Annotated in this window: 43 protein-coding genes, 1 tRNA gene and 1 rRNA gene (1 of these 45 running past the window's edge); 27 read left to right on the top strand and 18 right to left on the bottom strand. The window is 72.2% G+C overall.

Annotated features, from left to right (window positions below):
• Positions 1–92: ribosomal RNA gene (rrf, locus tag ACGF5U_RS24510) — 5S ribosomal RNA — on the top strand; the annotation flags it as partial.
• A 184-nt stretch (positions 93–276) separates the two neighbouring features.
• Positions 277–349, top strand: a tRNA-Thr gene (locus ACGF5U_RS24515).
• 56 nt (positions 350–405) lie between these two features.
• Here the strand turns inward: ACGF5U_RS24515 and ACGF5U_RS24520 are convergent.
• Complete coding sequence (locus ACGF5U_RS24520) at positions 406–3,051, bottom strand: SpoIIE family protein phosphatase (RefSeq protein WP_392713225.1); 2,646 nt, start codon at positions 3,049–3,051, stop codon at positions 406–408.
• A 418-nt stretch (positions 3,052–3,469) separates the two neighbouring features.
• Between ACGF5U_RS24520 and ACGF5U_RS24525 the strand changes: the two genes are divergently transcribed.
• The 10 genes from ACGF5U_RS24525 (at position 3,470) to ACGF5U_RS24570 (ending at position 18,962) form a co-directional block, all read left to right on the top strand.
• Positions 3,470–8,884 carry a HAMP domain-containing protein gene (locus ACGF5U_RS24525; protein WP_392713226.1) on the top strand — a complete coding sequence of 1,805 codons (5,415 nt, stop codon included), beginning with the start codon at positions 3,470–3,472 and terminating at the stop codon, positions 8,882–8,884.
• 245 nt (positions 8,885–9,129) lie between these two features.
• On the top strand, positions 9,130–9,816 hold the full coding sequence (locus ACGF5U_RS24530; RefSeq protein ID WP_392713228.1) for a two-component system response regulator: 687 nt from the start codon (positions 9,130–9,132) through the stop codon (positions 9,814–9,816).
• 198 nt (positions 9,817–10,014) lie between these two features.
• Entirely contained in the window at positions 10,015–12,858 is a 2,844-nt protein-coding gene (locus ACGF5U_RS24535; protein ID WP_392713229.1) for a DNA translocase FtsK, read from the top strand.
• A gap of 390 nt (positions 12,859–13,248) precedes the next feature.
• Positions 13,249–14,079, top strand: coding sequence for a helix-turn-helix domain-containing protein (locus ACGF5U_RS24540; protein WP_392713231.1), 831 nt, complete (start codon positions 13,249–13,251; stop codon positions 14,077–14,079).
• A gap of 128 nt (positions 14,080–14,207) precedes the next feature.
• A complete protein-coding gene (gene rimO / locus ACGF5U_RS24545) occupies positions 14,208–15,752 on the top strand; it encodes a 30S ribosomal protein S12 methylthiotransferase RimO (protein WP_392713233.1) in 1,545 nt (514 codons plus the stop codon).
• A complete protein-coding gene (gene pgsA / locus ACGF5U_RS24550) occupies positions 15,749–16,486 on the top strand; it encodes a CDP-diacylglycerol--glycerol-3-phosphate 3-phosphatidyltransferase (protein WP_392713234.1) in 738 nt (245 codons plus the stop codon). The genes rimO and pgsA overlap by 4 nt, the downstream gene beginning before the upstream one ends.
• Before the next feature lie 317 nt (positions 16,487–16,803).
• Positions 16,804–17,325 (top strand): CinA family protein, encoded by a 522-nt coding sequence (locus tag ACGF5U_RS24555; protein WP_392713705.1) that lies wholly within the window; start codon positions 16,804–16,806, stop codon positions 17,323–17,325.
• Between the two features lie 109 nt (positions 17,326–17,434).
• Positions 17,435–17,818 (top strand): helix-turn-helix domain-containing protein, encoded by a 384-nt coding sequence (locus ACGF5U_RS24560; protein WP_019889909.1) that lies wholly within the window; start codon positions 17,435–17,437, stop codon positions 17,816–17,818.
• Between the two features lie 197 nt (positions 17,819–18,015).
• Positions 18,016–18,486: a Dps family protein gene (locus ACGF5U_RS24565; RefSeq protein WP_392713236.1), complete on the top strand. Its 471-nt coding sequence runs from the start codon at positions 18,016–18,018 to the stop codon at positions 18,484–18,486.
• Between the two features lie 155 nt (positions 18,487–18,641).
• Positions 18,642–18,962 (top strand): hypothetical protein, encoded by a 321-nt coding sequence (locus ACGF5U_RS24570; protein ID WP_392713238.1) that lies wholly within the window; start codon positions 18,642–18,644, stop codon positions 18,960–18,962.
• Here ACGF5U_RS24570 and ACGF5U_RS24575 read toward each other — a convergent pair.
• The 3 genes from ACGF5U_RS24575 to ACGF5U_RS24585 form a co-directional block, all read right to left on the bottom strand.
• Positions 18,910–19,836, bottom strand: a complete 927-nt coding sequence (locus ACGF5U_RS24575; protein WP_392713240.1) for an SDR family NAD(P)-dependent oxidoreductase — start codon at positions 19,834–19,836, stop codon at positions 18,910–18,912. The genes ACGF5U_RS24570 and ACGF5U_RS24575 overlap by 53 nt on opposite strands.
• Before the next feature lie 31 nt (positions 19,837–19,867).
• On the bottom strand, positions 19,868–20,698 hold the full coding sequence (locus ACGF5U_RS24580) for a DNA-formamidopyrimidine glycosylase family protein (protein ID WP_392713241.1): 831 nt from the start codon (positions 20,696–20,698) through the stop codon (positions 19,868–19,870).
• 219 nt (positions 20,699–20,917) lie between these two features.
• Positions 20,918–25,546 (bottom strand): ATP-dependent helicase, encoded by a 4,629-nt coding sequence (locus ACGF5U_RS24585; RefSeq protein WP_392713242.1) that lies wholly within the window; start codon positions 25,544–25,546, stop codon positions 20,918–20,920.
• A 92-nt stretch (positions 25,547–25,638) separates the two neighbouring features.
• Here ACGF5U_RS24585 and ACGF5U_RS24590 point away from each other — a divergent pair, with 92 nt between their 5' ends.
• The 3 genes from ACGF5U_RS24590 to ACGF5U_RS24600 all read left to right on the top strand — a co-directional run bounded on the left by ACGF5U_RS24590 (position 25,639) and on the right by ACGF5U_RS24600 (position 27,899).
• Complete coding sequence (locus ACGF5U_RS24590) at positions 25,639–26,583, top strand: AraC family transcriptional regulator (RefSeq protein ID WP_392713243.1); 945 nt, start codon at positions 25,639–25,641, stop codon at positions 26,581–26,583.
• A gap of 201 nt (positions 26,584–26,784) precedes the next feature.
• On the top strand, positions 26,785–27,582 hold the full coding sequence (locus tag ACGF5U_RS24595; RefSeq protein WP_392713707.1) for an AzlC family ABC transporter permease: 798 nt from the start codon (positions 26,785–26,787) through the stop codon (positions 27,580–27,582).
• Positions 27,579–27,899, top strand: coding sequence for an AzlD domain-containing protein (locus ACGF5U_RS24600; protein ID WP_392713244.1), 321 nt, complete (start codon positions 27,579–27,581; stop codon positions 27,897–27,899). Before ACGF5U_RS24595 ends, ACGF5U_RS24600 begins: the two co-directional genes overlap by 4 nt.
• Positions 27,900–27,999: 100 nt before the next feature.
• On the opposite strand, the gene ACGF5U_RS24605 is transcribed toward ACGF5U_RS24600, so the two are convergent.
• The gene (locus tag ACGF5U_RS24605) at positions 28,000–28,905 is read right to left on the bottom strand and encodes a hypothetical protein (protein ID WP_392713245.1); all 906 of its coding nucleotides are present in this window, start codon (positions 28,903–28,905) and stop codon (positions 28,000–28,002) included.
• Positions 28,906–28,984: 79 nt separating this feature from the next.
• Here ACGF5U_RS24605 and ACGF5U_RS24610 point away from each other — a divergent pair, with 79 nt between their 5' ends.
• Positions 28,985–29,179, top strand: a complete 195-nt coding sequence (locus ACGF5U_RS24610; RefSeq protein WP_392713246.1) for a DUF3046 domain-containing protein — start codon at positions 28,985–28,987, stop codon at positions 29,177–29,179.
• Between the two features lie 295 nt (positions 29,180–29,474).
• Complete coding sequence (locus tag ACGF5U_RS24615) at positions 29,475–30,770, top strand: AI-2E family transporter (RefSeq protein ID WP_392713708.1); 1,296 nt, start codon at positions 29,475–29,477, stop codon at positions 30,768–30,770.
• An 11-nt stretch (positions 30,771–30,781) separates the two neighbouring features.
• Here ACGF5U_RS24615 and ACGF5U_RS24620 read toward each other — a convergent pair whose 3' ends face one another.
• From ACGF5U_RS24620 to ACGF5U_RS24640, 5 genes are all read right to left on the bottom strand, one after another.
• Entirely contained in the window at positions 30,782–33,136 is a 2,355-nt protein-coding gene (locus tag ACGF5U_RS24620; protein ID WP_392713247.1) for an MMPL family transporter, read from the bottom strand.
• Positions 33,137–33,192: 56 nt separating this feature from the next.
• Complete coding sequence (locus tag ACGF5U_RS24625) at positions 33,193–33,966, bottom strand: cytochrome d ubiquinol oxidase subunit II (protein ID WP_392713248.1); 774 nt, start codon at positions 33,964–33,966, stop codon at positions 33,193–33,195.
• 36 nt (positions 33,967–34,002) lie between these two features.
• Positions 34,003–35,316: a cytochrome ubiquinol oxidase subunit I gene (locus ACGF5U_RS24630; RefSeq protein WP_392713250.1), complete on the bottom strand. Its 1,314-nt coding sequence runs from the start codon at positions 35,314–35,316 to the stop codon at positions 34,003–34,005.
• 162 nt (positions 35,317–35,478) lie between these two features.
• Complete coding sequence (locus ACGF5U_RS24635) at positions 35,479–36,144, bottom strand: response regulator (RefSeq protein WP_392713251.1); 666 nt, start codon at positions 36,142–36,144, stop codon at positions 35,479–35,481.
• On the bottom strand, positions 36,141–37,352 hold the full coding sequence (locus tag ACGF5U_RS24640) for a sensor histidine kinase (protein WP_392713252.1): 1,212 nt from the start codon (positions 37,350–37,352) through the stop codon (positions 36,141–36,143). The genes ACGF5U_RS24635 and ACGF5U_RS24640 overlap by 4 nt, the downstream gene beginning before the upstream one ends.
• A gap of 436 nt (positions 37,353–37,788) precedes the next feature.
• On the opposite strand from ACGF5U_RS24640, the gene recA reads away from it, so the two are divergent.
• Positions 37,789–38,919: a recombinase RecA gene (gene recA, locus ACGF5U_RS24645; protein ID WP_392713255.1), complete on the top strand. Its 1,131-nt coding sequence runs from the start codon at positions 37,789–37,791 to the stop codon at positions 38,917–38,919.
• A 3-nt stretch (positions 38,920–38,922) separates the two neighbouring features.
• Positions 38,923–39,492 (top strand): recombination regulator RecX, encoded by a 570-nt coding sequence (gene recX / locus ACGF5U_RS24650; protein ID WP_392713257.1) that lies wholly within the window; start codon positions 38,923–38,925, stop codon positions 39,490–39,492.
• A 356-nt stretch (positions 39,493–39,848) separates the two neighbouring features.
• Here the strand turns inward: recX and ACGF5U_RS24655 are convergent, their stop codons facing one another.
• The 5 genes from ACGF5U_RS24655 to ACGF5U_RS24675 all read right to left on the bottom strand — a co-directional run bounded on the left by ACGF5U_RS24655 (position 39,849) and on the right by ACGF5U_RS24675 (position 45,851).
• Positions 39,849–41,810, bottom strand: a complete 1,962-nt coding sequence (locus ACGF5U_RS24655; RefSeq protein WP_392713258.1) for an FAD-dependent monooxygenase — start codon at positions 41,808–41,810, stop codon at positions 39,849–39,851.
• 213 nt (positions 41,811–42,023) lie between these two features.
• Positions 42,024–43,055 (bottom strand): amino acid ABC transporter permease, encoded by a 1,032-nt coding sequence (locus ACGF5U_RS24660; protein WP_392713259.1) that lies wholly within the window; start codon positions 43,053–43,055, stop codon positions 42,024–42,026.
• Positions 43,052–43,699, bottom strand: a complete 648-nt coding sequence (locus ACGF5U_RS24665; protein WP_392713260.1) for an amino acid ABC transporter permease — start codon at positions 43,697–43,699, stop codon at positions 43,052–43,054. Before ACGF5U_RS24665 ends, ACGF5U_RS24660 begins: the two co-directional genes overlap by 4 nt.
• Positions 43,700–43,968: 269 nt before the next feature.
• A complete protein-coding gene (locus ACGF5U_RS24670; RefSeq protein ID WP_392713261.1) occupies positions 43,969–44,889 on the bottom strand; it encodes a glutamate ABC transporter substrate-binding protein in 921 nt (306 codons plus the stop codon).
• Between the two features lie 176 nt (positions 44,890–45,065).
• On the bottom strand, positions 45,066–45,851 hold the full coding sequence (locus ACGF5U_RS24675; RefSeq protein ID WP_392713262.1) for an amino acid ABC transporter ATP-binding protein: 786 nt from the start codon (positions 45,849–45,851) through the stop codon (positions 45,066–45,068).
• 375 nt (positions 45,852–46,226) lie between these two features.
• Between ACGF5U_RS24675 and ACGF5U_RS24680 the strand changes: the two genes are divergently transcribed.
• Both ACGF5U_RS24680 and ACGF5U_RS24685 read left to right on the top strand, forming a co-directional pair.
• A complete protein-coding gene (locus ACGF5U_RS24680; RefSeq protein ID WP_392713264.1) occupies positions 46,227–46,943 on the top strand; it encodes a response regulator transcription factor in 717 nt (238 codons plus the stop codon).
• A 16-nt stretch (positions 46,944–46,959) separates the two neighbouring features.
• On the top strand, positions 46,960–48,384 hold the full coding sequence (locus tag ACGF5U_RS24685) for an ATP-binding protein (RefSeq protein WP_392713265.1): 1,425 nt from the start codon (positions 46,960–46,962) through the stop codon (positions 48,382–48,384).
• 228 nt (positions 48,385–48,612) lie between these two features.
• Here the strand turns inward: ACGF5U_RS24685 and ACGF5U_RS24690 are convergent, their stop codons facing one another.
• Positions 48,613–49,611 carry a TAXI family TRAP transporter solute-binding subunit gene (locus ACGF5U_RS24690; RefSeq protein WP_392713267.1) on the bottom strand — a complete coding sequence of 333 codons (999 nt, stop codon included), beginning with the start codon at positions 49,609–49,611 and terminating at the stop codon, positions 48,613–48,615.
• Between the two features lie 191 nt (positions 49,612–49,802).
• Here ACGF5U_RS24690 and miaB point away from each other — a divergent pair, with 191 nt between their 5' ends.
• Both miaB and ACGF5U_RS24700 read left to right on the top strand, forming a co-directional pair.
• Positions 49,803–51,299, top strand: coding sequence for a tRNA (N6-isopentenyl adenosine(37)-C2)-methylthiotransferase MiaB (gene miaB / locus ACGF5U_RS24695; protein ID WP_392713268.1), 1,497 nt, complete (start codon positions 49,803–49,805; stop codon positions 51,297–51,299).
• 213 nt (positions 51,300–51,512) lie between these two features.
• Positions 51,513–52,301 carry a class III extradiol dioxygenase subunit B-like domain-containing protein gene (locus ACGF5U_RS24700; protein ID WP_392713270.1) on the top strand — a complete coding sequence of 263 codons (789 nt, stop codon included), beginning with the start codon at positions 51,513–51,515 and terminating at the stop codon, positions 52,299–52,301.
• Between the two features lie 136 nt (positions 52,302–52,437).
• On the opposite strand, the gene ACGF5U_RS24705 is transcribed toward ACGF5U_RS24700, so the two are convergent.
• Both ACGF5U_RS24705 and ACGF5U_RS24710 read right to left on the bottom strand, forming a co-directional pair.
• Positions 52,438–52,686 carry an antitoxin gene (locus tag ACGF5U_RS24705; protein WP_392713271.1) on the bottom strand — a complete coding sequence of 83 codons (249 nt, stop codon included), beginning with the start codon at positions 52,684–52,686 and terminating at the stop codon, positions 52,438–52,440.
• A gap of 105 nt (positions 52,687–52,791) precedes the next feature.
• Complete coding sequence (locus tag ACGF5U_RS24710; protein ID WP_392713273.1) at positions 52,792–53,148, bottom strand: hypothetical protein; 357 nt, start codon at positions 53,146–53,148, stop codon at positions 52,792–52,794.
• Positions 53,149–53,331: 183 nt separating this feature from the next.
• Here ACGF5U_RS24710 and miaA point away from each other — a divergent pair, with 183 nt between their 5' ends.
• The 4 genes from miaA to ACGF5U_RS24730 form a co-directional block, all read left to right on the top strand.
• A complete protein-coding gene (miaA, locus tag ACGF5U_RS24715) occupies positions 53,332–54,270 on the top strand; it encodes a tRNA (adenosine(37)-N6)-dimethylallyltransferase MiaA (RefSeq protein WP_392713274.1) in 939 nt (312 codons plus the stop codon).
• A 106-nt stretch (positions 54,271–54,376) separates the two neighbouring features.
• Positions 54,377–54,880, top strand: a complete 504-nt coding sequence (locus ACGF5U_RS24720; protein ID WP_392713710.1) for a hypothetical protein — start codon at positions 54,377–54,379, stop codon at positions 54,878–54,880.
• Between the two features lie 207 nt (positions 54,881–55,087).
• Entirely contained in the window at positions 55,088–55,996 is a 909-nt protein-coding gene (dapF, locus tag ACGF5U_RS24725; protein ID WP_392713275.1) for a diaminopimelate epimerase, read from the top strand.
• 141 nt (positions 55,997–56,137) lie between these two features.
• Positions 56,138–57,671 carry the 5' portion of a RelA/SpoT family protein gene (locus tag ACGF5U_RS24730; RefSeq protein ID WP_392713277.1) on the top strand. It continues 662 nt past the right edge of the window, so only the first 1,534 of its 2,196 coding nucleotides appear in the window; it begins with the start codon at positions 56,138–56,140; its stop codon lies beyond the right edge, outside the window.

The raw sequence follows: 57,671 nt of genomic DNA on the forward strand, positions 1-57,671 counted from the left end.
CGCCCGGTTACATTCCGAACCCGGAAGCTAAGCCTTTCAGCGCCGATGGTACTGCAGGGGGGACCCTGTGGGAGAGTAGGACACCGCCGAACAATCATTGTGGGAAAGCCCCGTACCGTCAGGTACGGGGCTTTTCTGCGTTGTGCTCGCGATTCCCCGATGGCCCCGCCAGAGTCCTTGCCGTACTGCTCGGACTGCCCTGTCGGCGATTAGGCGTACTCGCTCGTTCGGGGTATGATCTATCTCGTTGCCGCGAGGGAAACCTCGAAGCGACAGGCCCCTATAGCTCAGTCGGCAGAGCGTCTCCATGGTAAGGAGAAGGTCAACGGTTCGATTCCGTTTGGGGGCTCCCAACGGAAGAAGGCCCCCGCCACACGGCGGGGGCCTTCTTCGTATACCCGGGCGTCAGTGCGGCTCCGGGATGCGCATCGCCAGGATGGCCATGTCATCGGACGCCGGCTCCGCCGCGAAGCGCTCCACGGCACGCAGCACGCGCGCGGCGACCGCGCCGGCCGTCAGGCCCGTACAGGAGCGGAGAACGGCCGCGAGGCCGTCGTCACCCAACATGCGGGAACCCTCGCGGCGTTCGGTGACACCGTCGGTCACGCACAACAGGACGTCGCCCGGGTCCAGGGTGACCGTCTGCTCGTACAGCTCCAGGTCCTCCATGACACCCAGCAGCGGCTGCGGCTCGGCCGCGGGCTCCACCGAGCCGTCCTGGCGCAGCCGCAGCGGCAGCGGGTGGCCCGCGCAGACCACCTTCAGGACCGCGCTGCCGTCCTCCTGCGGCCACAGCTCGCCGTACAGGAGCGTGAGGAAGCGGCTGCGGGCCCCCTCGTCGAGGATCGCCGCGTTCAGCCGCTCCAGGACGGCGGGGCCGCCGAAGCCCTCCCGGGCGAGCAGCCGCAGCGCGTGCCGGGCCAGGCCCGTGACCGCCGCGGCCTCCGGGCCCGTACCGCAGACGTCGCCGATGGCGAAGCCGTAGGCGTTGTCCCGGATCGGGAACAGGTCGTAGAAGTCGCCGCCGACCTCGTTGCCCTCGCCGGCCGCGCGGTAGATGACGTCGACCTCGACGCCGGGGACGGGCGGCAGGCCAGGTGGCAGGAGGCTGCGCTGGAGGGACTGGCTGATCGCCATGCGCTCCGAGTACAGGCGGGCGTTGTCGAGGGCCAGCGCGGCCCGGCGGCTCAGGTCCTCGGCGAGCTCCAGGATCTCCTGCCGGAAGTGGTCGTCGGTGGGCTTGCCCAGTGTCAGCATGCCGATCACCCGGTTCCGGGCGACCAGCGGCAGGACGACGGTCTCGCCGCCGACGGCGGACGCCGTCGCCAGCGTCGTACTGATGCCGGACGACAGGGGTGTGGAGCCGTAGCCGAGCTCGTGCATCGAGGTGCGCAGGGCGGCGTCGTGGGCGGCCTGGGCCGGTGCCGCCCAGACGCGGGCACCGGGCGTCGGCACCGGGTCGGGCGGGGCGATCTGCGACAGCAGGTCCTTCAGGCCGTCGATGCGCTCCTCGTCCTCGTGCAGGACGTACGAGAGGTACGGGTCGGAGGCCTGGTCGGCGATCGTGTAGACGGCGCACCAGGTGGCGAGCGTCGGCACGGTCATCTGTGCCATGAGGGCCAGCGTCTGGTCCCGGTCCAGGGTGCCGGCGAGCAGGTCGGAGGCCTCCACGAGGAAGCTGAGGGACCCGCGGCGGAGGCGTTCGAGCTCGCCGAGGCGGGCCGACTCGACGGCTAGGGCGATCCGGTCGGCTGCGAACTGCAGCCTGAGCGCCTCCTCGTTCGAATAGCGGCCCGAGCCCTCGGCGGCGACCCCCAGGGACCCGGTGAGGCGGCCCTCGACCTTCAGCGGGACGGTGACGACCGAACGCATTCCCGTGCCGTTCAGCAGCGGGACCGCGCCGGGGACGGCGGTGAGGTCCTCGTGGACGGCGGGCATGCGGGCCGACGCGTAACGGCCGGTGCCGGCTTCCACGGGGACGCGGGCGAAGCGCTGGCGGGCCGAGGGGAGGCCCGTGGTGGCCCGTACCTCTAGCTCGGTCTCGTCGTCGGTCGCGAGCAGCAGGAAGGCGGCGTCGCCGTCCAGCATGTCGCGGGCGCGTTCGACGGTGCGCTGCAGGAGCCCGTCGAGGTCGTCGGGGGCCGGGGAGCCGATGAAGACCTCGAACGGGTCGGTGGCGCGGCCCTCGCGACCCGTGTCCGTGACGGGCGTCCGCTGCGGGGACTGCAGGACGGCCCGCTCGTAGTCCCGTACGAGGAGGCAGACCGTGGACGGCTCGCCCTGGGTGTCGCGGACGCGCAGGTGCGAGGCGTACACGGGGATGACGCGGCCGTCGGCGCCGCGGATGCCGTAGCTGCCCTCCCAGCGGGACAGCTGGAGGGCCTCGGCGAGGCCGGTGGCGGTGCCGGGGGTGTGCGGCCAGGCGGCGAAGTCGCCGAGCTGCTTGCCGACGACCTGGTCCGCGGCGTAGCCGAAGAGGTGCCGGGCGTCGTCGTTCCAGGCCGTGATGGCGCCGGTGCCGTCGATCTGGGCGACCGCGACCCGGATCCGTTCGTCGGCGACGGGCAGCAGGTTCGTGGGGAGCGCGGGGACCGCGGAACGCGTGCCGACGGGCCGGTCGGGCAGGTCGAGCTGGAACCACACCTGCTTCTTGGCGGGGGAGTACTCGACGCCCCAGCGGGACGCCAGAGCGGCGCAGAGCAGCAGTCCCCGGCCGTTCTCGCGCTCCGGGTGCGCCAGGGCTGCGGCGGAGCCCTGGAGCGGCACCTCGCGCTCCGGATAGCGGTCGGCGACCTCGACGCGTACGCCGTTCTCGGTGCGCAGGCACAGCACGTCGGCGGACGTGCCGGCGTGGACGACCGCGTTGGTGACGAGTTCGCTGGTCAGGACGACGGCATCATCGACGACATCGTTGTACCCCCAGCCCTGGAGGGTGTCCCGGACGAAGGCACGAGCGGTCGCGACCGACCGTCCCACAGGGTCGAAGCTGGCAGCCGCCCGCGCGGTGATCACAGAACTCCTCGTACGCGTCTCGACGCCCGGCTCTGCCATGATCGGCTTGCCCCTCCCGGTGCCCGGTGCTGGTACCCCGTCCTGCCGCCCCCGCCGGGCGGACCGGGGCGGTTGGACAGCCGGATGCCAGGTTACTTACCTTCGCGGCCCGGGCGGATGGTGGTCACCGCTGTTTCCGTCCCCCGAGGGCGGGGACGTTATGCGAAGCTGCCGAACTGTTATGGCCTGGTTCCATCGTGGTGAAACACTGGGAAGGCTTCCAGCGGCGGAGACAGTGCGGCGGGAGCGGCAAGGCCCGAGCGGTAATTCGGTCAACCCCTGTGGGAGGGTCACGGTGGAGTCTGGCGTGGCGGCGCGAGGAGGCAGCACGCGCGCGAAGGGCGGACGGTCCCGGAGCAGTGGGACGGTCGAGGTGGATGCCGCGGCCCTGGACCGGCTGCTGGCTGCCCTCGTTTCGATGCGGGACGGCAATTTCCGCAAGCGCCTGACCGTGACGGGCGAGGGGACGATGGCGGAGATCGCCGCCGTCTTCAACGAGGTCGCCGACCGGAAGCTGCATCTGACCGGGGAGCTCGCGCGGGTGCGCCGGGTCGTGGGGCGCGAGGGCAAGCTGTCCGAGCGGCTGGAGGTCGGGGCGAGCGAAGGTGCCTGGGCGGCGGCCATCGAGGCCGCGAACGACCTGGTGGACGATCTGACGCGGCCGGTCTCCGAGGTCGGCCGGGTGCTGTCGGCGGTCGCCGAGGGCGACCTCCAGCAGCGCATGGAGCTGCGGTCCGAGGGGTCGGAGGGCGCGGGGCGTCCGCTGCGCGGGGAGTTCCTGCGGGTGGCCCGTACCGTGAACAACCTCGTCGACCAGCTGTCCTCGTTCACGGACGAGGTCACGCGGGTGGCGCTGGAGGTCGGTACGGAGGGCAAGCTGGGCGGGCAGGCGCAGGTGCGCGGGGTCTCGGGTTCGTGGAAGGACCTCACGGACTCGGTGAACACCATGGCGTACCGGCTGACGGCCCAGGTCCGGGACATCGCCCTGGTCACCACGGCGGTCGCCAAGGGTGATCTGTCACGCAAGGTGACCGTGCATGTCGCCGGTGAGATGCTGGAGCTGAAGAACACCGTCAACACGATGGTGGACCAGCTGTCGTCGTTCTCGTCCGAGGTGACCCGGGTCGCCCGTGAGGTGGGCACGGAGGGCGAGCTGGGCGGTCAGGCCGAGGTGCCGGGCGTCGCGGGCGTCTGGAAGGACCTGACGGATTCGGTCAACACGATGGCCGGAAACCTCACATCGCAGGTGCGCGGTATCGCCGAGGTGACGACGGCCGTCGCCAACGGCGATCTGTCGCAGAAGGTCAGGGTCAGCGCGCGCGGTGAGGTGGCGCAGCTCGCCGACACGATCAACCAGATGACGGAGACGCTGCGGACGTTCGCGGACGAGGTGACGCGGGTCGCCAGCGAGGTCGGTGCCGAGGGGCTGCTCGGCGGCCAGGCGCAGGTGCCGGGCGCGGCCGGTACGTGGAAGGACCTGACCGACTCCGTCAACACCGTGTTCCGCAACCTCACCACTCAGGTGCGGGACATCGCGCAGGTGACGACGGCGGTCGCGAACGGCGACCTGTCGCAGAAGGTCACCGTCGATGTCGCGGGCGAGATGCTGGAGTTGAAGAACACCGTCAACACGATGGTGGACCAGCTCTCGGCGTTCGGTTCCGAAGTGACCAGGGTGGCGCGGGAGGTCGGTGTCGAGGGCCGGCTCGGTGGCCAGGCCGAGGTGCCCGGTGCGGCCGGTACGTGGAAGGACCTCACCGATTCGGTGAACACGGCCTTCCGCAACCTCACCGGTCAGGTGCGGGATATCGCGCAGGTGACGACGGCGGTCGCGAACGGCGACCTGTCGCAGAAGGTCACCGTCGATGTGGCCGGTGAGATGCTGGAGTTGAAGAACACCGTCAACACGATGGTGGCGCAGCTGTCGTCGTTCGCCGACCAGGTGACGCGGATGGCGCGGGACGTGGGCACGGAGGGCCGGCTCGGCGGGCAGGCGCGCGTCGACGGTGTCTCCGGTACGTGGAAGGAGCTCACCGACTCCGTCAACTTCATGGCCGGGAACCTGACGTCGCAGGTGCGGCAGATCGCCCAGGTCACGACGGCGGTGGCGCGGGGTGATCTGTCGCAGAAGATCGACGTGGACGCGCGCGGTGAGATCCTGGAGCTGAAGAACACCATCAACACGATGGTCGACCAGCTGTCGGCGTTCGCCGAGCAGGTGACCCGGGTGGCCCGTGAGGTGGGTACGGACGGTCGGCTCGGCGGGCAGGCGCAGGTGCCGGGTGTCGCCGGTGTGTGGCGGGACCTGACGGACTCGGTGAACGGCATGGCCGGGAACCTCACGGCCCAGGTGCGCAACATCGCCCAGGTGGCCACGGCGGTGGCGCGGGGTGATCTGTCGCAGAAGATCGACGTGGACGCGCGCGGTGAGATCCTGGAGCTGAAGAACACCCTCAACACGATGGTCGACCAGCTGTCGAACTTCGCGGAGCAGGTGACCCGGGTCGCCCGCGAGGTGGGCACGGAGGGCATCCTGGGCGGTCAGGCGGAGGTGCAGGGCGTCTCGGGCACCTGGAAGGACCTGACCCAGTCCGTCAACTCGATGGCGAACAACCTGACGTCGCAGGTGCGCAACATCGCCGAGGTGACGACGGCGGTCGCGCGCGGCGATCTGTCGAAGAAGATCACCGTCGACGCGCGGGGCGAGATCCTCGATCTGGTCACCACCGTCAACACGATGGTGGACCAGCTGTCCAACTTCGCCGACGAGGTGACGCGAGTCGCCCGCGAGGTCGGTACCGAGGGCATTCTCGGCGGCCAGGCACGGGTGCGGGGCGTCACCGGCATCTGGAAGGACCTGAGCGACAACGTCAACGTGATGGCCAACAACCTGACGTCGCAGGTGCGGAACATCTCGCGGGTGTCGTCGGCCGTCGCGAACGGCGACCTGACGAAGAAGGTGACGGTCGAGGCGCGCGGCGAGGTCGCCGAACTCGCCGACACGGTCAACACCATGGTGACGACGCTGTCCTCGTTCGCGGACGAGGTGACGCGTGTGGCGCGCGAGGTGGGTACGGAGGGCGAACTGGGCGGCCAGGCCCGGGTGCCCGGGGTCTCCGGTACCTGGAAGGACCTGACCGAGTCGGTGAACTCGATGGCCTCCAACCTCACCGGCCAGGTGCGCCAGATCGCGGCCGTCACCACCGCCATCGCCAAGGGCGACCTCACCAAGAAGATCGACATCGACGCGCGCGGTGAGATCCAGGAGCTGAAGAACACCATCAACACGATGGTCGACCAGCTGTCCTCGTTCGCCGAGGAGGTCACGCGGGTGGCCCGTGAGGTGGGTACGGAGGGCATCCTCGGCGGCCAGGCCCGCGTGCGGGACGTGGACGGCACCTGGCGGGACCTGACCGAGTCCGTGAACGAGATGGCCGGCAACCTCACCCGCCAGGTCCGGGCGATCGCCGCGGTCGCCACGGCGGTGACCCGAGGCGATCTGAACCTCAAGATCGATGTGGACGCGGCGGGCGAGATCCAGGTCCTCCAGGACAACATCAACACGATGATCGCCAACCTGCGGGACACCACCCTCGCCAACGAGGAGCAGGACTGGCTCAAGGGCAACCTGGCCCGTATCTCCGGTCTGATGCAGGGGCGGCGCGATCTGGACGACGTCGCCTCGCTGATCATGGGCGAGCTCACGCCGGTGGTGTCGGCCCAGCACGGCGCGTTCTTCCTGGCGCTGCCCACGGGCGGCGGTACCGAGCCGGCCACGGACGCCGACACGTCGTACGAGCTGCGCATGCGGGCCAGCTACGGCTACTCGGCGGGTTCGATGCCCACGTCCTTCCGGCCGGGCGAGACGCTCATCGGGACGGCCGCCGAGGAGAAGCGGACCATCCAGGTCAATGTGCCGCCGGGCTATCTGAAGATCGCCTCCGGGCTCGGTGAGGCGGCGCCCGCGCATGTGATCGTGCTGCCGGTGCTGTTCGAGGGGAAGGTGCTCGGGGTGATCGAGCTGGCGTCGTTCCAGCCGTTCACCCAGATCCAGCGCGACTTCCTCAACCAGATCGCCGAGATGATCGCGACGAGCGTCAACACCATCAGCGTGAACTCGAAGACCGAGGTGCTCCTGAAGCAGTCGCAGGAGCTGACCGAGCAGCTGAGGGAACGGTCCGCCGAACTGGAGAGCCGGCAGAAGGCCCTTCAGGACTCCAACGCCGAACTGGAGGAGAAGGCCGAGCTGCTGGCGCAGCAGAACCGGGACATCGAGGTGAAGAACACCGAGATCGAGGAGGCCCGGCAGGTGCTGGAGGAGCGGGCCGAGCAGCTCGCGGTCTCCATGCGCTACAAGTCCGAGTTCCTCGCCAACATGTCGCACGAGCTGCGCACGCCGCTCAACTCGCTGCTGATCCTGGCGAAGCTGCTCGCCGACAACGCCGAGGGCAACCTCTCGCCGAAGCAGGTGGAGTTCGCGGAGACGATCCACGGCGCGGGCTCCGACCTGCTCCAGCTGATCAACGACATCCTCGACCTGTCGAAGGTCGAGGCGGGCAAGATGGACGTCTCCCCGACCCGTATCGCCCTGGTGCAGCTCGTGGACTACGTGGAGGCGACGTTCCGGCCGCTGACGGCGGAGAAGGGACTCGACTTCTCCGTACGGGTCTCTCCCGAGCTGCCCGCGACGCTGCACACCGACGAGCAGCGGCTGCTGCAGGTGCTGCGCAACCTGCTGTCGAACGCGGTGAAGTTCACCGACACCGGGGCCGTGGAGCTGGTCATCCGCCCGGCGAAGGCGGACGTTCCGCAGTCGATCAGGGAGCAGCTGCTGGAGGCGGGGTCGCTGCGCGATCCGGAGGGCGATCTCATCGCGTTCTCGGTGACCGACACGGGTATCGGGATCGCCGCCAGCAAGATGCGGGTGATCTTCGAGGCGTTCAAGCAGGCGGATGGCACGACCAGCCGCAAGTACGGCGGTACGGGCCTGGGCCTGTCGATCAGCCGGGAGATCGCCCGGCTCCTGGGCGGCGAGATCCACGCGGCGAGCGAGCCGGGGCGTGGCTCCACGTTCACGCTGTACCTGCCGCTGCAGCCGGTGGAGCTGTCGCCGCACGGGTACGGGCAGGGCATGGCGGGTCCCGGTCAGCCGCAGCTCGACGGCGAGGACGCGCGGGCGGGTACGGCGCAGCCGTCGGCGGCGCCCGACGCACGCGGTGGCACGGGCGCGCTGTTCCGGCACCGGCGCCGGTCGCTGAGCGGCCGGGACCAGCGGCCGGCGCTGCCGGGGCAGACCGGAGGTGCGGCGGCGGGAGCGGCTGCCGGGGCCGGGGCCGGGGCCGGTGGCGGTGCCGGTGCCACGGTCGGCGCGGCCGGTGCGACCGGTGCCGGGCAGCCGCAGGAGGCGTGGGCGGCGGCCGGGCAGGAAGGGCGGGAGCCGCGGCGTACTTTCGAGTTCCACGGCGAGAAGGTGCTCATCGTCGACGACGACATCCGCAACGTCTTCGCGCTCACCAGCGTGCTGGAGCAGCACGGTCTGTCGGTGCTGTACGCGGAGAACGGCCGCGAGGGCATCGAAGTCCTCGAGCAGCACGATGATGTGACGGTCGTGCTGATGGACATCATGATGCCGGAGATGGACGGGTATGCGACGACGACCGCGATCCGTCGGATGCCGCAGTTCGCGGGGCTGCCGATCATCGCGCTCACGGCGAAGGCGATGAAGGGCGACCGGGAGAAGGCCATCGAGTCCGGAGCTTCCGATTACGTGACGAAGCCGGTCGATCCCGATCATCTGCTCTCCGTTATGGAGCAGTGGATGCGCGGGGAGTGATCGAGGCGTGTGCGATTGAGTGCGACTTGTTGACAGACTGTGGCTGAACGCGTGTGAGAGGCCGGTATTCGGGGAACCTTCCGGTCTCTCGCCGCGTTTGACTCTACGTGCACAGTGACATCGCGGTGACAGGGTGTGGCGACAGGCGGGGTGCGGCTACCATGACCGGCACAAGGACGGACGGCGCAAGGGAGTCGTCCCCTGGGGCGGCGCCCGGCCAACTGCCGGGGCGAGGAGGGCGGGCCATGGTGCAGAAGGCCAAGATCCTCCTGGTCGATGACCGGCCGGAGAATCTGCTGGCGCTGGAGGCCATCCTCTCCGCGCTCGATCAGACGCTGGTACGGGCATCGTCAGGGGAGGAAGCGCTCAAAGCGCTGCTGACGGACGACTTCGCGGTCATCCTTCTGGACGTCCAGATGCCGGGAATGGACGGCTTCGAGACGGCGGCGCACATCAAGCGCAGGGAGCGGACGCGCGACATCCCGATCATCTTCCTCACGGCCATCAATCACGGCCCGCACCACACCTTCCGCGGGTACGCGGCCGGGGCGGTCGACTACATCTCCAAGCCGTTCGACCCCTGGGTGCTGCGCGCCAAGGTCTCGGTCTTCGTCGAGCTCTACATGAAGAACTGTCAGCTCCGCGAGCAGGCCGCGCTGCTGCGCCTCCAGCTGGAGGGCGCCAACGGCACGCAGGGCGGCGGGGTCGGGGCCAAGGAGTCGGCCGGCCTCCTCGCCGAACTGTCCGCCCGGCTGGCAGCCGTCGAGGAACAGGCCGAAGCGCTCTCCAAACAGTTGGACGACGACTCGGCGGACGCCGCGGCCGTCGCCACCGCCGCTCATCTGGAGCGGAAGCTCACCGGGCTGCGCCGGGCACTGGACGCGCTGGAGCCGGGCACCGGAGGCGGCGGCTCGCCGTCGCTGCCCGCATAGCGCCGTACGAACACGGCGGGTGAACCCGCGTCAGCCCAGGGAAGGACCTCCGCCCCGGGCGTGGCCTCCGACCGGACGCGGGCGTTCCGCCCGCCGTACGGCTCCGCGTCAGCTCACCGACACCTCCAAGAGCGACACGAACGGGTGAAGCGGTAGGCACACGTGTCCACCGCGCCCCACACCGGTAACCTCACCACCATGGCCTCACGTACGTCCGGCAAGGGTTCCCAGGGCACGGCGGGCACCGCGAAGCCGCGCGCCGGCCGTACGACTGGCGCCGCGCAGAAGGCGGCAGCCGCCAAGCCTCCCGCCAAGAAGACCGCTAAGAGCGCCGCCGGCGGGAGCGCGGGACCCGCGAAGAAGACGGCGGCCAGGAAAGCCCCCGCCAAGAAGGCCCCGGCGAAGAAGGCCGCGGCCGCGTCGGCGGCCAAGTCCGCACCGTCGCCCACCGGGGGCGTGTACCGGCTCGTGCGCGCCCTGTGGCTCGGCCTCGCACACGGCGTCGGCGCGATGTTCCGCGGCATAGGGCGCGGCGCCAAGGGACTCGACCCGGCGCACCGCAAGGACGGGCTGGCGCTGCTGCTGCTCGGCGTCGCGCTGATCGTCGCCGCCGGGACCTGGGCACATCTGCGCGGACCCGTCGGCGACCTGGTCGAGATGCTGGTCACCGGCGCCTTCGGCCGCCTCGACCTGCTGGTACCGCTCCTGATCGGCGCCATCGCCGTACGGCTGATCCTGCACCCCGAGAAGCCCGAGGCCAACGGGCGGATCGTGATCGGCCTGTCCGCGCTCGTCATCGGCGTCCTCGGACAGGTCCACATCGCGTGCGGCTCGCCGGGCCGGGACGCGGGCGCGGAGGCCATGCAGGACGCGGGCGGCCTGATCGGCTGGGCCGCGTCCAAACCGCTGATCTTCATGATGGGCGAGGTCCTCGCCGTACCGCTGCTGCTCCTGCTCACCGTCTTCGGGCTGCTCGTCGTCACGGCGACCCCCGTCAACGCCATCCCGCAGCGGCTGCGGGCCCTCGGCGTGCGGCTCGGCATCGTCCAGTCGGACGAGTCCGAGTGGTCCCACGACGACGAGCGGTACGACGAGCAGTGGCGCGAGGCGCTGCCCGCCAAGCCCCGGCGGCGCGGCCCGGTGTCCGACGAGCCCTACGACGCGGACCGGGCCGAGGAGGAGGCGCTCACCCGGCGCAGGCGGCCGCGCCCCCGCTCCGCGCAGCCGGACTTCGACCGGCCGATGGACGCCGTGGACATCGCCGCGGCAGCGGCGGCGGCCCTCGACGGCGCCGTCCTGAACGGCATGCCGCCCTCGCCGCTGGTCGCCGACCTGACCCGCGACGTCACCCGCGACGTCAGCGGGGACGCGGCCGCGGCATCCGGCGCGCCCGCGCCCCCCGGCACGCCCCACGCGCCGGGCGCCGCCCCCGTACCGTCGGCGCGTGACGCGGCGAAGCCGACGCCCGGCCGCCTCCCCGTACCGGACCTCACCAAGCCCGCGCCCGAGCGCGAGCCCGCGCAGCCCCTGCCCGCACGGGCCGAGCAGCTCCAGCTCTCCGGCGACATCACCTACGCCCTGCCGTCCCTGGACCTGCTGGAGCGCGGCGGCCCCGGGAAGACCCGCAGCGCCGCCAACGACGCCATCGTGGCGTCCCTGCGGAACGTGTTCTCCGAGTTCAAGGTCGACGCCGACGTCACCGGCTTCACCCGGGGCCCCACGGTCACCCGGTACGAGGTCGAGCTCGGCCCGGCCGTGAAGGTCGAGCGGATCACGGCCCTCACCAAGAACATCGCGTACGCCGTCGCCAGCCCCGATGTGCGGATCATCTCGCCCATCCCTGGCAAGTCCGCCGTCGGCATCGAGATCCCGAACACCGACCGCGAGATGGTGAACCTGGGCGACGTCCTGCGCCTCGCGGACGCCGCCGAGGACGACCATCCCATGCTGGTGGCGCTCGGCAAGGACGTCGAGGGCGGCTACGTGATGGCCAACCTCGCGAAGATGCCCCACGTCCTCGTCGCCGGTGCCACCGGATCCGGCAAGTCGTCCTGCATCAACTGCCTGATCACCTCGGTGATGATAAGAGCGACCCCGGAGGACGTCCGGATGGTGCTGGTCGACCCCAAGCGGGTCGAGCTCACCGCCTACGAGGGCATCCCGCATCTGATCACGCCGATCATCACCAACCCCAAGCGGGCCGCCGAGGCCCTCCAGTGGGTCGTGCGGGAGATGGACCTGCGCTACGACGACCTCGCGGCGTTCGGCTACCGGCACATCGACGACTTCAACGCCGCCGTGCGCAGCGGCAAGCTCAAGACGCCCGAAGGCAGCGAGCGGGAGCTCCAGCCCTACCCGTACCTGCTGGTCATCGTGGACGAGCTCGCCGACCTGATGATGGTCGCGCCCCGGGACGTCGAGGACGCCATCGTCCGGATCACCCAGTTGGCCCGCGCCGCCGGAATCCATCTCGTGCTCGCCACCCAGCGCCCGTCCGTCGACGTCGTCACCGGCCTCATCAAGGCGAACGTGCCCTCCCGGCTCGCCTTCGCCACCTCCTCGCTCGCCGACAGCCGCGTCATCCTGGACCAGCCCGGCGCCGAGAAGCTCATCGGCAAGGGCGACGGCCTGTTCCTGCCGATGGGCGCCAACAAGCCGGTCCGGCTCCAGGGCGCCTTCGTCACGGAGGATGAGGTCGCCGCCGTCGTCCGGCACTGCAAGGAGCAGATGGCCCCGGTGTTCCGGGACGACGTCACCACCGGCACCAGGCAGAAGAAGGAGATCGACGAGGACATCGGCGACGACCTGGACCTGCTCTGCCAGGCCGCCGAGCTGGTCGTCTCCACCCAGTTCGGCTCCACCTCGATGCTCCAGCGCAAGCTGCGCGTGGGCTTCGCGAAGGCCGGCCGGCTGATGGACCTCATGGAGTCGCGGAACATCGTCGGGCCCAGCGAGGGCTCCAAGGCCCGGGACGTCCTCGTCAAGCCGGACGAGCTGGACGGGGTGCTGGCGATCATCCGCGGCGAGGAGGCCGCCGGGTAGGCGCGAACGGAGCAATGCCGCGAGACGCGTACGCGGCCACGTACGTGAGACGCGTGCGGAAGACGTGTGCGCGCGGCATGCGGCGTAAGACGCGTGCGTGCGGCATGCGGGAGGTGTGTCCGGGGTCCCGCCGGGAAGGCGGAGTCGTACGGTGCGGGGGAGGATGACCCGTGACGGAACGCGGAGACTCACCCGTTAGGGAACGGGGGGCAACCGTTTCCCCGGGCCGTACGTCAAGTTGGGCAGAAGGGCGGACAATGACCCTCCGGGCCTGCGGACGTCCGGCCATTCCGATGGCGTACAAAGTACGTCCGCCCGGTTGCTCCACCCTTTCGTACCACCCATAGACTGAACCTCCGGCAGGTGGTTACACGCTCGAAAGGCGCCCTCGTGTCCATCGGCAACTCCCCCGAAGACGACCGGCCTTCGACCCCCGAGGACGACCGGCCCGAAGACCGGACCTCGATCGGTCGAGTGCTCCGGCAAGCCCGAATCGACTCAGGTCTGACCGTCGAGGAGGTCAGCACCTCCACGCGCGTACGGATCCCGATCGTCCACGCGATCGAGGAGGACGACTTCTCGCGGTGCGGCGGCGACGTGTACGCCCGCGGCCACATCCGTACGCTGGCCCGCGCCGTGGGGCTCGACCCCGCCGAACTCGTCGCGCGGTACGACGCCGACCACGGCGGCCGGCCGGCCCCGACCCCTGCGGCCCCGCTCTTCGAGGCGGAACGCATCCGCCCCGAGCGGCGCCGGCCCAACTGGACCGCGGCCATGGTCGCGGCGATCGTCGCCGTCGTCGGTTTCGTCGGCTTCACCCTGTTCAACGGCGGTGACGGGGCTTCCAAGCCCGGCCAGGTCGCCGAGGGGCCCGCACCGTCCAAGAAGCCCAGCCCGGCCGCCCCGCCGCCCAAGCCGTCGCCCGCGCCGTCGGAGAGCGCGATCGCGGCGGTCCCGCTGGACAAGGTCACCGTCAAGCTCACCGCGATCGACGACAAGAGCTGGATCTCCGCGAAGGCCCGCGACGGCAAGCTGCTCTTCGACGGTCTGCTGCTCAAGGGCGACTCCAAGACCTTCCAGGACGACGAGCGGCTCGATCTGGTGCTGGGCAACGCCGGCGCGATCGAACTGTTCGTGAACGGCAAGAAGGTCGACGACCAGTTCGAGGCCGGTCAGGTGGAGCGCCTGACGTACACGAAGGGCGACCCCCAGGCGGGCTGACCCGCGCGGCGCCGGCCGGGGTGCCCCTCGGCCGGCCGGCGCCTTCCGCCGGCCGGCCTTCGCGTGCCGACCGGGGCCGGTGACCCTGAGCGGCGGGGGCATGGCCGGGACGAAGTAGTCTTGAGTCCATGCCCGAACGCCGTACCGTCGCCCTTGTCACTCTTGGCTGCGCCCGTAACGAGGTGGACTCGGAGGAGCTCGCAGGCCGCCTGGCAGCGGACGGCTGGGACCTCGTCGAGGACGCCGCCGACGCCGATGTCGCCGTAGTCAACACCTGTGGGTTCGTGGAGGCCGCCAAGAAGGACTCCGTCGACGCCCTGCTGGAAGCCAACGATCTGAAGGACCAAGGCCGTACCCAGGCCGTCGTCGCGGTCGGCTGCATGGCCGAGCGGTACGGCAGGGAACTCGCCGACGCGCTGCCCGAGGCCGACGGCGTGCTCGGCTTCGACGACTACGCCGACATCTCCGACCGGCTCCAGACCATCCTCAGCGGCGGCGTCCACGCCTCCCACACCCCGCGTGACCGGCGCAAACTGCTGCCCCTCAGCCCCGTCGAGCGGCAGAGCGCCGCCGCGGCCGTCGCCCTTCCGGGGCACGGTGCGGCCGACGCCGCCCCGGACACGAGCGCCACGGGCACGGCCGCCCCGGCCCCCGCCGAAGAGGCGGCACCCGCTCCCGCCGACCTGCCCGAGGGCCTCGCCCCGGCCTCCGGGCCGCGCGCCCCGCTGCGCCGCAGGCTCGACACCAGCCCCGTCGCCTCCGTGAAGCTGGCCTCCGGCTGCGACCGCCGCTGCTCCTTCTGCGCCATCCCGTCCTTCCGCGGCTCCTTCGTGTCCCGCCGCCCCAGCGACGTGCTCGGCGAGACCCGCTGGCTGGCCGAGCAGGGCGTGAAGGAGATCATGCTGGTCTCCGAGAACAACACCTCGTACGGCAAGGACCTCGGCGACATCCGGCTCCTGGAGACCCTGCTGCCCGAGCTGGCCGCCGTCGACGGGATCGAGCGGGTACGCGTCAGCTACCTGCAGCCCGCCGAGATGCGGCCCGGCCTCATCGACGTCCTGACGTCGACGGAGAAGGTCGCGCCGTACTTCGACCTGTCCTTCCAGCACTCGGCGCCCGCCGTCCTGCGCTCCATGCGGCGCTTCGGCGACACGGACCGGTTCCTGGAGCTGCTGGACACCATCCGCGGCAAGGCGCCGCAGGCCGGTGTCCGCTCCAACTTCATCGTCGGCTTCCCCGGTGAGACCGCCGAGGACTTCGCCGAACTCGAGCGCTTCATCACGCACGCGCGCCTGGACGCCATCGGAGTCTTCGGCTACTCGGACGAGGACGGCACGGAGGCCGCCACGTACGAGCACAAGCTCGACCAGGAGGTCGTGGACGAGCGCCTCGCGCACCTGTCCCGGCTGGCCGAAGAGCTGACCGCGCAGCGCGCCGAGGAGCGGCTCGGCGAGACCCTGGAAGTCCTGGTCGAGTCCGTCGAGACCGACGACATCGACGAGGACGAGTACGCCGGCGCCGGCCGCGCGGAGCACCAGGCGCCCGAGACGGACGGCCAGGTCCTGTTCACGGCGAGCGCCGGCCTCGCCGTGGGCCGTATGGTCAGGGCCAAGGTCGTGGGCACGGAGGGTGTCGACCTGGTGGCCGAAGTACTCGAGGAGGCGGGCAGATGACCGGAGTCCCGGCGTCCGCTGCGGGCGATTCGGGGAGGCGCGCACCAGGCGGCAAGCTGGGCGCGGCGGCCGTCAACCAGGCCAGTCTGTGGAACATCGCCAACATCCTCACCATGGTGAGGCTGGTCCTCGTACCCGCGTTCGTGGTGCTGCTGCTGCAGGACGGCGGATACGACCCGGCCTGGCGCGCGTGGGCGTGGGCGGCGTTCGCCGTCGCCATGATCACCGACATCTTCGACGGTCATCTGGCGCGTACGTACAACCTGGTCACGGACTTCGGGAAGATCGCCGACCCGATCGCCGACAAGGCGATCATGGCGGCCGGGCTGATCTGCCTGTCCGCCCTCGGTGATCTGCCGTGGTGGGTGACGGGGGTCATCCTCTTCCGCGAGCTCGGCATCACGCTCATGCGGTTCTGGGTGATCCGGCACGGGGTCATCCCGGCCAGTCGCGGCGGCAAGATGAAGACGCTCGCCCAGGGCACGGCGGTCGGGATGTACGTCCTCGCGCTGACCGGCCCGCTGGCCACGCTGCGCTGGTGGGTGATGGCCGTCGCGGTGCTGCTGACGGTCGTCACGGGGCTCGACTACGTCCGTCAGGCGATCGTGCTGCGGCGCAGGGGCCTGGCCGCCGAGCGGGCCGCCGCCGCGACAGCCGGCACGGACGGGACCGCCGGCACGGGCGAGACCGCCGGCACGGGGGAGGCCCGGACCGACGCGGAGTCCGGGCGATGAGGCGGGAAGCGGCGACGGGGGCCGCCGGGTCCGCGGGATCTGCCCGATCCGCAGGGTCTGCGGGGTCTGCGGGGCCTGCAGGATCCGCGCGGTCTGCGGAATCCGGCGGGTCTGCGGGGTCTGCGGGGCCTGCAGGATCCGCGAGGTCTGCGGAATACGGCGGGTCTGCGGGAACCGCGAGGTCTGCGGGATCGGCGGGGTCTGCCGGGATCGGTGAGGTGCCGGGGGCTGCCGAGGCTGCCGAGATCGCCGAGGCCGTGGAGACGGCGCGAGGACTTTCCGTCGTGCCGGAAGCGGTACGAGAGACGCGCGGGGCGATGCCGGCGGCGGCGCGCGTGTTGCGACTGCTCGCGGAGCGTGACGAGACGCTGGCCGTGGCCGAGTCCCTCACGGGCGGTCTGGTGGCCGCTGAGCTGACCTCGGTGCCGGGTGCCTCCCGGTCCTTCCGGGGGGCCGTCACGGCGTACGCGACGGCGCTCAAGGGGGAGCTCCTGGGTGTCGACCCGGGCCTCCTGGCCGAGCGCGGCGCGGTCGACGCGGAGGTCGCGGCGCAGATGGCGGCGGGTGTACGGGCTCGGCTGGGCGCCGAGTGGGGGATCGCGACGACCGGTGTCGCGGGCCCCGAAGAGCAGGACGGAAAGCCGGTCGGAACGGTGTACGTGGCCGTGAGCGGACCGGTCGGCGACACACTCGGAACGGGGAAAGTAGCCCGTCTGCGGTTGAACGGCGACCGTGCGGAAATCCGTAGAGAGAGTGTACGGAGCGTGCTGGAACTGCTCGCGAGCGAACTCTCGGAAAATGCGCGGGCACAGGATACGGAACAGAACGGGGGGAATTGATGTTTGCAGCCCTGAGTGAACACGACATCGCTCCCCGCACGGCCGCAGCGCGAGGCGGTACGGTGGGGCGTGAAGGATGCGGTTACGCGGTCCGAGGAGGGAGCCACCGATGATTCTGCTCCGTCGCCTGCTGGGTGACGTGCTGCGTCGGCAGCGCCAGCGCCAGGGCCGTACTCTGCGCGAAGTCTCCTCGTCCGCCCGAGTATCGCTCGGCTATCTCTCCGAGGTGGAGCGGGGGCAGAAGGAGGCTTCCTCCGAGCTGCTCTCCGCGATCTGCGACGCGCTTGACGTACGGATGTCCGAGCTCATGCGGGAAGTGAGCGACGAGCTGTCGCTGGCGGAGCTGGCCGAGTCGGCAGCGGCGAGTGAGCCGGTGCCTGCGCCAGTACGCCCGATGCTCAATTCCGTGTCCGTGACGTCGGTGGCGGGTGTGCCGACGGAACGGGTCACCATCAAGGCACCCGCGGAAGCGGTGGATGTCGTCGCCGCCTGATCCGGCCCCTCGCGCCCTTGCGGACAACGGGGCCGGATGACGTTTTGAGCTGAGCCCCGGTCGGGTACTCGAAGTGCCGACCGGGGCTTTCGCTTTGCATCGAATGCCCCGTTTAGGGCGTTGTGTCATGGTGGACGGAAGTCCAGCAGCCCTTGCACAACCCGTAAGCACGCGAAACGGCGGAATGGAGAACTCGGATGTCTGTCGTCAAGAGCCCCTTGCCCGACGCCGACCTGAAGGTGGTCGGCGAAGCCCTGCAGGGCGCGCTGGTCGACCTGGTGGACCTGGCCCTGGTGGCGAAGCAGGTGCACTGGAACGTGGTCGGACCGCGCTTCCGCTCCGTACACCTTCAGCTCGACGATGTCGTGGCGTCCGCCCGGACACACTCCGACGTCGTCGCGGAGCGCGCGTCGGCGCTGAGCGTCAATCCGGACGGGCGGGCGGCGACGGTGGCCTCCGGGAGCGCCATCAAGGCGGTGCCCGAGGGGTGGATCCAGGACAGTGACGCGGTGCGGATCCTGGTCGACGCACTCGGCGCGGTGATCGCCCGGATGCGGGACAGGGTCGACGTCACCGCAGAACCCGACCCGGTGACACAGGATCTGCTGATCGGGCTGACCGCGGACCTCGAGAAGCACGCCTGGATGTTCCAGGCTGAAATGGCGTAAGTCCCGTGCGCCGCCCAGGGAACCGCGCGGTGCCTGATGCCGGCCGGGCTGGGGAGACGCGGGCGGGCGGCCGTGGCGGGCGCGCCCGGCTCTGCTCCGGTGCGCCCTGCCGCCGGGCGATCGGGCCGGTCTAGCGTCGACCACAGGAGGCGGCCATGGTACGGCGACGTGTCCCGCTGCTGGCGATCGCGCTGGTGCTGGGCGGGCTGTGGTGGTGGGCGGTGCTGCGGCTGTCCCTGACGCCCGAACGGGCGGGCATCGTGGAAGGCGCCGTGGCGGCCAGCGGCTGGGGACTGAGCCTGCTGCCCGTCCATGTCGCCTCTGCCCGCCCGTCCCGGTCGCGGGCGGAACGCGCCCGGGGGCCGGCCGGGGCGCCATCGGGCCTGGAGGTGCGCGAGTCGGCCCGCCGCCTGCTCCGTGCCGTCACCACGGCATGGTCACGCCGCCGTTCGGGCGGAGGATCTGACCCGTCGTGAAGGACGAGGCGTCGCAGGCGAGATGGAGGACGGCGTGGGCGATGTCCGCCGCCTCACCGACCCGGCCCAGGGGCGCCGCCCGCACCATGGCGGACTCGATCCGCCGTTGGCGCTCCGTGTCATGGCGCTCCGTCATCGGCGTGCGCACCCACCCGGGCGCGACGGCGTTGACCCTGATGCCGTACGGACCGGCCTCCGCGGCGAGCGTCCGGGTGAGCTGGACGACGGCGGCCTTCGCGACGCTGTAGCAGAGCAGCCCAGGGGTCGCGGAGTCCACGGCGCCGGACGCCATGGTGACCACGGAGCCCCGGACACCGTCCGCCCGCATGACGCGCACCGCCTCCTGGCAGGCGTACAGCACGCCCTTGAAGTTGACGGCGAAGACGCGGTCGACGTCCTCGTCGCTGGTCTCCAGGACCGCGCCCGTGTGCATGACGCCGGCGATGGCGGCCAGGACATGGAGGCCTCCGCCCCCGCCGGTGCCGGTGCCGTTGCTGGTGCGGGTGCCGGGGGCCGGCTTTGGGTCGGGGTCGGGGTCAGGGGCGGCTTCGGCGTCGGGGGTGGCTTCGGCTTCAGCTTCGGCTTCGGCTTCGGCTTCGGCGTCAGGAGTGTGGCGCGCGGTGTGGCCGGCGGCGCACTCGACGGCGGCCCGGAGGGCGCGGCGGTCGGTCACGTCGAGATGGTGGGTACGGGCCGAGCCCCCGCGCTCGGCGATCAGGCCGGCCGTCTCCGTCAGGCCCTTCTCGTCGCGGTCCGCGCAGTGCACGGTGGCACCGGCGTCGGCGAGCAGGACGGCGGTCGCGCGGCCGATGCCTCCGGCGGCTCCGGTGACGAACGCGGTCCGGCCGGTCAGGTCGTACGCCGAAAGGGGCATGGGCGGACGGTACGGCGGACCTGACGAACCGTCAATCGATGGTGCGGCGGTGGCCGCCGCCCGTCGTCGGCGCGGGACCCCGCTGGCAGCCGGGGCACCAGTACGAGACGCGATCCTCCGGGCCGTCCCCGTCGGCGCGGCGGATCGGGGTACCGCACCGGTAGCAGGGCTGGTTGCCGCGCCCGTAGACGTACAGGCGCCGGTCGGGGCGGCCGTCGGCCGTCGTACGGCGATCGAAACGGTCCTTGTTCGCCTCCAGGAGCCGGTGCGCGGTCGCCACGATCCGCTCGGGGACCCCGGGCGCGAGATCACCGACCGGCAGCCAAGGGGTGACACCGGCCAGGAAGGCCAGCTCGCACTTGTAGACATTGCCGATGCCCGCCAGGTTCCGCTGGTCGAGGAGGGCATCGCCGAGCGGCCGGCCGGGGTCCCGGCCGACGCGCCGCACCGCTTCCTCGAAGTCCCAGTCCGGGCCGAGCAGGTCAGGCCCGAGATGACCGACGACGCTCGGCTCGTCGGCGGTGCGGAGCAGTTCCAGTACGGGGAGGCGGTAGCCGACGGCGGTCTGGTCGACGGTGCCGAGGATCGCCCTGATCTGGTGGGCGGGACCGCCGCGCCAGCGTTCACCGGGCGCGTAGACGCGCCAGGCGCCGTCCATCCGCAGATGCGAGTGGAGGGTGAGCCCGCCTTCGATCCGGGTCAGCAGGTGCTTGCCTCGGGGAACGACACCCAGGACCGTCCGGCCGGTCAGATCCACGGTCGCGAAGCGCGGAACGCGGAGGTCGGTGCGGGTGAGCAGGCCGCCCGCGAGTGCGCTGTGCAGCCGGTGGGCGGTCAGCCAGACGGTGTCTCCTTCGGGCATGGCTCCATGATGCGGGAGGAGCAGGCGGGCTCGCCCGAGGGGCCGGTCCCGCTACGAGGGCAGGGGGCAGGGAGGCAGGGGCCAGGGGCGGGGTGCGCCGCGGGAGCCTGGTCGCGGGCCGCGGTCGCGGGCCGTGTGCATGGGTCGCGGGTGGCCGGCGAGGGGGACGGGCCGGGGGCGGGGGAGGGGCCTGGGCGGGAACGGGGGGCAGGGACGTAGTCAGGGGCGCAGGCGCAGTCCTCTCGGTGTGGCGTGGAAACCGGCTGCCTCCAGCGCGCGGGACAGGGGTGAGGTGAGGGCTGCTCCGCCGTTGATCCGCTCCACCGTGACTGTGCCCAGCGAACCCGCCCGTGCCGCCTCTGCGAGCGCCCCGGCAGCGGCCGCCAGGGCCGGATCGTCCGGCTCGACGGGCCAGGACAGCAGGGTCTTGCCGCCGCGCTCCATGTAGAGCGCCAGCTCACCGTCGACCAGGACGACCAGCGAGCCCGCCTTACGCCCCGGCTTGTGGCCCGCGCCGGTCGGGGGTTCCGGCCAGGACAGGGCCGCGCCGTACGCGTTGGCGGGGTCGGCGGCCGCCAGGACCACCGCGCGCGGTGCCGTGGACTGCTCGGCCCGGTCGCGGGCGGTCGCGGCGGCACGCAGCCGGTCCACCGCGCCGTCCATCGCGAACTGGGCGGCGCCCAGTCCCTCGACCACGTAGCCCCGGCGGGCCTGGCCGCTGTCCTCGAACGCGGACAGGACCCGGTACGTGGCGGAGAAGCCGCCCTCGACGCCCTCGGCCGTCACGGCACCGCGGGTGACCACCCCGTGCCGGTCGAGCAGGGTGCGCGCCAGGGCGTGGGCGCGATGCGTCGGATCGGGCTCGGTGGCCGGCAGTAGGGACCAGCGGCCGCTGACGGTCGGCGGCCCGGAACGGGACGCCGGGCGCGCCGCCGCGGTGAGCGTGCCGTACCGGCCGCGCGGGACGGTGCGCTTGGCGCGGTGGGCCGTGGACCCGGCCGTACGGCCCGATCCGAGGAGCGCGCGCAGCGGCGCCAGTGTGTCGTTGGTGAGGCGCCCGGACCAGGCCAGGTCCCACACGGCGTCCGCCAGCTGAGGATCGGTGGCGTCCGGGTGGGTGGTGGCCCGGACCTGGTCGGCGATCTGCCGGAAGAACAGGCCGTAGCCGCCGGAGAGCGCCGTCAGGACCGATTCGTGGAGCGCGGTGAGCTCCAGCGGGTGCGGCGGGGGCAGCAGCAGGGGCGCCGCGTCGGCCAGGTAGAGCGAGACCCAGCCGTCCTTGCCCGGCAGGGCGCCCGCCCCCGCCCACAGCACCTCGCCGGTGGTCGTCAGCTCGTCCAGGAGGGTGGGGCCGTAACCCGTGACACGGGACGGAAGGATCAGCTTCTCCAGCGCGGAAGCGGGGACGGGGGCGCCCTGGAGCTGCTCGATCGCCCGGGCCAGTCCGTCGATGCCGCGCAGGCTGCTGCCGCCCAGGTGCTGCCACTGGGGCAGGAACGTGGCCAGCGCGGCCGGCGGGACCGGTTCCAGCTCGTGGCGCAGGGCCGCCAGAGAGCGGCGCCGCAGTCGCCGCAGCACGGCGGCGTCGCACCACTCCTGGCCGATGCCCGACGGATGGAACTCGCCCTGGACGATGCGGCCGCCTGCGGCCAGCCGGTGCAGCGCACCGTCCGTCACGGCGGTGCCGAGACCGAAACGGGCGGCTGCCCGCGCGGACGTGAACGGGCCGTGCGTGCGCGCGTACCGCGCGAGGAGGTCGCCCAGGGGGTCCTTCACCGGCTCGGTGAACGCCTCGGGGACGCCGACCGGGAGCGCGGTGCCGAGGGCGTCGCGCAACCTGCCCGCGTCCTCGACCGCCGCCCAGTGGTCGGCTCCGGCGATACGGACCCGGATGGCTCGACGCGTGTCCGCGAGGTGCCGGGGCCAGGCCGGGTCCCCGCCGCGCTCGGTCAGCTCGGCGTCGGTCAGGGGGCCGAGGACGCGCAGGAGGTCGGCGACGCCCTCCGCGTCCTTGACGCGCCGGTCGTCGGTCAGCCACTGGAGCTCCGCCTCCAGCTCCGTCAGCACCTCCGGGTCGAGCAGCTCCCGCAGCTCCGCCTGGCCGAGGAGCTCGGCGAGCAGGCGGGAGTCGAGGGAGAGCGCGGCCGCCCGCCGCTCCGCGAGGGGTGAGTCACCCTCGTACAGGAACTGGGCCACGTACCCGAAGAGGAGCGACCGGGCGAACGGCGACGGCTCGGGAGTGGTCACCTCGACCAGCCGCACCCGCCGCGCCTCGATGTCGCCCATCAGCTCCTGGAGCCCGGGAACGTCGAACACGTCCTGGAGGCACTCGCGGACCGCCTCCAGGACGATGGGGAACGAGCCGAACTCGCTCGCCACCTGGAGCAGCTGCGCGGCACGCTGCCGCTGCTGCCACAGCGGGGTCCGCCGCCCCGGGTTGCGGCGAGGCAGCAACAGGGCCCGTGCCGCGCACTCACGGAACCGGGACGCGAACAGCGCGGAGCCGCCCACCTGATCGGTGACGATCCGGTCGATCTCGCCCTTGTCGAAGGCGACGTCGGCCGCGCCGACCGGCGACTGCTCGCTGTCGTACTCCAGAGCGGGGGCCGCCGGGTCCTGGTCGAGCAGATCCAGGCCCATCAGATCGGCGTCGGGCAGGCGCAGCACGATGCCGTCGTCGGCGTGCATCACCTGGGCGTCCATGCCGTACCGCTCGGCGAGCCGGGCTCCCAGGGCCAGCGCCCACGGGGCGTGCACCTGCGCCCCGAACGGGGAGTGGACCACCACCCGCCAGTCGCCGAGCTCGTCCCGGAACCGCTCGACCAGGATCGTCCGGTCGTCCGGGACATGCCCGCACGCCGCGCGCTGCTCCTCCAGGTACGCCAGGACGTTGTCCGCCGCCCAGGCGTCCAGACCCGCCGCCACCAGCCGCAGCCGCGCGTCGTCGGGCGCGAGCGAGCCGACCTCCCGCAGGAATGCGCCCACGGCGCGACCCAGTTCGAGCGGCCGGCCCAGCTGGTCGCCCTTCCAGAACGGCAGCCGGCCCGGCACACCGGGGGCGGGCGACACCAGCACCCGGTCGCGGGTGATGTCCTCGATGCGCCAGGACGAGGTGCCGAGCGTGAACACGTCCCCGACGCGTGACTCGTACACCATCTCCTCGTCCAGCTCGCCGACCCGGCCCCCGCCCTTCTTGGGGTCCGCGCCCGCCAGGAAGACCCCGAACAGGCCGCGGTCCGGGATGGTGCCACCGGACGTCACGGCGAGTCGCTGGGCGCCAGGCCGCCCCGTGACCGTGTCCGCGACCCGGTCCCAGACCACGCGCGGGCGCAGCTCCGCGAACGCGTCCGACGGATACCGCCCGGCCAGCATGTCCAGAACGGCCGTGAACGCCGACTCCGGGAGCGCGGCGAACGGCGCCGCCCTCCGGACCACGGTCAGCAGGTCGTCGACCTGCCAGGTGTCGAGCGCCACCATCGCGACCAGCTGCTGGGCCAGGACGTCCAGCGGATTGGCGGGGATGCGCAGCGACTCGATGGATCCGCCGCGCATCCGCTCGGTCACCACCGCCGCCTGCACCAGGTCCCCTCGGTACTTGGGGAACACCACGCCCGTCGAGACGGCACCCACCTGATGCCCCGCGCGGCCCACCCGCTGGAGGCCCGAAGCCACCGACGGCGGCGACTCGACCTGTACGACCAGGTCCACCGCGCCCATGTCGATGCCCAGCTCCAGGCTGGACGTGGCCACCACGGCGGGCAGCCGGCCCGCCTTGAGGTCTTCCTCGACCAGGGCCCGCTGCTCCTTGGAGACCGAGCCGTGATGGGCCCGTGCCAGCAGCGGCGGGGCGCCGTGCGCCGCACCGGACTGCGCCATGATCTCGGCCGGAGGAGCGCCCTCCGGCAGCGCCTCGCCCGTGGCCCGCTCGTACGCGATCTCGTTCAGGCGGTTGCACAGCCGCTCCGCCAGCCGCCGCGAGTTGGCGAACACGATCGTCGACCGATGGGCCTGGACCAGGTCGGCGATCCGCTCCTCGACATGCGGCCAGATCGACGGCTTCTCGCCACCGCCGTCCCCGCCCGAGTCCGCCGCGGGCGAGCCGCCCAGCTCGCCCAGATCCTCGACGGGGACCACGACGGACAGGTCGAACTCCTTGCCCGAAGGCGGCTGGACGATCTCCACCTTCCGCTGCGGCGACAGATACCGGGCGACCTCGTCCACCGGCCGGACCGTCGCCGAAAGGCCGATACGGCGGGCGGGCCGTGGCAGCAGCTCGTCCAGCCGCTCCAGCGACACCGCCAGATGGGCGCCCCGCTTCGTACCGGCGACCGCGTGCACCTCGTCCAGGATCACCGTCTCGATGCCCGACAGGGCGTCGCGCGTCGCCGACGTCAGCATCAGGAACAGCGACTCCGGCGTGGTGATCAGGATGTCCGGCGGCCTGGTCGCCAGCGCACGCCGCTCGGCGGCCGGGGTGTCGCCCGACCGGATGCCGACCCGCACCTCGGGCTCCGGCAGCCCGAGCCGGGCCGCCTCGTGACGGATACCGGTGAGTGGGCTCCTCAGATTGCGTTCCACGTCCACAGCCAGCGCCTTCAGCGGTGACACGTACAGCACCCGGCACCGCTTCTTCGCGTCCGCGGGCGGCGGCGTGGACGCGAGCCGGTCCAGGGCGGCGAGGAACGCGGCGAGCGTCTTGCCCGAGCCGGTCGGGGCGACCACCAGCACATCAGAACCCGCGCCGATCGCCCGCCACGCCCCCTCCTGCGCGGCGGTGGGCGCGCTGAACGCCCCCGTGAACCAGCCTCGGGTCGCGGGCGAGAAGGAGTCGAGCGCAGTGCCGGCCATGTCCCCCATCGTGCACCCCGCCACTGACAACCCCTGTCCACGACATGGACGCGCAGGTCAGGAGGGATACAGCGGCGAGCACAATGGTCGGCATGGGCAGGCAGTCGGCACCGGACGCAGCCGGTGAGGTCGTGGGGGCCGCCGGGTGCGCAGCCGGGCCCACGGGAGGCACCGGGCCCGGCGGACGGCGCGACGGCGAGTGGGCCAGGCACTGGCAGTACGACGGCCTGCCGGGGCTCGAACTGCTGCGGGCCCGGTACGTCCGGCACACCTTCCCGCGCCACAGCCACGACGGCTTCGTCGTCGCCGCGGTGAACGGGGGCGTCGAGGAGATAGGGCTGCCCGGCTCCACCCTCCGGGCGGGGCACGGCAGCGTCATCATGATCAACCCGGAGGTCGCGCACACCGCACGGGCCGGCACGCCGGAAGGCTGGACGTACTCCACCCTCTACCCGTCCGCCGGGCTGATCGCCGAGATCGCCGCCGAGACGACCACTCTGCGCGGCACCGCCGCCTTCGCCGAGACGATGGTGCACGACCCGGACGCCTCGCGCCTCATCAGCGCGGTCCACCACGCGGCCGAGGAAGGCGACGGCCTCGCCGCCGACACCCTGCTGCGGACGGCCGTCGCCCAGCTGCTGCGGGACCACGGCGGCCCCCTGCCCGTCCGCGAACCCCGCACGGCCGGAGCCCGCACGGCGGCACGCGCGCGTGCCCTGCTGGAGGAGCGGATGGCGGAGCCGCCCACCCTGGAGCGGCTCGCAGGCGATCTCGGCACCAGCCCGTTCGCCCTGCTGCGCGCCTTCAAGGACGCGTACGGCATGCCCCCGCACACCTGGCTCACCGACGCGCGCGTGCGGCGTGCCAAGCGGCTGCTGGACGGCGGTGCCGCCCCCGCCGACGTGGCCGTCGCCGTCGGCTTCACCGACCAGCCGCATCTGAACCGTCACTTCGTGCGGATCGTGGGCGTGCCGCCCGGCGCGTACCGGCGCGAGCGCGCAAGAACGTACAAGACCGGCCGGCGGCCCCGTCCGTAACGTCGGGGCGTGGCAGAACAGACAGCACCAGTGGCACGGTCCTCCGCGTCCCGGACCGGGCCCGCACAGCGATCCATATCGTCCACCGCCGGCGCGGCCGAGGCGCGCGGCAGGCGAGGCGCGGGCGGCGCGGCGAAGCCCGACGGCGTGACGAAGCCCGACGGCGTGACGAAGCCCGAGGACGTGACGAAGCCCGAGGACGTGACCAAGCCCGACGGCGTCACGGAGCCCGACGGCGTGACGAAGCCCGACAGCGCCGTCGTACGGGACGCGCTCGGTGTCGGTGTCGCCGTCGGGCTCTCCGGCTTCGCCTTCGGCGTGACCTCGGTAGGCGCCGGAATGAGCCTCCTCCAGACCTGCGCCCTGAGCCTGCTCGTCTTCACGGGCGCGTCGCAGTTCGCCCTGGTCGGCGCGCTCGCGGCCGGAGGGAACCCGTTCACCGCCGCCGCGGGCGCCTTCTTCCTCGGCACCCGGAACGCGTTCTACGGGCTGCGCCTCTCGCAGCTCCTCGCCCTGCCGCGCCCCGTGCGTCCGCTCGCCGCGCACTGGGTCATCGACGAGACCGCCGCGGTCTCCCTCGCCCAGCCTTCGCGGCATGCGGCCCGGCTCGGCTTCACCGTCACGGGCCTCGCCCTCTACGTGCTGTGGAACGTCACCACCCTCCTCGGAGCCCTCGGCGCCGAGGCCGTCGGGGACACCGATGCCTGGGGCCTGGACGCCGCCGGCCCCGCCGTGTTCCTGGCCCTGCTCGCCCCCATGCTCCGTACGACGACGGAGCGTGCCGTCGCCGCACTCGCGGTTGTCCTGGGGCTCGGCTTCCTGCCGGTGCTGCCCGCCGGTGTGCCGGTCCTCGTCGCGGCACTCGCAGCGCCCCTCGTGCTGTGGGCACGCGGGCGGGAACGCCCGACGGACGTCGAGGAGGTCGAGGACGTCGGGGACGTCGGGGACGTCGGGCACACGACGGATGCCGGGGACGGCGGAAAGGGGCTGGACCGATGAACGGACCGACGACCGTCTGGATCGCGATCGGCCTGACAGCCGCCGGCTGCTACCTCCTCAAACTCGCCGGTCTGCTCGTGCCCGTCGATGCCCTGGAACGGCCGCTCGTACGGCGGCTTTCGGCGCTGCTGCCCGTCGCCCTGCTGGCCGCGCTGACCGCTCAGCAGACCTTCAGCGCGGACGGCGCGCTCGTGGTCGACGCGCGCGGTGCGGGGCTCGCTGCCGCCGCGCTGGCCCTCCTCCTGCGCGCCCCGTTCCTGGTGGTGGTCGGCGTGGCCGTGGCCGTCACGGCGGGCGTCCGCGCGCTGGGCGGCTGACGGGACGCGGACCGCGCGGTGGGGCGTCGGGGGCAGGGCCGGGGCGGTGAGGAGTGGGGCCGGGCCGGGGCGGGGGTCGGGTGTCGGCCGCGCGCTTCGGTCAGGTGAGGCGCCGACCGTGCGCCCTGAGCGTCCGCAGCGCCTCGATCGTCACGATCGGCCGCCATTCCAAGGAGGTGCCGGGAGCCCACTGGCGCCAGGTGATCGGCCAGCCGCCGTCCTGCCCCTGCTCGGCCACGAGGTGGTCCAGCGAGCGTTCCATCTCCTCGTCGGTGAACCACCTTCGGGCGAGCGAGTCCGGCACGCGCGCGTAGTCGTGCGGAAAGTGGCGCTCTCCCGGCGCGTAGCCGGGCGCCACGGGGTACGCCTCCGCGTCGTCCGGGTCCAGCACGGCCAGCCGCTGCTCGCGCACCAGGCGCCCCAGCCGGTCTGCGGTGGCCTCCGCGCGGGCCCGGTCAGGGACGCCGTCCAGGAACGCGACGGCTGCCTGGATCTCGTACGGATGCGATTTCCCAAGCGCGTCCACGGCCGCCCAGCAGAAGTCCGTGGCCCGGAACAGCCACGCGTGCCAGACCTGGTTCCGGTGCAGCAGCCCGACCACCGGGCCGGTCGCCAGCAGATCGCTCGGCGGGTCGTCCACGACCGGGATGAACGGTGCGACCGGATACCCGCGTACGGAGGGATGCAGCGCGGGAAGGGCTCCGTCCTGCGTGGACACGCCCGTCAGATACCGGCAGATCCGCTCGACCCGCAGCCCTCCGCACCGGCCGATCGAGTCGAGTACCCGCAGCGCGTGGGCGGTGTGCAGCGGCTGGCTGACCGGTCCGCGCAGATCGGGCTCCAAGGCGTGCCCGTAGCCGCCGTCCTCGGTGGCGTACGCCAGGAGCGCGGCTTCGACGGCGTCGGCGCCGCCGCCCAGGAAGTGGTAAGCGAACCGCCGCTGTTCAAGCACGCGGGCCGTCAGCCAGATGAAGTGTTCGGCGCGCGCGAGGGTAGTTCCAGCCATGTTTCGACCGTAGGGCGGAAAGGGCTTTCGGCAAGCCGCCGGGACCGGGCTGCACTCTCAGGAGCGGGATACTGGACTCATGCGGTTGACGATTTTCTGGGAACGGATGGCGGACCACTTCGGTGCGGCCTACGCCGAGTCCTTCGCCCGGGACCATGTGATGTCCGAACTGGGTGGCCGGACGGTGCACGAGGCACTGGACGCCGGCTGGGAGGCGAAGGACGTCTGGCGGGCGGTCTGCGCGGCCATGCAGGTACCCGCGGAGAACCGCTGACCCCACGGCCGCCGGCCGCGGCGGGATACGCCTGGCCGACGATCGTCCGCTCCGGCCTCCGGCCTCCGGCACGGGGCCTGTGGGCGCGACCCGTGGCCGCGGATGTGGCGCCCGTGGCGTGATCACGTCTCCTCCTCAGGGCGGAGGACCGGTTGTCGGCGCCGTACGCGACACTTGCTCCGTGGCCCCGACTGACGAGACCGAGACGACCACCACCGGGTCGCCGACCAGCGACGCGACCGCTGGCGCACCCACCGCCCCGCCTGCCGCCGCCGGCGCCGTGTCCAGGGCCCGCATGCCGCGCTGGCTGCCGCGCGCGATGGTGCTCGCCCTCGCGCTCTACGCCTGTTTCCAGCTGGGCAGCTGGGCGTTCCACCAGCTCATCGGACTGCTGATCAACATCCTGATCGCCTTCTTCCTGGCGCTGGCGGTCGAGCCCGCCGTGGGACGGATGGCGGCCCGCGGTATGCGCCGCGGCCTCGCGACGTTCCTCGTGTTCGTCGGTGTCCTGATCGTGAGCGTCGGATTCGTCGTCCTGCTCGGCTCCATGCTGGCCGGGCAGATCGTCGACATGGTCGAGGACTTCCCCAAATACCTCGACGCGCTGATCAATTGGATCAACCAGACCTTCGACACCGAGCTGTCCCGGGTAGCCGTCCAGGACAGCCTCCTGCGCTCGGACTGGCTGCGGAAGTACGTGGAGAACAGCGCGAGCGGTGTCCTGGACGTCTCCGCGACCGTACTCGGCGGCCTGTTCAAACTGCTGACGATCTTCCTGTTCTCGTTCTACTTCGCGGCCGACGGACCCCGCCTGCGGCGCGCCCTGTGCTCCGTACTGCCCCCGGCGAAGCAGGCCGAGGTGCTGCGCGCCTGGGAGATCGCCGTCGACAAGACGGGCGGCTACCTCTACTCGCGCGGGCTGATGGCGCTGATCTCGGGCGTCGCGCACTTCATCCTGCTGGAGTTCCTCGGCGTGCCGTACGCGCCCGCGCTCGCCGTCTGGGTGGGGCTGGTCTCCCAGTTCCTGCCCACCATCGGCACCTACCTGGCGGGCGCCCTGCCGATGCTGATCGCCTTCACCGTGAACCCGTGGTACGCGCTGTGGGTGCTCGGCTTCGTCGTCGTGTACCAGCAGTTCGAGAACTACGTGCTGCAGCCCAAGCTCACGGCCAGGACCGTCGACATCCACCCCGCCGTGGCGTTCGGATCGGTCGTCGCGGGCACCGCGCTGCTCGGCGCGGTCGGTGCGCTGATCGCCATCCCGGCCGTCGCGACGCTGCAGGCCTTCCTCGGTGCCTACGTGAAGCGGTACGCCGTGACGGAGGACCCGCGCGTGCACGGCCACCGCCGGCACGGCGAGATGGTCCTGGCCCGGGTGCAGCGTGCCCTGCGGACGAGCCGGGACGCGTCACCGCCGGCCGAAGGCGACCGACCCGAAGGCGACCGACCCGAAGGCGACCGAACGGCCGGTGGCGACCGAACGGCCGGTGGCGACCGAACGGCCGGTACCGACCGGCCCGACGACCACCGATCCGACGACCACCGATCCGACGGCCACCGATCCGGCGGCGACCGGCCTCGCGGCGACTGACACGCGACGCCTCAACGGCGTTCCAGCGCCACCCTGGGCAGTGCACCGCTCAGCCAGGACGGCAGCCACCAGGCGGCGCGGCCCAACAGCCGCATCACGGCGGGGACGATCAGACAGCGGATGACGACGGCGTCCAGCAGGATCGCCACCGCCAGCCCCAGCCCGAACTGCTGGAGCATCCGGTCGGGGCTGAGGACGAACATGGCGAACACCACGATCATGATCGCCGCCGCGGCCGTGATGACCTTGCCGGTCGTCGCCAGTCCCTCCCGGACGGCGCCCTGCGGGTCCTTCGTCCGTTCCCACTCCTCATGGATGCGGGACAGCAGGAACACCTCGTAGTCCATCGACAGGCCGAAGACGATCGCGAAGATCATGACCGGGATGAACGCCTCGATCGGCCCGGGCTCCACGCCGAACCAGCCGTACTGGAACACCAGCGTGATCACACCGAGCGCCGCCCCGATGCTCACGAGGTTCAGCAGCGCCGCCTTGAGCGGGATGAGCACCGACCGGAACACGAGGAGCAGCAGGAGCGCGGACAGCCCGACGACGATCGACACGAACAGCGGCATCCGGTCCGCGACCGTGGCGGCGAAGTCCTCGGTGGCCGCGGTCGGGCCGCCGACCAGCAGCTCGACGCCGGTCTCCCGCTCCAGCGGCGGCAGCACGTCGGAGCGCAGCCGGTCGACCAGTCGCCCGGTCGCCTCGGACTGCGGTGCCGAGTCCGGGAAGGCGACGAGGGTGGTGACGGTGCCGTTCTCGGCGGTGATCGGCGGTGTGACCGCCGCGATGCCCGGCGTGCCGACCAGCGACTCCCGCACGGCCGTCCCCACATCCGCACCCGTCCCCACATCCGCACCCGTGCCCGTGCCCGCCGCCGTGCCCGTGCCCGCCTCCGCGTGTGCGTCGCCGCCAGGAGCCGTACCGCCGTCGACCACCACGATCAGCGGGCCGTTGAAGCCCGGGCCGAAACCGTCGGCCAGCATGTCGTACGCCTGGCGGCTCGACTTCGACGTGGCGTCGTTGCCCGCGTCGGCGAAGCCCAGCCGCATGTCCAGCGCCGGCGCGGCGAGCGCGCCCAGGGCGACCAGGGACACGACGAGGGCCGCCCACGGCCGTCGCTGCACCCCGGCCGCCCAGCGCCGCCACGCCCGGCCCTCCACAGCCGCCGGGCCAGGGTGCTCCGTCCCGTCCATGCGGTCCGCGCCCGTCGCGGCGCCGTCCGTGCCGTTCGTCACGCTGCCCGCACCCCTTGCGGCCCTGCGGGACACCTGGCGGGCGATGCGCGGCCCCACGACGCCCAGCAGCGCCGGGAGCAGGGTCAGCGAGGCCGCCATGGTCACCAGGACCGTCAGCGCCACGGCCAGCGCCACGCCCTGGAGCGAGCCGAGCCCGAGGGCCACCAGCCCCATCAGCGCGATGATCACCGTGCAGCCGGCGAAGAAGACCGTGCGGCCCGCCGCGTCGAGCGCGACGCGGGTGGCCTGCTCGGGCCCGGCGCCGCGCAGCAGCTCTCCCCGGTACCGGGAGAAGATCAGCAGGGCGTAGTCGATGCCGACGCCCAGGCCCACGAGCATCATCACCGGCGGGGTGAAGTCGGCGACATCAGCCAAGTGCGAGGCGAGGGCGATCAGACCGATCGAGCCGCCCACCGCGAACACGGCGGTGACCACGGGAAGGCTCGCGGCGACCACGGACCCGAAAAGGAAGACCAGGATCACCAGCGCACCGAGCAGGCCCGCGCCTTCCGCCGCACCGCCGCCGCTCTCCTCCGCCCCGCGCGCGGCCTCGCCGCCCACGGCCGTCGTCAGGCCGTCGCCCGCGGCGGCGCGCACGGTGTCGATGACCTTCCGTACGTCCTCCTTGGGCACGTTCTCCGCGGCCCCGTCGAGGGTCACGGTGGCGTATCCGACGGTGCCGTCCCGCGAGATCGCCGCCCGGTCCTCGTACGGGCTGAGTACGCCGGTCACCCCGGGCAGTCCCGACACGGAGGCGAGCAGGTTCTCGACCCGTTCCCTGGTGCCCTTCTCGCGTACGCCCCCGGAGTCCTCGGTCGCCACCACGATCTGCGCGGTGGCGTCCCCCTGCCGCGAACCGTGCTGTTCCAGCACCGTGCGGGCCTGCTGGGAGTCCGTCCCCGGCAGGGAGAAGTCGTTGTGATAGGCGCTGCCCACGGTGGTGGACGCGGCGGTGATGCCCGCGACGAGAACCACCCAGAGGAGCAGCGCACGCCACCGGTGCCGGTAGGAGAAGACGGCGAGACGTTCGAAGACGCTGCCGCGACGGATGCCGTCGCGTTCGGTGCTGGTGCTGGTGCTGGTGCTGGTGCCGGTGTTGCTGTCGCTGTCCGCTGTCGCGGTCATGATGGGGCCTCCCGAGAGGTCGGTGACGGTGGTGGTGGCCGAGTGGAACGGCCTGGTCAGAGGTAGGACGGGCGCGTGACTCGGTGCCGGAACGTGTGCCAGCTCCAGACTTGGGCGGCGACGAGCAGCGGGGTGACCGCCAGCAGCGCGGGTACGAGCAGGCCGAGCGTGGCGCCGTCCGCCGCCGAATCGGCCAGCGGCAGGGACAGGCCCGCCACCAGGGGGAGCGCGGCCATGAGGACGCCCGTCAGCGCGAACGACCGCCAGGACCCGGTCCGGCCGACGAGCAGCCGCGCCCGTTCGTACGGCGGGCCGGTCAGCCTGGCGGAGGCGAACCCGAGCCCGTGCGCGGCGAACAGCGCGGCGACGGCGGCGGCCGTGAGCAGCGCGCCCGCCCCGCCCGCGGGACGTCCCGGCGCGCCGGAGAACAGCGCGGCCAGCAGCCAGCCCCAGGCGAGCGCCACGGTCCAGCTCCCGCAGACGACCGCGCCGTCGCACAGCAGGCGCCGTACCCGGCCCGCTCCCGCGCGCAGCCACAGCCCCATGTCCCGCACGATCCATCCGGTGAGCAGGGGCACCACGACCACGAGCTGCGCGCTCAGCAGCTCACCCTCCAGGTCGGGGAAGCAGCCGACGAGCAGCCCGGCGGCGGCCACCAGCCACACCTCGTTGCCGAGGAAGAACGGCGCGAACGACGTGATGACCAGGCGCCGCTCACGGTCCGTACGTCCCAGGTACGGCATGAGCATCCCGGTGCCTATGTCCGCCCCGGCGAGTACGAAGTAGCCGGCGGCGAAGAAGCCGAGCAGGGCGATGGCGAGGGTTTCCACGACGACTCCTCAACAGCTTGGACAGCCTCGACGGCCTCAGTAGCGGGGGACGGGCAGCGCGTCGGCGTCCGTCTCGGCGTCGCCGCCGTGCCGGGGGTGGTCGTCGGGCCCGGCGCGGTCGTCGTGGCCGAGCCCCGCGTCGACCGGTCCCCGGCGGGCATGGCGTACCAGGAGCCAGCCGTTGACGACGGCGAGTACGGCGAACAGCGAGGTGAACACGGCCAGGGACAGGCGCATCGCGCCGGGCGAGACGGTGGAGACGGCGTCCTCGGTCTTCAGCAGCCCGTACACCACCCAGGGCTGGCGGCCCGCCTCCCGGAAGACCCAACCGCTGATCATCGCGAGGTAGGGCAGAGGTACGGCCGCGATCAGCGCCAGGTGCCAGAGCCGGAAGCGGAAGACGGCCTTCTTGAAGAAGGCCAGGACGAAACCGGCGAACGTGAAGTACATCATCAGCGCGAACGCGAGCAGCATGATCAGCGCGCTGCCCCGGGTCCACGCCTCGGACGGCACGTAGTCCCCGGGACCGAAGCGCGCCGCCATCTCCGCCTGGAGGCGGGCGATCTCGTCGGTCCGCCCGCCGAAGACGGCGGACTTCATGGGCTGGAGGTCCTTCAGCGCGCCGAGCTGGAGACCCCCGAAGACCGCCGTGACCATCAGCGCGGGGAACGAGACGAACACACCGATGCGCAGACTGCGGCCGAAGAACTCCCACTCGGGCGAACGGCGGAACAGGTGGTACGCGCTCACGGCCGCCATGAAGGACCCCGCTGTCAGCAGGGCCCCGCCCAGGATGTGCCCGAACGCCAGCAGGGCGGCGGGATTCGTGAGCACGGCGACCGGATCGTCGAGGACGAGCTCACCCTCCGAGACGCGGTGCCCCACGGGATTGTTCAGGAAGCCGTTGGAGACGAGGATCCAGTACGCCGAGAGGTACGCGGTCAGGGTGACGATCCAGATCATGGCGAGATGAACCCAGCGGTTGAAGCGGTTCCAACCGAAGATCCACAACCCCAGGAACGTCGACTCCACGAAGAAGGCGACGATCGTCTCGACCGCGAGCGACGCCCCGAGGACATCGCCCGCGTAGTGCGTCAGCCCGCTCCAGCTCAGCCCGAACTGGAACTCCATCACGATGCCGGTGACGATCCCGACCGCGTAGTTGACCACGTACAGCTGGCCCCAGAAGCGCACCATGCGCGCGTCGAGCGGCCGCCGCCCCACGGTCGCCACCGTCTGGACGCAGGCGACGAGGGGCGCCAGGCCCAGGGTCAGGGCGACGAAGAGGAAGTGTCCGCCGGCGGTCAGGGCGAACTGCAACCGCGCGAGATCGAGGACTTCTGCGTTCACGCCGATCAGCGTCGGCGTACGACTACGGGCGGGGCGTCCGCCGCCGGTCGTCAGTCGCCGTACACCTCTGGTTGCGGGTCCCCACGCGCGCGTACACCCCGAGTTGCGCCACGCACCGGTACACCGCGGACCGCGCCACCCGCGCGGGGGCTCCCGCGCGGGTCAGGCCAGCCAACCCGGCGTGATCATTCCGGACTCGTACGCCAGGATGACCAGCTGAGCCCGGTCCCGGACCCCCAGCTTGGTCATGATCCTGCTGACATGGGTCTTGGCGGTGGCGGGGGAGAGCACCAGCCGCCGGGCGATCTCGTCGTTGGACAGCCCCGCCCCGACCAGGCCCATCACCTCACGCTCCCGGTCCGTGAGCGCGTTCAGCCGCGGACCGGGATCGGGCTGCTTGACACGCCCCGCGAACTCGGCGATCAGCCGACGGGTGACGGCCGGGGCGATCAGCGCGTCGCCGCGCGCGACCACCCGTACGGCGTGCAGCAGCTCCATCGGCTCGGTGTCCTTGACGAGGAACCCGGACGCTCCCGCGCGGAGCGCCCCGTACACGTAGTCGTCCACGTCGAACGTGGTGAGGATGACGACCCGGACACCCTCCAGCCGCGGGTCGCCGACGATCCGGCGGGTGGCCTCAAGACCGTCCAGCCCGGGCATGCGGATGTCCATCAGGACGACGTCCGGACGCAGCTCGCGCGCGAGGGCGACCGCCTGCTCGCCGTCCGCCGCGTCGCCCACCACCTCGATGTCGGGTTCGTCGCTCAGGATGGACCCGAACCCGGCCCTGACGAGCGTCTGGTCGTCGGCCAGTACGACACGGATCATTCCGTCCCCCCGGTGGTGGTGAGCGGCAGCCGCGCGGTGACCCGGAAGCCGCGCGCGGTGTTCTCGGTGGTGAGCTCGCCGCCGAACGCCCTGGCGCGCTCGGCCATGCCGCGGATCCCGCTGCCCTCCGCCTCCGCGTCGGGCGCGCCCGCGCCGTCGTCGTCGACGCGCAGCCGCAGGTCCCGCTCCGTCCAGGACAAGGTGACCCGCGCGGCGCGCGCCCGCGCGTGGCGGGTGACGTTGGTGAGCGACTCCTGCACGATCCGGTACGCCGCGAGATCGAGCGCCGGGTCCAGGGGGCGCGGCGTGCCCTCGGTCCGGGTCGTGACCTCCAGACCGGCGGAGCGGGCCCGCTCGACCAGTTCACCGAGCCGGTCGAGACCCGAGACGGGCGCGGTGGGCGCGGCCTCGTCGGCCTGGCGCAGGACCCCGAGCGTGCCGCGCAGCTCCCGCAGCGCGTCCTTGCTGGTGGCCTTGACCGCCTCCAGGGCCTCCTGCGCCGCCGCGAGCCCGACGGCGGGGTCCGGCTTCTTGCCGAGCCGGTGCAGCGCGGCACTGGACTGGACGTTGATCAGCGAGACACTGTGGCCGAGCACGTCGTGTACTTCGCGCGCGATCCGCAGCCGTTCCTCCGTCGCGCTCTGCCTGGCGCGGGCCTCCTGCTCCCGTTCGGCGGCCAGGGCCCGTTGCTCGACCTCGTGGAGGTAGGCCAGCCGGGTGCGCTGGGCACGGCCGACGGCGACCAGGCTGATCAGCCAGCCGGCCAGCATCACCAGGGACGTGTCGTCGATCTGGCGCCGACCGGGTGCCTGCCGCAGCTCGCCGAGCCCGACGGCGAGCAGGGTGACCGAGGCGAGGGCGACGGAGGCGGCGAAGCGCCCCTCGGCGGCCGTGGTGTACAGCGCCACCGCGAAGGCGACCATCAGCGGACCGTCGTACGCGCTCGTCGGGTAGTAGGCGCCGGCGGCCAGCAGCGTGACGACGGCGACGGCGACCGGCCGGCGGCGACGGAACGCGAGCGCGCCGCAGCCGACGGCGATCAGGAACCAGCCGAGCACGGTGTGGCCGACCGGCTCGGTCCCGTAGCGCCCCGAGAGAGTCACCGTCAGGGTCCACCCGGCCACGAACACCGTGATGACGGCCGCCAGGACCGCGTCGGCCGTCCGCGCCGACACACGGCCTCGGCGGACGGGGGAGGGGAGGACCATGTGAGGAAGGATAGGCGCCGCCGCGAGGACGCCCCGCGCCGACGGCCCCGCGCCGACGGCCCCGTGCCGACGGTCCGGGGGCTCGACGCGGCGCGACGCGCTCGACACGCGTCGGTGTCGACGGTGTGGCTCGCTTGACACCAAAATCGAACATCCATTCTTATGGGGTTCCGGCCCGGCTTTCCGGGGAGGCGAGTCCCGGGATGAAGAGTTCGTGGACGCGAGCCCGGGGGAGCGAACCCCAGGAGTACGAGTCCCAGGAAGGCGCGAGTCCCAGGAAGGTGCGAGCCTCAGCGGGGTGAGCCACAGCGCGCATTCGGTCCCGCAGGGCCGCGGAGTTATCCACAGGTCGGAGGGACGTCGGGGCCCATTGTCAGTGGCAGGGGTTAGCGTCTTTGACGTGAAGCGATCGACACAAGCAAACCGGGTGGAACCCATGGCAGGAACCGACCGCGAGAAGGCGCTCGACGCCGCGCTCGCACAGATTGAACGGCAGTTCGGCAAGGGCGCAGTGATGCGCATGGGCGAGCGGTCGAGGGAGCCCATCGAGGTCATCCCGACCGGCTCGACCGCGCTCGACGTCGCGCTCGGCGTCGGCGGCCTGCCGCGCGGCCGTGTGGTGGAGATCTACGGCCCGGAGTCCTCCGGCAAGACGACCCTCACCCTGCACGCCGTGGCCAACGCGCAGAAGGCCGGCGGTCAGGTGGCGTTCGTGGACGCCGAGCACGCGCTCGACCCCGAGTACGCGAGGAAGCTCGGCGTCGACATCGACAACCTGATCCTCTCCCAGCCGGACAACGGCGAGCAGGCCCTGGAGATCGTGGACATGCTGGTCCGCTCCGGTGCGCTCGACCTGATCGTCATCGACTCCGTGGCCGCGCTCGTGCCGCGCGCGGAGATCGAGGGCGAGATGGGTGACTCGCACGTGGGTCTCCAGGCGCGTCTGATGAGCCAGGCGCTCCGGAAGATCACCAGTGCGCTGAACCAGTCCAAGACCACGGCGATCTTCATCAACCAGCTCCGCGAGAAGATCGGTGTGATGTTCGGCTCCCCGGAGACCACGACCGGTGGCCGGGCGCTGAAGTTCTACGCCTCGGTGCGTATCGACATTCGCCGGATCGAGACCCTCAAGGACGGCACGGACGCGGTCGGCAACCGCACCCGCTGCAAGGTCGTGAAGAACAAGGTCGCGCCGCCCTTCAAGCAGGCCGAGTTCGACATCCTGTACGGCCAGGGCATCAGCCGCGAGGGCGGCCTGATCGACATGGGCGTCGAGCACGGCTTCGTGCGCAAGGCGGGCGCCTGGTACACGTACGAGGGCGACCAGCTCGGCCAGGGCAAGGAGAACGCCCGCAACTTCCTCAAGGACAACCCCGATCTCGCCAACGAGATCGAGAAGAAGATCAAGGAGAAGCTGGGCGTCGGCGTCCGGCCGGAGGAGCCCGCGGCCGAGCCCGGCGCGGACGCGGCGGCGGGTGCGGCGCCCGCCGACGACGCGGCGAAGTCCGTCCCCGCCCCGGCGACCAAGGCCACCAAGGCGACCAAGGCCACCGCCACCAAGGCCTGACCCATGGTCCGGCGCACCGAATGGCCGGGCGACAGCCCCGACTCGTCGAGGGCCGAGAAGGAGCTGTCGCCCCAGGATCCGGTCGAGCGGGCGCGGGCGATCTGCCTGCGCCTGCTCACCGGAACACCACGCACGCGCAAGCAGCTCGCGGACGCGCTGCGGAAGCGGGAGATCCCGGACGAGGCGGCCGAGGAGGTCCTCTCCCGCTTCGAGGACGTCGGCCTGATCGACGACGCGGCGTTCGCGGGAGCCTGGGTCGAGTCCCGGCATCACGGGCGGGGCCTGGCACGCCGCGCGCTCGCCCGGGAACTGCGGACCAAGGGGGTGGACGCCGCGCTGATCGACGAGGCGGTCGCGGGGCTCGACTCCGAGCAGGAGGAGGCGACGGCCCGCGAGCTCGTGGAGCGCAAGCTCCGCGCCACCCGGGGCCTCGACCGGGACCGCCGCCTGCGCCGCCTCGCGGGCATGCTCGCCCGCAAGGGCTACCCGGAGGGCATGGCCCTGCGGGTGGTGCGGCGGGCGCTGGAGGAAGAGGGGGAGGACGTGGAAGGACTGGAGTACGACGGCTTCTGACGTACTGTCAGGCCGCCGCGACGGGGGTGCGGCGGCCGGGTTCGCAGGACGCGCACGGCCATGACACGGACGCCCGGCGGCGGGGCCGCCGAGCGGCGCTTCCCATGACACTCCGGCGGCGGGGCCGCGAGCGGGGAATCCGTGACCGTCACACGGCCGGCGTCCCGCATGGGGGGCGCCGTGACGCGGCCCCTCCAAAGCAGCCGGGCATACGGTGCGGCCGGGGCGTGCGGCGGTGGCCGGGCGTACGGCGGGGCCACGCCACAGGTCCCTGGAAGCCCGGGGGTCATGACACAGGTCCCTGGAAGCTCCGGGGGCGGCCGTGACGAAGCGGGGCCCCGGGCGAACGGCGGCTGTCAGGTGACGTCGGCGGGCTCGTCGCTGCGGGTGGCTCGGGGGGTCCGTACGGTACGGGCGCCGGACGTCCGGGCGGTACCGCGCGCCTGCTCCTGGCCGGTCGTACCGGTCGTGCCGGCCTCCTCCGTTGGCCCGGCGTCCCGGGGCGGTCGCGTACGGGTCGGTGCCCCGCCCCGCACCGCGTCGGCCGCCGCGTACAGATCGGCCGGGCGTACCCCGCTGAACGCCGCCGCCAGATGGCCGTCCGGGCGCACCAGCAGCACGCTGTGCGCGGACGCCCCCGGATAGGACTCCGCCACCAGCAGCTCACCGCGTACCGGCAGCGCGTCGACCGCCTCCGCCAGCCGGGGCATGACACCCGCCGTCATCCAGTGCCGCCGGTCCCACACGCCCGTGCCGGGCGCGACCAGCACCGCCAGCAGCCCCCGCCCGAGCCGGTCCCGCAGCCGCACGGTCGAACCATCCGGCGCCGTGACCCGCACATCGGCGACCGGCGCGCCCAGGGGCGTACCCACGCTGCTGTGCGACTCGGCGTACGGGGGTGCGAGCGGCGAGTTCGGGTACGCGGGCGGAGCGCCCAGCGGGCCGCGCCCCAAGTGGCCGTCGGTCAGCAGCGCGTCGTGCCCACGGGCACTGCCCCGCAGATAGGTCCGCAGCCCGTTGCCGCCCCGCAGGACAGGGAGCGACTGGTCGGCCGCGCGCAACCGGGCGGCGACCGCCGTGCGCCGCTCGGCCTGGTAGCTGTCGAGCAGCGCGTCGGACATGCCGTGGTGCCAGGCCAGGGCCAGTTTCCAGGCCAGGTTGTCCACGTCCCTGAGACCCTCGTCCAGCCCCTGCGTCCCGAGCGCGCCCAGCAGATGCGCGGCGTCCCCCGCCAGGAACGCCCGGTCCACCCGCCAGCGCCGGGCGAGCCGGTGGTGCAGCGTGTAGACGCCGGTGTCGATCAGCTCGTACACGGGGGTGTCGTCGCACCAGCCGGTCAGCGTCTCGCGGATCCGCCACACCAGGGCGTCGGGGGTGACCAGTTCGCCGCGCGGCGGCAGCAGCCAGTCCAGCCGCCAGCCGCCGTCCGGCAGCGGCCGGGCCGTGACCTCCTCGCCGCCGCCCCGCCATGGCGGCTGACGGTGGAGCAGGCCGGTGCCGGGCCACGGGAGCCGGGTGCGGAGCGCCGCGACGGCGTGCCGTTCCACGGCCGTACGCCCCGGGAAGCGGACGCCCAGCAGCTTGCGCACGGTGGAGCGGGCCCCGTCGCAGCCGACCACGTAACTGCCTCGCCACCAGGCCGACTCCGGGCCGCGCGTGTGCGCGGTGACCCCGGCCGCGTCCTGCTCGATCGCGTCGATACGGCTCTCCGTGACCACCCGGACGAGCTCCCGCTCGGGCAGCGCGGCGATGGCGGCGCGCAGGGCCCCGGCGAGGGAGTGCTGCGGAATGTGCAGCGGTGACGCGTCGCCCACCCCTCCGGACCCGTCCCCGAGCCCACCGACCCCACCGGGCCCCGACACCCCACCGGGCCCCGAGATCCCGCCGGGCCCCGAGATCCCGCCGGGCCCCGACACTCCGCCCACTGTGCCGCGCCCCACGGCTCCACCGAGCCCCCAGGCGCCGTCGCCCCGCGCGTCGGGGAGCCCGGCACGGTCGAGATCGTCGGCGGCCTCATCGACGTCGACACCGTCGGCCGGGCCCGCGTGACCGGAGAACTCGATGTGCCGCATCAACTGCTTGCGCCGCATGGACCGCCAGCCGGACCAGCGGGCGCCCTCGTCCCGTACGGCGTCGGCGCAGCCGAGCCGTTCCACGAAGGCCGCCGTGTCCGGGCGCAGGACGGCCGTCCGCGCGGGGCGGTACTCCTCCTTGCCGGTGCCCTCGTCCAGGACGACCGACGGAACCTCCTGCGCGGCCAGGGCGAGGGCGAGCGCCAGCCCGACCGGGCCCGCACCGACGATGATCACCGGATCCACGGCGTGACTCCCGTGACTCCTGGGACCGGAACGGTCATGCGGCGAGCAGGGCAAACGCGGGATGGAGCGGCTGGAGCCCGGTGAGCGATCACAGAACGTATGCAACCCACTGCGGGTGCTTGCGTCAAGTGACGAGGGCAGCGACGTGACCGCCGCTGCCCCCGAGGGTTCATCCAGCCGGTCCTCAGGGACCTCGGATGATGTCACATGCTGTCAGTTGTTCGTGGCACCAGGCCCGTCGGACCGCCCGCCACCACCGGCCTCAGTCGTACCGCCGTCCGTGGAACCGAAGCCTCCGGCGCCGCCACCCGTGGAACCGAAGCCTCCGGCGCCGCCACCCGTGGAACCCGCGACACCCGCGACACCCGCGCCGGTCGTCTCCCCGGCGGCGAGGACATCGGGGTTCTCGGCCGGGCCCGTGGCCGGTGCGACCGAGATACCGGTCCTGGCACGGCGCCCGCGCTTCTCGATCCAGGTGGCGAGCTGCGAGAGGAGCAGGCACATGCCGACGTAGATCGCACCGACGACCACGATGGTGGAGACGTACGGGTACTGCCCGTTGACCTGCGTGTTCGAGGCGATCAGCCGGGCGGAGTAGAGCAGCTCCGGGTACAGGATGATGAAGCCGAGCGAGGTGTCCTTCAGGGTCACTACCAGCTGGCTGATGATCGTCGGCAGCATCGCGCGGACGGCCTGCGGCATCAGGACGGTCGTCATGACCTGCGTCTTGCTCATGCCGAGCGCGTACGCGGCCTCGCGCTGTCCCTTGGGTACCGCGTTGACACCGGCGCGCAGCACCTCGGCCTGGACGCAGCCGTTGTAGATCGACAGGCCGACGGCCAGCGCCCACATGGAGTAGTCGGTCAGGAAACCGACCCAGACGGCGTAGATCGTGATCAGCAGCGGGATGGACCGGAAGAGTTCGATGAAGCCGGTGGCCAGCCAGCGGACCGGCTGGTGGTCGGAGAGCCGGCCGACGGCCAGGATCACGCCGAGCACCAGCGAACCGACCGCCGCGATACCGAACGCCTTGAGCGTGGCGATCACACCGTCGGCGATGTTCTGCCGGATGCCGTTGTAGTTGAAGATGTCCCACATCTCGGGGGCGAGGTGCCCCTTGGCGCTCAGCCGCAGGATGCTGACGACGATCAGCGCGACGATGGCGAGGGTGCCGACCACCGCGTAGATCCGGTTGCGGACGACGGCCTTGGGGCCGGGGGCGTCGTAGAGAACGCTGGCGCTCATCGGGCGACCTCCATGCGGCGCTCCAGCAGCCGGAAGATGCCGCTGATGGTGAAGGTGATGACCAGGTAACCGAGGACGACCCAGAGGAAGATGGGAACGATGTCGTAGCCCTGGTCGCTCAGCAGCTTCTGCCAGCCGAAGAGTTCGGCGACGCTGAAGGCACCGGCGATGGCCGAGTTCTTGGTGAGGGCGATGAAGATCGAGCTCAGCGGGGGCAGCACCGTCCGGGTGGCCTGGGGCAGCACGATCATCCGCAGCGTCTGGCTGAAGGTCATGCCGATCGACCGGGCGGCCTCGGCCTGGCCGACGGGCACCGTGTTGATACCGGACCGCACGGCCTCGCAGACGAAGGCGGACGTGTAGAAGCCCAGCGCCAGGGAGCCCAGGACGAACGGGCTCATACCCGGGAACAGCACCTCCGGCACCACGAAGAACGAGACCAGGAAGAGCAGCGTCAGCGGCGTGTTGCGCAGCAGCGTCACCCACGCGGCGCCGAAGAACCGCAGCGGCGGGACCGGGGAGACCCGGAAGCCGGCGATGAGGACACCGAGGAACAGCGCGATGGCCGAGCTGACGGCGGTGATCGACACGGTTCCTATGAAGCCGTCACGGAACTCTGGAAAATAATCGAGCAGTACGTTCATGAGGTCTCCGCGTCGGCGGTCAGCGGCTTACGGGCGGGAAGTGGGAAGCGGGGAGCGGCAGGCGGTAAGCAGGAGCAGGAGCAGGAGCAGGAGCAGGAGCAGGAGCAGGAGCAGGAGCAGGAGCAGGGGGGCGGGGGAGGCCGCGGGGCCGTACGCCGCGCGGGCGGAACCGGCGCCGTACAGGCGGAACCCCCGCCGCGCGGGCGGCACAAGGGGCTGAGCGCCCCGTACGCGGCACGTGCGGTACGGGGCGCTTCAGCGGTGCGAGATCAGTAGCGCTCGAGCGCCGGCGGCTCGGTGTAGTCGGAGCCGGACAGGCCGAGAGTGGCCTCGTAGATCTTCTTGTACGTGCCGTCCTTGATGCGCTTCTCCAGCGAGTCGCTGATCGCGTCGCGCAGGACCTTGTCGTCCTTGTTCATGCCGACGCCGTACGGCTCCTCGGTGAACGGCTGGCCGACGACCTTCAGCTTCTCCGGGTTCTGCGCCGCGTAGCCCTTGAGGATCGCGTCGTCCGTGGTGACCGCGTCGACCTGCTTGGTCAGCAGCTGCTGGACGCAGTCCGAGTACTTGGCGAGCTCGACGACGTTCGCGCCGTACTCGGGCTTCTTGATCTCCTGGAGCGGAGTGGAGCCGACGATCGAGCAGACCTTCTTGCCCTTGACCGAGTCCTTGCCCTTGATGGCGGTCTCGTCCTTGCGGACCAGGAGGTCGGCGCCGGCCTTGTAGTACGGGCCCGCGAAGCCGACCTGCTGCTTGCGCTTGTCGTTGATCGTGTACGTGCCGACGTAGTAGTCGACCTGGCCCTTGGAGATGGCCGTCTCACGGGTGCTGGAGTCGACCGTCTTCCACTCGATCTTGTCCTCGGTGAAGCCCAGGTCGGCGGCGATCATCTTGGCGATCTCGATGTCGAAGCCGGAGCGCTTCTTCGTGGACTGGTCCTCGAAGCCGAGGTACGGCTGGTCGGCCTTGGAGCCGATGACCAGCTTGCCGCGGTCCTTCGCCGCCTTGAAGGTGGGCGAGTCCAGGTCCACGCCCGTGGCGACGATGTAGTTCGGCAGCGTGGGGGCGCCCGACTCGCCGGGGTTGACGGCGGTCGGCTTGTCTCCGGCCGAGCCTTCCTTGCCACCACAGGCGGTCGCGGTCAGCGCGAGCACAGCAATGGCCACAGCGGCCGTCTTGCGGAGCTTCATGGTGAACATCCCTTATGTCGTGGTTCGTTGGTCGTCTGTGGTGAAGGATCCGTCGGCGGTTCCGTCGGCGGCTTCCGCTCGCGGTTCCGCCGGCGGTTTCCGTCAGTGGGTCCGTCGGTCGCGGGGATCCGTCAGCGCGGCGAGGTCTCTCAGCGGTGTCAGCGCCGAGAGGTCCCTCAGTGGTGAAGGATCTTCGAAAGGAAGTCCTTGGCCCGGTCGCTGCGCGGGTTGCTGAAGAACTGGTCGGGCGTGGCCTGCTCGACGATCCGGCCGTCGGCCATGAAGACCACGCGGTTGGCGGCGGAGCGGGCGAAGCCCATCTCGTGGGTGACGACGACCATCGTCATCCCGTCGCGCGCCAGCTGCTGCATGACCTCGAGCACCTCGTTGATCATCTCCGGGTCGAGCGCCGACGTCGGCTCGTCGAAGAGCATGACCTTGGGGTCCATCGCCAACGCCCGCGCGATCGCGACGCGTTGCTGCTGGCCGCCGGACAGCTGAGCCGGGTACTTGTCGGCCTGCGAGCCGACACCCACCCGGTCGAGCAGCGTCCGCGCCTTCTGCTCGGCGACCTTCTTGTCCGCCTTGCGGACCTTGATCTGGCCCAGCATGACGTTCTCGAGCACGGTCTTGTGCGCGAAGAGGTTGAACGACTGGAAGACCATGCCGACGTCGGCACGCAGCCGCGCCAGCTCCCTGCCCTCCTGGGGCAGCGGCTTGCCGTCGATCGTGATCGCACCCGAGTCGATCGTCTCCAGGCGGTTGATGGTGCGGCACAGCGTGGACTTGCCGGACCCGGACGGTCCGATGACGACCACGACCTCGCCACGGGCGATGGTCAGGTCGATGTCCTGGAGCACATGCAGCGCGCCGAAGTGCTTGTTGACGTTGCTCAGTACGACCAGGTCGCTTGCCGTCGGTGCGGCGTCCTCCGCGCCCTTGGTCACTGACACTCCGCTCATCGGCTTATTGCTCCGTCCTCCTCGGTTGCAGAGGACATTAAGCACGCGGCGCGACCAGCGTCATCACATCTGAGCGGAAATTGAGCATAACGATCCGGCTGCAACCGGACACTCCGCGTGAAGGGGGCGGCCGCCGGGAGTACCGGGTGGGTAACGGAAACCCCGCCGTAACGGGAACGGTCTTGACTGATCCGGCGCACATCGGTGTTCATGCCCTGGTAACCAATGCGAGTATCGACGCCGGAGCCGGCGCGGGTGCCGCACGCGCGGCGCCGACCACGCCGACGTATCCATCGCTCCCGTGGCAGGGGTTCCCTTGCCGGGAGCGATCCTGCCTGTCCGTACCGAACGCTGGACCTTTCCTGGAGGGGGGCCATGAGACTTCTGCTGGTCGAGGACGACGACCACGTCGCCGCCGCCCTGTCCGCGGTCCTCACCAAGCACGGCTTCACCGTCACCCACGCCCGCAACGGCGAGGAGGCCCTCCAGGCCGTCCTGCCCAGCGACAGCGCGGGCAGGGCGACGGCGCCCTTCGGGGTCGTCCTCCTGGACCTCGGGCTGCCCGACCAGGACGGCTACCAGGTGTGCGGCAAGATCCGGAAGCTCACCAGCACCCCCGTGATCATGGTGACTGCCCGCGGCGACGTCCGCTCCCGGATCCACGGCCTCAACCTCGGCGCCGACGACTACGTGGTCAAGCCGTACGACACCGGTGAACTGCTGGCCCGTATCCACGCCGTCAGCCGCCGCTCCGCCGGTGGGGACACCGACGACACCGGTGGCGCCGCCGACGAGGCCCCGCTGCGGCTGGGCCCCGTCGTCATCGAACTGCCCACGCGCCGCGTCAGCGTGGACGGGACGACGATCCCGCTCACCCGCAAGGAGTTCGACCTGCTCGCCCTCCTCGCGCAGCGGCCCGGCGTCGTCTTCCGGCGCGAGCAGATCATCAGCGAGGTCTGGCGCACCAGCTGGGAGGGGACCGGGCGGACGCTGGAGGTCCATGTGGCCTCCCTGCGCTCCAAGCTGCGGATGCCCGCCCTCATCGAGACCGTGCGCGGCGTCGGCTACCGCCTGGTCGCCCCGGCCGCGTAGGGCCCGGTACCACCCTGTGCGTACGCGCCTCCTCCCGCTGCTCATCGTCCTCATGGCCGGTGTGCTGCTGGCGCTCGGCTTCCCCCTTGCCGGAAGCCTCGCCGCCGCACGGCAGCAGACCGTCGTGGTGGACCGGATCGACGACACGGCACGGTTCGCCGCGCTCGCCCAGTTCGTCACCGAGTCGGGCCCCGGCATCGACGAGCGCAAGGCCACCCTGCAGGCCGAACTCACCCGGTACCACAGCGTGTACGACATCGAGGTCGGTGTCTTCTACCGCGACGGCACCGCCATGGCCCGCGCGCCGGAGGACTGGGACGTACCGAAGAAGGGTGAGTTGCGCAGGGCGTTCGCCGAGGCGCTGCTCGGCCGGCGCAGCCACGACCCGTCGCAGGTGCTCCCCTGGCAGCGGAACGCCCGCCTCGCGGTCGCCTCGCCGGTGGTACGGGACGGGGACGTCGTCGCCGTGGTCGTCACCGACTCGCCGACGGACCAGCTCCGTTCCCGGATCCTGCGCGGGTGGCTGATCATCGTGGCGGGCGAGTTCGCGGCGATGCTGCTCGCCGTCGGTGCGGCGATCCGGCTCACCGGGTGGGTGCTCAAGCCGGTACGGGTGCTGGACGCGGCCACCCACGACATCGCCACGGGCCGGCTGAACTCGCGGGTCGCCGCTGCCGGGGGCCCGCCGGAACTCCGGCGCCTGGCCCGTTCGTTCAACGAGATGGCCGACAACGTCGAGGACGTGCTGGAGCAGCAGCGCGCCTTCGTCGCCGACGCCTCGCACCAGCTGCGCAACCCCCTCGCCGCGCTGCTGCTGCGCATCGAGCTCCTCGCGCTCGAACTGCCTGAGGGCAACGAGGAGATCGCCTCGGTTCGTACGGAGGGGAAGCGGCTGGCGCGGGTCCTCGACGATCTGCTCGACCTGGCGCTGGCCGAGCACGTCGCCGCCGACCTGCGCCTCACCGACATCGGGGCACTGGCCGACGAGCGGGTCGCGGCCTGGCGCCCGCTCGCCGAGGAGAGGGGCGTCCGCCTGACCGGCGCCGAGGCGGCCGTCACCGCCTGGACGGATCCGGTGGCGCTGTCCAGCGCCCTCGACGCCGTGATCGACAACGCCCTGAAGTTCACCCCGGAGGGAGAGGAGGTCACCGTACGGGTCACGGCGCACCGCGACACCTCCACCATCGTGGTCGCCGACCTCGGCCCCGGCCTGACCGACGACGAACTCGCCCGCGTCGGCGACCGCTTCTGGCGCAGCGGCCGCCACCAGAACGTCAAGGGCTCCGGCCTCGGGCTGTCCATCTCGCGCGCCCTGCTCACGGCGTGCGGGGGCTCGATCGCGTACGCCCACAACGAGCCGCACGGGCTGTGTGTGACGGTCACCGTGCCGCGGACGCAGCCGACCGCGGGTCCCTCCCACGGCCCCGCCCATGGTGCGTGAACCCGCCCTCCCGGCCCGCCTTCCCGGCCCGCCTTCCCGGGCCCGCCTCCCGGGCCCGCCCTCCCGGGCTGCCTTCCCGGGCCCGCCCTCCCGGGCTGCCTTCCCGGGCCCGCCTCCGCGGACTCGCCTTCCCGGGCCTGCCCTCCCGGCCGCGAAAAGGGCCCCGTCTTGACGATCAGGCGACGGGCAGAACCGGCCGGCGGAGCTGGGCCACACCGGCGGCCGACGCTACGGCTTGACCGACAGGTAGTAGCGTCGCGCACCCTCGTGCAGCGGGAGAGGGTCCGTGTAGATGGCCGTGCGCAGGTCCACCAGCTGCGCCGGGTGCACCTCGCGGCCGATCCGGTCCCGGCTCCTGATCACCGTGCGCGTGAAGCCCTCCGTCAGGGCGTCGTCCGTACCGTCCGTCGTGACCAGCAGGTTGGTCACGGCGACGGTCGATACGGGCTTGCCGTCCTGCGCCAGGTCGTAGGCGTCGGCCGGAATCACCGCGGAGCGGTAGTAACGGCTGCGGCCACCCGCCCCGTGCACCTTGTCCACGACGTCCGCCTCCAGCGGCACCAGCCGGATCGGGAAGCGTTCCGACAGGCGCTGTACGGCGCTGGTGGGCAGCCCGCCCGACCAGAAGAAGGCGTCCAGGCGGCCACGTTCCATCAGCCCCGGCATGGTGTCGATGCCGGCCGACACGGGCCGGATGTCGTCCGACGGATCCAGCCCCGCCGCCAGGAGGAGCCGGTCCGCGAGCAGCCGTACGCCCGACCCCTCCTGCCCGACGCCGACGCGCTTGTCCCGCAGGTCGCGCATGGACCGCACGTCCGAGCCCTTCGGCACGACGAGCTGCACGTAGTCGTCGTACAGCCGGGCACAGCCGCGCAGCCGGTCGGCGCCGGGCCTGCGTTCGTGGATGTACGTGGCGACGGCGTCGGCCGTGGCGATGGTGAAGTCCGCCTCGCCGGACGCGAGCCTCGCCAGGTTCTGCTGGGAGCCCTCGCTGTTCCGCAGCGTTATCGCGACCTCGGGCAGGTCCCGGCCGAGCGCCTCCTCCAGGAGCTTGCCGTACCGCTGGTAGACGCCTGTCGGCACTCCGGTGCTGAACGTGATCTCTCCGCGTGGAGGGTCGTCGCAGAGCGGCAGCAGCCACCACAGGAGCAGGGCCGACGCCAGCGCGGCCACGGCCGACGCCAGGGCGGCACGGCGGCGGGCGGTACGGGCGATGACCGGGGACATGGCCGCGATCCTGCCAGGGCACCGCCCGTGATGGCCAGGGCGGTGCCGCCCGTCGCGGTGCGGAGACGCGACGCGGCGGTCCCCTGACGGTCCGGCCCGCTTCCCGGAGGTCTTCGCGGCCGGGCCTGGCCGCCCGATGGCCGGGACCGGCCCGGGGGAAGTCCCGTACTCTGGTGAGCGCGATGAGTGGGATGACTGCGATGAGTGCGAAAACATACGAGGTCCGCACCTACGGGTGCCAGATGAACGTCCACGACTCCGAGCGGCTCTCCGGCCTGCTGGAGGACGCGGGGTACGTACGGGCGCCCGAGGGCTCCGACGGCGACGCCGACGTGGTCGTCTTCAACACCTGCGCGGTGCGCGAGAACGCCGACAACAAGCTGTACGGCAACCTCGGCCGGCTCGCGCCGATGAAGACCAGGCGGCCGGGCATGCAGATCGCCGTCGGCGGCTGCCTGGCCCAGAAGGACCGCGACACCATCGTCAGGAAGGCGCCGTGGGTCGACGTCGTCTTCGGTACGCACAACATCGGCAAGCTGCCCGTACTCCTGGAGCGCGCACGCGTCCAGGAGGAGGCGCAGATCGAGATCGCCGAGTCGCTCGAAGCCTTCCCCTCCACCCTGCCGACCCGGCGTGAGTCCGCCTACGCCGCGTGGGTCTCCATCTCCGTCGGCTGCAACAACACCTGCACCTTCTGCATCGTCCCCGCCCTGCGCGGCAAGGAGAAGGACCGTCGCCCCGGCGACATCCTCGCCGAGATCGAGGCGCTGGTCGGCGAGGGCGTCTCCGAGATCACCCTCCTCGGCCAGAACGTGAACGCGTACGGGTCCGACATCGGCGACCGCGAGGCGTTCTCCAAGCTCCTGCGGGCCTGCGGCAAGATCGAGGGCCTGGAGCGCGTCCGGTTCACCTCGCCGCACCCGCGCGACTTCACCGACGACGTCATCGCCGCCATGGCCGAGACGCCCAACGTGATGCCGCAGCTGCACATGCCGCTCCAGTCCGGCTCGGACACCGTCCTGAAGGCGATGCGCCGTTCGTACCGCCAGGAGCGCTTCCTCGGCATCATCGAGAAGGTACGCGCCGCCATCCCGCACGCCGCCATCTCCACCGACATCATCGTGGGCTTCCCCGGCGAGACCGAGGAGGACTTCGAGCAGACCCTGCACACCGTGCGCGAGGCCCGGTTCGCCCAGGCCTTCACCTTCCAGTACTCCAAGCGCCCCGGCACCCCCGCGGCGGAGATGGAGAACCAGATCCCCAAGGAGGTCGTGCAGGCGCGCTACGAGCGGCTGGTCGCCCTCCAGGAGGAGATCTCCTGGTCGGAGAATAAGAAGCAGGTCGGCCGCACCCTGGAGGTCATGGTCGCCGAGGGCGAGGGCCGCAAGGACGACGCGACCCACCGTCTGTCCGGCCGTGCCCCCGACAACCGCCTGGTCCACTTCACCAAGCCCGAGCAGGACGTACGCCCGGGCGACGTGGTGACCGTCGAGATCACGTACGCGGCCCCGCACCACCTGCTGGCCGAGGGCCCGACCGTCTCGGTGCGCCGCACCCGCGCGGGCGACGCCTGGGAGAAGCGCAACGCCGCCGAGGCGGCGAAGCCCGCGGGCGTGATGCTTGGCCTGCCCCAGATCGGCGTTCCGGCCCCGCTCCCGCCGGCCGTGAGCGGCTGCGCGGTCGACTGACGCGCCGCGCGTCCCCGACGCGGGGCGCGGTACGGCGGCGCGGTACGGCGGGGTCCGCCACGGGAACGTACGCGCGCGGGCGCGGCGAGGACGCGGCGTGGCCCGCTCCGTCGTGTCGGGGCGCTGGGGCTCCGTGGCGCCGGGGCCGTCGTGCCGGATCGGTGGCGCCGGGGCTCCGCAGCGCCGTGCGGCCGGGCGGATACGCTGCTGATCATGCTCGTCGCCGCAGCCGTCTGCCCCTGCCCACCGCTCCTCGTCCCCGATGTCGCCGCCGGTGCCGCGCCCGAACTGGACGCGGCGCGGGTCGCGTGCGCGGACGCCGTCGGCCTGCTCGCCGCGTCCCGCCCCGACCTGCTCGTCGTCGTCGGCCCGGACGCGGAGCCGGCGGGCACCCGCCGGTACCCGGCCGGGACGGCGGGGGACTTCCGGGGGTTCGGCGTGTCCGTCGACGTACGGCTCGGCAGCCCCGATGCCGGCCCCGCGCCCACCCCGGAACTCGACCCCGTGTCCGCGCCCGCCCCGGCTCGCGATTCCGAGTCCGCGCCCGCCCGCCCGCCTCTGCCCGCGTCGCTCGCCGTCGGCGCCTGGCTGCTCGGCCGGGCCCGCTGGGCCGGTGCCCCCGTCGAGGGGCTCGCCGTGGACGAGCGGCTGGCACCGGACCGCTGTGCCGAGACCGGCCGCGAGCTCGCCGCACGGGCGCCACGGGTCGCCCTGCTGGTGATGGGCGACGGGAGCGCGTGCCGCACGGTGAAGGCGCCCGGCTACCTGGACGAGCGCGCGGCGGGCTTCGACGCGCGTGCCGCCCGGTCCCTGGGTTCGGCGGACGTGGCCGCGCTGGCGGCGATCGACGCCGACCTCGCGTACGAACTGAAGGCCGCGGGGCGAGCCCCGTGGCAGGTGCTGGCGGGTGCCGGTGAGGCGGCGGGAGAGTCCCTGGAGGGACGCCTGTACTACGAGGACGCGCCCTACGGCGTCGGCTACACCGTCGCCACCTGGTCCTGACACCACCTGGTCCTGACACCACCTGGTCCTGACGCCACCTGGTCGTGACGACGGCGGACGGCCGCGGAGCGCGATGCTCCGCGGCCGTCCGCCGTGGATCCGTCCATGCCGCGGTCTCGTGAGGTGCCGGCCGGGATCAGGGGGCAGGCGGTGCCGGCGGTGGCGCACCGCCGTCGTCCTTGTGGGCGATCCGGTCCAGGGCGTGCTTCGCCTTGCCCGTACCGGACTCGATCTTGTCGCTGTACCGGCCCTTGGTCTTCTGGTCGACCACCTTCGCGGCCCTGTCGAGCCCGTGGTCGATCTTGTCGCCATGCTGCTGGGCCAGGTGGGAGACCTTGTCCTTGGCGGGGGCGAGCTTGGTCTTCAGCGAATCCAGGATGCCCATGGGTCACCCTCCCTCAGGAGTGTCCGTCGCGATGCCGCCGCGCGGTGCCATGTGGTTCACCGGAGTCCTGCGCGGTTCTCAGGAGCCCTCCGCGGTTCCGAACGGCTACTTCCGGGCGCTTTCGCCGGCCTCGTTGTCCGCCGCCTCCTCTGCCGACTGCTGCTTGGGGATATCCACGCCGTCGGCGGCCGCCGCGGCCTTCTCGGACTCCTCCGGCTCGCCGGTCTCGCCCGACGCCCTGGCGTCGTCGCCTGCGGCACCCGCCGACTCGCCGCCGTCCTGCGCCGCCTTCTCCGGCGCCGCGTCCGCGTCGGCCGTCAGCGTGGCGGTCGCCGCCTTCTCCGCAGATCCGGTCGAGTCCGCCGAGCCGGTGGAACCGGTCGCGTCGGTCGACTCCGTCGAGGTCGCGGCAGAACCCTCGCCCTTCTCACCCTTCCGGCGAAACCATGCAAAAACGCCCATTTCAACTCCATAGCGTACTCGTGTGGGCGAAATCCCGCGCCGTCCGGAGCGTCCCATTGCGTCGCCCGGTGGGGCCGGTGTCGAAAACCGGCGGTCGGAACCTCGCAACTGGCAACGACGCTCATCCCGCGCCGTCACGTAACTCGTTCGGGGACGAGCCGTGAGGTTTGCGAGACTGGTGCGGTGAAAAGCGCAGCCCCCGCTCCGCGGGTCATCGCCGTCGTCGGCCCCACGGCAGCCGGAAAGTCCGATCTGGGAGTATTCCTGGCGCAGCGGCTCGGCGGTGAAGTCGTCAACGCCGACTCCATGCAGCTGTATCGCGGGATGGACATCGGCACCGCGAAATTGACCCTGGAGGAGCGCGGTGGCATCCCGCACCACCTCCTCGACGTCTGGGACGTCACCGAGACCGCCAGCGTCGCGGAGTACCAGCGGCTGGCCCGCGCGGAGATCGACCGGCTTCTCGCCGACGGCCGCACGCCCGTCCTGGTCGGCGGATCCGGGCTGTACGTACGGGGCGCCGTCGACGCCCTCGAATTCCCGGGTACAGACCCCGCCGTCCGCGCCCGTCTGGAGGCGGAGCTGGAGGAGCGCGGCTCCGGCGTCCTGCACGCCCGCCTCGCCGCCGCCGACCCCGCCGCGGCCGAGGCGATCCTGCCCAGCAACGGCCGCCGTATCGTCCGGGCCCTGGAGGTCATCGAGATCACCGGCAAGCCGTTCACCGCGAACCTCCCGGGACCGGACTCCGTGTACGACACCGTCCAGATCGGCGTCGACGTGGAGCGCCCCGAACTCGACGACCGGATCACCGCGCGCGTGGACCGGATGTGGGACGCCGGACTGGTGGACGAGGTACGGGCCCTGGAGGCCCGCGGGCTGCGCGAGGGGCGCACCGCCGCCCGGGCGCTCGGCTACCAGCAGGTGCTCGCCGCGCTCGCGGGGGAGTGCACCGAGGAGGAGGCGCGCGCCGAGACGGTCCGCGCCACCAAACGCTTCGCGCGCCGCCAGGACTCCTGGTTCCGGCGCGACCCGCGCGTGCACTGGCTCGGCGGAGGAGCCGCGGACCGACGGGAACTCCCCCGACACGCGCTGACGTTGGTCGAACGAGCGGTTACAGCCTGATCACGTGATGGCATCGGGACGCACTGTCCGTCATCGCGGAGCCCTTGGCCGTGCCATCATCGAGCATCGATCGACCAGTGAATCCGAGTGGGGAGGGCGCGTGGCGATGGAGGCCGGCCCTCGCGACAGAGAACAGCACGAAGCACCGGACGGGACGCACCGCACGCAGGCGCAGGCACAGGCGCAGTCCCGTGCCCATGCGCCGGGCGTGCCGAGCCTCAGCCCGGACGGTCCCGAGCTGACCGAGGACGGGGTCCAGGAGATCTCTCCGAACGAGGTCGAGGTCGAGCTGCGCCCGCAGCGCCGGCTGAGGATCTGGCAGCTCGCCCCCATCGTCGGGCTCGCCGCCCTCGGGTCGCTGATGTTCGCCTTCCCGCTCGCCTTCGGTTCCGGTGACGGCGGGGCGGTCCTGGCCATGCTGGGCCTGCTGCTCAGCGGCTGCGCCGCCGGCTGGGGCCTGATGGCCGGGCGCCGTGTCGGGTACACCTGGCCGGGGCTGCCCGCCCGGGGCTCGGGCGACCGCCCCGACTGGCGCGTGATCGCGCTGTACGTCGCCGGGACAACCCTGCTGGTGGCCCTGGCCGTCTGGCGCGTAGCCCGCCTGCGCTGACCCGCGCCTCCCCCGCCTGCGCTGACCCGCCTCCCCGCCCTGCGCCGGTCGCGCCCCACCGCGCGCCGAGCGCCGGCCGACCGCCGCCGCTGACGCGCCCCCGCGCCGACACCCGCCCGCGCCCAGGCGCTGGACGCGTACGACGCCGACCCCCGGCCCCGCCCCGTGCCCGCCCGGCTGTCGTACCCGCCCCGTACGATTGATCCCGTGACCATCGACCCCGTGACCTCCGCCGACTCCGCGACCAGCGCCGCGCCCATCGCCTTCCTCAAGGGGCACGGCACCGAGAACGACTTCGTGATCGTGCCGGACGCGGACAACGCCATCGACCTGCCCGCCTCCCTCGTGGCGCGCCTCTGCGACCGCCGCGCGGGCGTCGGCGGCGACGGGCTGCTCCACGTCGTCCGGTCGGCCGCGCACCCCGAGGCCCGGGACATGGCCGCCGAGGCCGAATGGTTCATGGACTACCGCAACGCCGACGGCTCGGTCGCCGAGATGTGCGGTAACGGCGTCCGCGTGTTCGCCCGCTACCTGGAGCACGCCGGCCACGCGGCCGCCGGGGACGTCGCCGTCGCCACGCGCTCCGGTGTGAAGCACGTCCACCTCGCCAAGAACGGGGACGTCACCGTCTCCATGGGCCGTGCCCGGCTCCCCGAGGGCGGCGTCACGGTCACCGTCGGCGGCCGCAGCTGGCCCGCGCGGAACGTGAACATGGGCAACCCGCACGCGGTGGCGTTCGTCGACGACCTCGACCACGCGGGGGACCTGCTGTCCGAGCCGCCGTTCAGCCCGGCGTCGGTCTACCCGGACGGCGTCAACATCGAGTTCGTCGCCGACCGGGGCCCGCGCCACGTGGCCATGCGCGTCCATGAGCGCGGCGCCGCCGAGACCCGTTCCTGCGGCACGGGCGCGTGCGCCGTGGCCGTCGCGACGGCCCGCCGGGACGGCGCCGACCCGGCGACGACGGGAACCCCCGCCACGTACACCGTCGACGTCCTCGGTGGCACCCTCGTGATCACGGAGCACCCGGACGGCGAGATCGAGATGACGGGGCCCGCCGTCATCGTGGCCGAGGGGCACATCGACCCCGGCTGGCTGGTCACGGCCCACGCCTGAACATTCGCTCGAATGGGTGATCCGTTTCACGCTGAGCGAGAGCGGGACTGCCCCGCGTGGTGGGCTCGGTAGCATCAAGCACCGGCCCGGCGGGCACGCCTTGCCCGCCCACCGCCGGTCGACGCCGCCGGAGGTGCCCCCATGAGCGCAGAGGCCACCAACCCCAGTGCTCCCATCCGCAGGCGCGGCCTCCCGAGGATCGACCTCCGGAGGCTCGGCCGCGCCGCCCTGCTCGGTCCCGCGGCCAGGGACCGGCTCCCCGACGCGATCGGCCATGTCGCCGAAGCGCACCGCGCCCACCACCCCGACGCCGACCTGGCGGTGCTGCGCCGTGCGTACGTCCTCGCCGAGTCGTCCCACCGCGGTCAGTTCCGCAAGAGCGGCGAGCCGTACATCACCCACCCGCTGGCCGTGACGCTGATCCTCGCCGAACTCGGGGCGGAGACCACCACGTTGACCGCCGCGCTCCTCCACGACACCGTCGAGGACACGGAGCTGACGCTGGGACAGGTCCGGGCCGAGTTCGGGGACGAGGTGTGCTACCTGGTCGACGGCGTGACCAAGCTGGAGAAGGTCGACTACGGCGCCGCCGCCGAGCCGGAGACCTTCCGCAAGATGCTGGTCGCCACCGGCAACGACGTCCGCGTCATGTCGATCAAACTCGCCGACCGGCTGCACAACATGCGCACCCTCGGTGTGATGCGCCCCGAGAAACAGGCACGGATCGCCAAGGTCACCCGGGACGTGCTGATCCCGCTCGCCGAACGGCTCGGCGTACAGGCGCTCAAGACCGAACTGGAGGACCTCGTCTTCGCGATCCTCCACCCCGCCGAGTACGAGAAGACCCGCGCCCTCATCGCGGACAACGCCACGGCCGGGGACGCGCTCGCCGCCATCGCCGACGACGTCAGGAACGTCCTGCGCGAGGCCGGGATCAGCGCCGAAGTCCTCATCAGGCCACGCCACTTCGTCTCCGTCCACCGCGTCAGCCTCAAGCGTGGCGAACTGCGCGGCACGGACTTCGGGCGGCTGCTCGTCCTCGTAGCGGAGGACGCCGACTGCTACGGCGTGCTCGGCGAACTGCACACCTGCTTCACGCCGGTGATCTCCGAGTTCAAGGACTTCATCGCGGCACCCAAGTTCAACCTGTACCAGTCGCTGCACACGGCCGTCGCCGCCCCGGACGGGGCGGTCGCCGAAGTCCTCATCCGTACGCACCAGATGCACAAGGTCGCCGAAGCCGGCGTCGTCGCCCTCGGAAACCCGTACGCCCCCGCCGACCCCGCCGAGCCCCCCGGCGACCGCGCGTCGGCCACCGACCGCGCGCCCGCCGCCGACGACGGCCCGGCGGCCGGCGACCGCGGACCGGGCACCGCCGACCGGGCACCGGCCGGTGACGGCGAGCCGGCGGACGACAGCGAGCGGATCGACCCGACCCGGCCCGGCTGGCTCTCCCGGCTCCTGGACTGGCAGCAGTCCGCCCCCGACCCCGACACGTTCTGGACCTCGCTCCGCGCCGACCTCGCACAGGACGGCGAGATCACCGTCTTCCGCTCCGACGGCGGCACCCTCGCCCTGCCCGGCGGCGCGACCTGCGTGGACGCCGCCTACGAGCAGTACGGCGAGGCCGCCCACGCCTGCGTGGGCGCCCGCGTCAACGGCCGGCTGGCGACGC

The organism is Streptomyces sp. NPDC047886, assembly GCF_043204435.1.
Lineage (GTDB): Bacteria > Actinomycetota > Actinomycetes > Streptomycetales > Streptomycetaceae > Streptomyces.

Coding starts and splice junctions, on each gene's coding strand:
- ACGF5U_RS24620 (WP_392713247.1), bottom strand. CDS start 33,136: ATGACCGCGACAGCGGACAGCGACAGCAACACCGGCACCAGCACCAGC.
- recX (WP_392713257.1), top strand. CDS start 38,923: ATGGTCCGGCGCACCGAATGGCCGGGCGACAGCCCCGACTCGTCGAGG.
- rimO (WP_392713233.1), top strand. CDS start 14,208: ATGCCCGAACGCCGTACCGTCGCCCTTGTCACTCTTGGCTGCGCCCGT.
- ACGF5U_RS24700 (WP_392713270.1), top strand. CDS start 51,513: ATGCTCGTCGCCGCAGCCGTCTGCCCCTGCCCACCGCTCCTCGTCCCC.
- ACGF5U_RS24720 (WP_392713710.1), top strand. CDS start 54,377: ATGGAGGCCGGCCCTCGCGACAGAGAACAGCACGAAGCACCGGACGGG.
- ACGF5U_RS24575 (WP_392713240.1), bottom strand. CDS start 19,836: ATGCCCCTTTCGGCGTACGACCTGACCGGCCGGACCGCGTTCGTCACC.
- ACGF5U_RS24600 (WP_392713244.1), top strand. CDS start 27,579: ATGAACGGACCGACGACCGTCTGGATCGCGATCGGCCTGACAGCCGCC.
- ACGF5U_RS24520 (WP_392713225.1), bottom strand. CDS start 3,051: ATGGCAGAGCCGGGCGTCGAGACGCGTACGAGGAGTTCTGTGATCACC.
- recA (WP_392713255.1), top strand. CDS start 37,789: ATGGCAGGAACCGACCGCGAGAAGGCGCTCGACGCCGCGCTCGCACAG.
- ACGF5U_RS24615 (WP_392713708.1), top strand. CDS start 29,475: ATGCCGCGCTGGCTGCCGCGCGCGATGGTGCTCGCCCTCGCGCTCTAC.
- ACGF5U_RS24705 (WP_392713271.1), bottom strand. CDS start 52,686: ATGGGCATCCTGGATTCGCTGAAGACCAAGCTCGCCCCCGCCAAGGAC.
- ACGF5U_RS24690 (WP_392713267.1), bottom strand. CDS start 49,611: ATGTCCCCGGTCATCGCCCGTACCGCCCGCCGCCGTGCCGCCCTGGCG.
- ACGF5U_RS24525 (WP_392713226.1), top strand. CDS start 3,470: ATGCGGGACGGCAATTTCCGCAAGCGCCTGACCGTGACGGGCGAGGGG.
- ACGF5U_RS24570 (WP_392713238.1), top strand. CDS start 18,642: ATGGTACGGCGACGTGTCCCGCTGCTGGCGATCGCGCTGGTGCTGGGC.
- ACGF5U_RS24565 (WP_392713236.1), top strand. CDS start 18,016: ATGTCTGTCGTCAAGAGCCCCTTGCCCGACGCCGACCTGAAGGTGGTC.
- ACGF5U_RS24640 (WP_392713252.1), bottom strand. CDS start 37,352: ATGGTCCTCCCCTCCCCCGTCCGCCGAGGCCGTGTGTCGGCGCGGACG.
- ACGF5U_RS24560 (WP_019889909.1), top strand. CDS start 17,435: ATGATTCTGCTCCGTCGCCTGCTGGGTGACGTGCTGCGTCGGCAGCGC.
- ACGF5U_RS24670 (WP_392713261.1), bottom strand. CDS start 44,889: ATGAAGCTCCGCAAGACGGCCGCTGTGGCCATTGCTGTGCTCGCGCTG.
- ACGF5U_RS24635 (WP_392713251.1), bottom strand. CDS start 36,144: ATGATCCGTGTCGTACTGGCCGACGACCAGACGCTCGTCAGGGCCGGG.
- ACGF5U_RS24580 (WP_392713241.1), bottom strand. CDS start 20,698: ATGCCCGAAGGAGACACCGTCTGGCTGACCGCCCACCGGCTGCACAGC.
- ACGF5U_RS24665 (WP_392713260.1), bottom strand. CDS start 43,699: ATGAACGTACTGCTCGATTATTTTCCAGAGTTCCGTGACGGCTTCATA.
- ACGF5U_RS24675 (WP_392713262.1), bottom strand. CDS start 45,851: ATGAGCGGAGTGTCAGTGACCAAGGGCGCGGAGGACGCCGCACCGACG.
- ACGF5U_RS24590 (WP_392713243.1), top strand. CDS start 25,639: ATGGGCAGGCAGTCGGCACCGGACGCAGCCGGTGAGGTCGTGGGGGCC.
- ACGF5U_RS24680 (WP_392713264.1), top strand. CDS start 46,227: ATGAGACTTCTGCTGGTCGAGGACGACGACCACGTCGCCGCCGCCCTG.
- ACGF5U_RS24660 (WP_392713259.1), bottom strand. CDS start 43,055: ATGAGCGCCAGCGTTCTCTACGACGCCCCCGGCCCCAAGGCCGTCGTC.
- pgsA (WP_392713234.1), top strand. CDS start 15,749: ATGACCGGAGTCCCGGCGTCCGCTGCGGGCGATTCGGGGAGGCGCGCA.
- ACGF5U_RS24555 (WP_392713705.1), top strand. CDS start 16,804: ATGCCGGCGGCGGCGCGCGTGTTGCGACTGCTCGCGGAGCGTGACGAG.
- ACGF5U_RS24605 (WP_392713245.1), bottom strand. CDS start 28,905: ATGGCTGGAACTACCCTCGCGCGCGCCGAACACTTCATCTGGCTGACG.
- ACGF5U_RS24710 (WP_392713273.1), bottom strand. CDS start 53,148: ATGGGCGTTTTTGCATGGTTTCGCCGGAAGGGTGAGAAGGGCGAGGGT.
- ACGF5U_RS24585 (WP_392713242.1), bottom strand. CDS start 25,546: ATGGCCGGCACTGCGCTCGACTCCTTCTCGCCCGCGACCCGAGGCTGG.
- miaB (WP_392713268.1), top strand. CDS start 49,803: ATGACTGCGATGAGTGCGAAAACATACGAGGTCCGCACCTACGGGTGC.
- ACGF5U_RS24530 (WP_392713228.1), top strand. CDS start 9,130: ATGGTGCAGAAGGCCAAGATCCTCCTGGTCGATGACCGGCCGGAGAAT.
- ACGF5U_RS24535 (WP_392713229.1), top strand. CDS start 10,015: ATGGCCTCACGTACGTCCGGCAAGGGTTCCCAGGGCACGGCGGGCACC.
- ACGF5U_RS24610 (WP_392713246.1), top strand. CDS start 28,985: ATGCGGTTGACGATTTTCTGGGAACGGATGGCGGACCACTTCGGTGCG.